Raw genomic sequence first — 55,103 nt, forward strand, 5'->3', positions numbered from 1 at the left:
TCCAACGGCTGCGCGAAGTCGTCGCTGAAGATCAGCCGGCCGCGCTCGCCCAACGACGCAGGATCGGCCACCGCAGCACCGCACAGGGCCCACAGCAGCAGAGCGCGGCGCAGGGGCTTCAAGGCTTGCAACCGGGCGACGGGTTGGCGGCCGGGCCCGCCTTCGTCTGCGCGATCGGCGCCTCGATCGTGCCATCGGGCTTGTAGCGCAGCTCCTCGATCGCCACCGAGCGCCGGTACTCGCCACCGCCCGGCAGCTCCGCGTTGTGATAAACGATATAGCTCTTGCCGTTGAAGTCGAAGATGGCCTGGTGGATGGTGGGCGTCTTCAGGTTCTTGGCCATGATGACGCCGCGCGGCGTCCAGGGGCCGGTGGCTGACGGCCCGGTCAGGTAGGCGGTCTGCTCGGGGAAGAACTCCGAGTAGCTCAGGTAGTAGATGCCGCCGTGCTTGTGCAGATAGGGCGCCTCGACGAAATCCTTCATCGCCAGCACCTGGATAGGCCCGTCCAGCTCGGTCATGTTGGCCTTGAGCTTGGCGTACTTCAGTACCGTGTTGCCCCAGTACAGCCAGGCCTGGCCGTCATCGTCGACGAACACCGTCGGGTCGATGTYGTCCCAGGCAATGTCGGTCTGCTTCGTCATGTCGTTGGTGACGAGCGCCGAGCCGCGCGCATCCCTGAACGGGCCGGTCGGCGAATCGGACACCGCCACGCCGATGGCGAAGCCGGGGACGCTGGCGTGCTCCACCGTCGAGTAGAACCAGTATTTGCCGTCGCGCTTGACGACGTCGGACGCCCAGGCGCGAGCCTTGGCCCAGGTGAAGGTCTTGACGTTCAACGGCGCGCCGTGGTCCTGCCACTGCGCCATGTCGCAGCTGGAGAAGACCCGCCACTCGTGCATGACGAAGTCCTTGCCGCCCACGGGCGCTTCGTCGCGCCCGGCATAGATATAGACGCGGCCCCCGTCGACGAGAACAGCGGGGTCGGCCGTGTAGAGATGAGGGAAGAGCGGGTTGGCGGCCTGGGCGGCGCCCAAGGTCAGCAGCAAGGCGGCCGCGGCCATCTTCTTCAACATCACGCTTGGGCTTTCTTCAGGGACAACAGGCGCTGCACGGCGCAGAAGACGAAGAGCAGGGCGCCGATGACGATCTTGGTCCACCAGGAGCTGAGCGTGCCGTCGAAGGCGATCAGCGTCTGGATGAGACCGAGGACGAGGACACCGGACAGAGCGCCGGCCACATAGCCATAACCCCCCGTCAGCACGGTGCCACCGATGACGACGGCGGCGATGGCGTCCAGCTCCACGCCCTGGGCATGCTGACCGTAGCCACTGAGCATGTAGAAGGCGAACAGCAGGCCGGCCAGCGAAGCGCAGAAGCCGCTCAGGCCATAGACGGCGACCTTGGTGCGGCCCACGGCCAGGCCCATCATCAGCGCCGAGGCTTCGCTGCCGCCCAGCGCATAGACCGTGCGGCCAAAGGCCGTGCAATGCGCGATCCACAGGCCGGCGGCGAGCATGGCGAGAGCGATCAGCGCACCCGGCGACAGGAAGGCCCCGGCGAATAGCGGGACCTGCGTCTGCGACAGCGTGACGAACAGCGGCGCGTCGATGGTGATGCTGTCCACGCTGATCAGAAAGCACAGGCCGCGCGCCAGGAACATGCCGGCCAAGGTGACGATGAAGGCCTGCAGCTTGAAGACGTGGATGATCAGCCCCTGCAGCGCGCCAAAGGCCGCGCCACCGAGCAGCACGACGACGATGACCAGCTCGGCCGGCCACTGCGCCACCTGCAGCAGCCAGGCGGCGACCATGGTCGTCAGCGCCAGCACCGAGCCGACCGACAGGTCGATGCCGCCGGACAGGATGACGAAGCTCATGCCGACGGCGATGACGAGCAGGAAGGCGTTGTCGATCAGCAGGTTGAGGACGACCTGCGTGGAGCCGAAGCCCGTGTAGCTGCTGGCGCCGACGATGAAGAGCAGTGCCATCAGCACGACGCTGACCCAGCTGGTGAACGACGGRGCGGAAAGAAGTCGCTTCATGCCTTCCTCCACGTCGACCAGGCCGAAGACTGCGAGATGCAGACCGCAAACACGACGACGGCCTTGACGACCATGGTGACCTGGGGCGGCACGCCCATGGCATAGATGGTGGATGTCAGCGTCTGGATGATCAAAGCGCCGATGAGGCTCCCGGCCAGACTGAACTTGCCGCCGCTGAGCTGCCCACCGCCTAGGGTGACGGCCAGGATGGCGTCCAGTTCCAGCAGCAGGCCGGCATTGTTGGCGTCGGCGCTCTTGATGTTGGACGAGATCATCAATCCCGCAAGGCCGGCGCCGAGGCTGCAGTAGACGTAGACGAAGAACACGATGGCCGCGGTGCGCACGCCGGCGAGCCGCGCGGCGACGGGGTTGATGCCGACCGTCTGGATGAAGAGGCCCAGGGCCGTGCGCTTCATCAGCAGGGCCGTCAGGCCACCGACCGTCGCCACGACGAAGAGAGACACCGGCAGGCCGAGCAGGTAGCCGCCGCCGAGCCAGAAGAAGCTGGCCGGCTCGTAGACGGTGATGATCTGCCCATCGGTCAGCAGCTGGGCCAGGCCGCGGCCGGCGACCATCAGGATCAGCGTCGCGATGATGGGCTGCAGGCCCAGGGCCGACACCAGCAGGCCGTTCCACAGGCCGCAAAGCAGCGCGGCGCCGAGTGCCGCGGCGAAAGCGATGGCCAGGCCATGCGAGCCGACCAGCACGCAGCCCACAGTGCCGGCGATGGCGACGACGGCGCCCACCGACACGTCGATGCCGCGCGTGGCGATGACCAGCGTCATGCCCATGGCCGCCAGCATCAGCGGCGCGGCGCGATGCAGGATGTCGACCAGGCTGCCGTAGAGGTGGCCGTCCTTGACCTCGAGATGCAGAAAGCCCGGCACGAAGACGGCTGCAGCGGCGAGCAGCAGGGCCAACGCGGCGAGGGGCCGCGCGAGCGGATGGCGCCAGAAGGGCGGTGCCGGTGCGCGGGGCGTGGGCATGGGGAGGGCGGCTTCTTTCATGCAGATTCTGCGGCGATGACCTCGAGCACGCTGCGCTCGTCCAGCTCGCCGCGGCGGTATTCGCCCGCGGCGCGGCGGTCGCGCAGCACGAGCAGGCGGTCGCTGCAGTGCAGGACTTCGGGCAGCTCGGAGGAGATGAAGACGATGGCCATGCCGCCACCCTCCTCAGCTGTGCCGCGGGCCAGGGCGAGGACCATGTCCATCAGGTCTTCCTTGGCGCGCACGTCAATGCCGCGGGTGGGCTCGTCGAGGATGAGGACGGCCGGCTTGGTCGCCAGCCAACGCGCCAGCAGGGCCTTCTGCTGGTTACCGCCGCTGAGCTGGCCAATGGGCGTGTCGGCGCTCGGTGTCTTGATGCCCAGGCGCTGGATGTAGTCGTCGGCCAGGGCCTGCTGCTGCTCACGGCTCATGACCAGGCGCAGGCCGTGGCGGGCTTGCAGCGCGAGCAGGATGTTGTCGCGCACCGAGAGCTCCAGGATGGCGCCCTCGTGCTTGCGGTCCTCGGAGCAGAAGGCGACGCCGGCAGCAATGGCCTGGCGCGGCGAATGCCAGCGGCCGCTGTGGTTACCGGTCTCTACATGGCCCGCGTCGGCCGCGTCGGCGCCGAACAGCAGGCGCGCCGCCTCGGTGCGGCCCGAGCCGAGCAGGCCGGCCAGGCCCAGCACCTCGCCGCGCTTGAGCTCCAGGTCCAGCGGGTGCAGCGCGCCGCGCCGACCCAGCCCTTGCGCGCTCAGCACAGGGGCACCGGTTTCCGAGGCGCGGCTGTCCAGGCGGGTGGGCTGCTGGTCGGGCGGCGCGCCCACCATCTTGTTGACCAGGGCCAGGCGGCTCAGGTCGGCGGCCAGGTATTCACCCTCGGTCTCGCCGTTGCGCATCACCGTGATGCGGTCGGCCAGCGCATAGGTCTGGTCGAGGAAATGGGTGACGAAGAGGATGGCCAGGCCCTGGTCGCGCAGGCGGCGCAGCACCGTGAAGAGGCGCTGCACGGCCGCGTCGTCCAGGCTGGACGTGGGCTCGTCGAGGATGAGCACGCGCGCCGAGATGCGCAGCGCGCGGGCGATGGCCACCATCTGCTGCACGGACAGCGAGCAGCGCGACAGCGGTGCGGTCACGTCGATGTCGAGGTCCATCTGCGCCAGCACGCGCCTGGCCTCCGCGTTGACCGCGGCCCAGTCGATGCGGCCCCCACTCAGCCAAGATTTGCGCGGAAAGCGCCCGGCGCAGATGTTCTCCGCCACGCTGAGGTTGGGGCAGAGGTTGACCTCCTGGTAGACGGTGCGGATGCCGAGGTCCTGCGCGTCTTCGGTGCGCTTGGGCGCGATGGCCTTGCCGTCCAGCGTGATCGTGCCGGCATCGGGTTGATACAGCCCCGTCAGCACCTTGATCAGCGTCGACTTGCCGGCGCCGTTCTGGCCCATCAGCGCATGGACTTCGCCGGGGAAGAGACGCAGGCTGACATCGCTGAGCGCCTTGACGCCCGGGAAGCCCTTGTGGATGCCGGACAGCGCCAGCACCGGGGTACTGGTGATTGGGAGATTCATGTCTGCACTCTCATGCCTCGTCGCTTGCAAGCGACGAGTCCTTCGGCAGGCGTCGGACAGGACGCAGGTCCTGTCCTCGGTCCGGCCTCAGTACTTCCGGTTCGGCAATTCCTTGGCGGCGACATCGGCCGTGTAGACGCCCTCGGTCACCGTGATGCGCTTCTCCACCGGCTTCTTGGCGACGATGTCCTTGGCCAGCTGCATCAGCTGCGGGCCGAGCAGCGGGTTGCACTCGACGGTCACGTTGAGCTTGCCCGCCTTCATGGCCTCGAAGGCGCCGCGCACGCCGTCGATGGAGACGATGGCGATGTCCTGGCCCGGCTTCAGGCCGGCTTCCTCGATCGCCTGGATGGCGCCGATGGCCATGTCGTCGTTGTGGGCGAACAGGATGTCGATCTTCTTGTCGCGGGCCTTCAGGAAGGCCTCCATGACCTCCTTGCCCTTGGCGCGCGTGAACTCGCCGGACTGGGAGCGGATGATCTGCAACTTGGCATTGGCCTTGATGACTTCTTCAAAGCCCTTCTTGCGGTCGATGGCCGGGGCCGAGCCCACGGTGCCCTGCAGCTCGACGATGTTCAGGGCGCCACCGGGTGCCTTGGCGGCGCGCTCCAGCACCCAGCGGCCGGCCTTGCGGCCTTCCTCGACGAAGTCGGAACCGATGAAAGTGACGTAGAGCGACGGATCGGCCACCTTGACGGCGCGGTCGGTCAGGATGACGGGGATGCCCGCCGTCTTGGCTTCCTTGAGCACCGTGTCCCAGCCACTTTCCACGACCGGCGAGAAGGCGATGACGTCGACCTTCTGCGCGATATAGCTGCGGATGGCCTTGACCTGGTTCTCCTGCTTCTGCTGCGCGTCGGCGAACTTCAGCGTGATGCCGGCCTCCTTGGCCGCGGCCTTCACGGAAGCGGTATTGGCCGTGCGCCATTCGCTCTCGGCACCGACCTGGGAGAAGCCCATGACGAGGGGGGCGGCGAGGGCCGCGAAGGCCGGGGTCAGCAAAGCGGCGGCCAGCAGGCTGCGGCGCAAGATATTCATGTCTGTCTCCGTATCGGTCTTGTGACGGGTCATCGTAGGAAGGCGAGCGATGCGCGACCAATGACATTTCTCGGCAAATACATGCCGAAATCGGTATGCCTAGTCCCTCAGCCCCAGGGAAACGATACGGGCGTGCTCGCCGCTGCGGCGCAGCTTGTCCAAACTTTCATCGAAACGAGCGATCAGCGCGCGCTGCTGGGCCGATTTGTTGAAGGCCAGATAGGTCGGGTTCTCGGTCAGCGGGTTGGGCAATGCCCGCACCGACGGGAACTCGCCGGTAGCCAGCAGCGTGTCGCCGGACTGTTCGATGGCCACCGCCACGTCCAGGAAGCCGCGCTCCAGCTTGCCGAAGTTCTGCGAGTCCGACGACACCGGCTCGGCCATGAACAGGCCGGCACGGCTGGCGGCGTCGAAGCTGTCGCCATAGCTCCAGCCGCGCAGCACGCCCACGCGCAGGCCGCGCAGATCGTCGATGCGGTCGAACAGCCGCAGGCCGCCGCGGCGGGTGTAGACCTTGATGGTCTCGACATGCAGGGCCTGGCTGAAGTCGTGGCGAGCCTGGCGCTCGGCCGTGGCGTAGATGCCGCCGACGCCATGCTCGGCCCGGTCCAGCCCGACCAGCGCGCGCGGCCAGGGCAGGCAGGCCAGGCGCAGGGGCACGTCCAGGCGCGTGAACAGCGTGCGCAGCAGTAGCGGGTAGACGCCGTGCGGCTGGCCGTCACGGTCGGCGTACATGAAGGGCGGGTTCTGTGCGTCGAGGGCGATGACGACTTCGGAAGGCGAGGCGCCTGCGGCGAGGGGTGTGGCGGCGAGGGCGAGGCAGTTGCGTCGGGTCAGCGGCATGGGGGCAGTGGAAGGCCGCCGCCCGCCGGCGTCAACCTAACGCAGCAATCTCAGGCCGTAGAGGCCACCCGCGATGGATCCCGGTCTTGCGACGAAGCGCACCTCGAGTTTTCCGCCCGCTGCAGCGACGAGATCGGCCGGCAGCGGGATGTCGCGGGCGTAGAGGGGCTGGGTGTCGCCGGCCAGTTCCAGCTCTGCGATGACGCGGCCGTTGACGACGACCTCGAAGCGCCGGCCGGCGTCGCCACTGGCCAGCGTCAGCCTCAGCAGGCGGGCCTGGGACTGCGGGTCGCTGAGCGTGTAGCCGAACCACTGCCGCGCATGCCGCCAACGGCCGGCCGGCGCGATACCGGTCTCGACGCCCTYGCCTTTGAAGCCATGGTCGGACTCGGGCTGCTGCTCACCGGGCGCGACCTGGTCGAGGGTCTGGGCATCCAGGGCCAGGCGCGCCTCCTCCGCCTTGGCCAGCTCGGCGCGCACGAGGCTCTGCTGGGCCCGCGTCGTGTGGCCCCAGTACAGCATGTAGCGGGAGTCGTGCAGGCGGAAGAAGGGAATCAGCTGCAGCTTGTCGGCGCCTTCGCGGCCCTGGATGAGGCCAGGCGCCACGAAGGTCAATGGCTGGCCGGGCACGGGCCGGAAGCGGCGCACGAAGTCGGCGCGATCGCTGACGAAGACGGGCGCAGCATCCTGCGGGCAAACGGCGCCATGGGCGATATGGCCCATGCGCGAGCCGTCGGCCTTGAAGCTGAGCGCTTCGCCGGGCTGCGGTGTCTTGGCGGCCAGCGCGATGGGGCCGTGCAGCACGGCGACGTAGTGCTTCAGGCCGGGCATGGGCTCCAGCGTCGTGCGCATAGGCAGCTCGACGTCGACCCGATCGCCGGCGACCCAGGCGCGACGCAGCTCGACATGGCCACCGGGCTTGGCTTTCACGACGACGGGCTTGCCGTTCAGCTTGACCTTGAGCGCGCCGGGCGCCACCCAGCCGGGGTAGCGGATCTTCAGCGCGAACTCGCCCGCGTCATGCACCGTCAGGCGTGTGCGCGACTCGTCCGGGAAACGGGTGGATTGCGTGAGGTGGATGCCACGCTCGCGCCAATCCAGCTTGGACGCGATGAAGAGGTTCACGTAGAGCGAGTCGCTGTCGTGCGCGTAGATGAACTCACCATGCCGCGCATGGCTTTCGATGCCGGAACCCACGCAGCACCACATGCCCTGCTCCACCTGCGAGTAAACGCGGTAGTGCTGGGGCCGCATCGGCGTGAAGTAGACGAAGCCGCCCTCACCGGGATGCTGTGACGCGAGGATGTGGTTGTAGAGGGTGCGCTCGTAGAAGTCCGCGTACTGGCCCTGCTCCGGTGCCGCCTGCTGCAGCAGCGCCGTCAGCTTCAGCATGTTGTAGCTGTTGCAGGTCTCCGGGCCTTCGACCTCGTTGAGCATGGGCCGGAAGTCGTCGGCCGGATGGAAATGCTCCTTGACGCTGTTGCCGCCGATGGCGACCGTGCGCTTGCTCGYCACCGTGCGCCAGAAGAACTCGGCGGCGCGGCGGCCTTCATCTTCGCCACCGAGCTGGGCAATGCGCGCGAAGCCGATGACCTTGGGTATCTGCGTGTTGGCGTGCAGGCCGGTCAGCTTGTCCTGACCGGCGGCCAACGGCTGCAGGATGGCCTGGTGGGAGAAGCGGCGGGCTAGCGCCAGATAGCGCAGGTCGCCCGTCATGTCGGACACGTCGGCCAGCACCTCGTTCATGCCGCCATGCTCGGCACGCAGCATGTCCTGCATCTGCGCGTCGCTCAGCGGCGTCGTCAGGCGCAGCGCCCAGTCACTCATGCGCACGAGCATGAGCTTGGCGTCGGCGCTGCCGGCGTGCACCCAGGCGTCGCGCAGGCCGGCGAACATCTTGTGGATGTTGTACCAAGGCACCCAGCGGCCGTTGACGGAGAAGCTGTCGACCTTGAGATCGCCCGCGACGATCTCGCTCCAGGCCTTGGCGCCATCGGGGATGCCGCCGAGATAGCCGCTGCCGAGCTTGTCCTGGCAGCGCTTCAGTTCGGCGATGACGTAGTCCAGGCGCTGCTTGACCTCGGCATCGCCAGTGGACGCATACATCAGCGCCAGCGCCGACACGTAGTGCCCGCCCATGTGGCCGTCGAGGCCGCTGGACTCCCAGTTGCCGTAGCTCGGCACCGGCACCGGCAGGCCGGCTTCGCGGCGGAAGGGCGCGAGCAGGCGCTCGGGGTCGAGCGCCATCAGGTAATGGAGGTCGGTGGTCTGCGCTTCGAGGAAGGGCCCGTCGAGCAGGCGGACCCGGTCCAGCGGAAAGCCCTGCGTGGCCGCGCCCGCGCCGGTGACGACGAAGGCAAGGGCCAGCAGGAAGGCTCGCATCAGGCCCCCGTGCGAATGGCCCAAAGCGACACGCCGCCTGAAGACAGTGCGCTGAAGCTGACGACGAAGGCGCCGGCATTCGTATTCCACTGCCGCGACAGCACGCCCACATAGCTTGTGCCGCCGGACGCGATCGTCAGCTTGTTGCCGGCCTTGATGGTCCAGGTGCCCGTCATGCCGCCGCTGACCGTGCCATCGGCGTTCAGCGTGACGTTGATCGAGGCCTTGCTCGTCGCCGTGATGTCCTTGCCGTGGTTGACCACCTTGTACGTCCCTGCCGCTTGCGCCGCAGTGACCTCGGCCGTCTGCGCCGGCGTGGCCAGGCTCAGCGGGGCATAGCGCAGCGGCGCGATGACCAGCCAGCCGTCTTCGTTCAGGTGCATCTCGTGCACGCGGATCTCATGCGCCTCGCCCGTGTTCGGGAAGCGCGTGTGAAAGACGATGAAGTACTGGCCCGTCGCCGCGTCGTAGTAGGCCGAGTTGTGGCCGGGCGAGACATAGCCCAGGGCCGTGCCCGTCTCGCCGGTGGCCAGCGCGAACTGGTGGCCGCCCATCAGCTTCATGCCGTGGGGCGTGATGCTGGCGTCGTCGAAGACCGTGCCGGCCGCGCCCTTGACGGTGGCCATGTCGGTGCCCGCGCCGTCGAGGTAGGGGCCGTCGGGCGACAGCGAGCGCGCGACACGCACGTTGTAGCCGCCCACGGCATCCAGGCCCCCGAAGGACGTGAAGAGGTAGTAGTACTTGCTCTGCGGGCTGTAGATCACATAGGCGCCCTCGATGCGCGCATGGTTGCCGCCCATCAGGTGCTTGCCATAGCCCTGGCCCGCCAGCGGCAGTCCCGTCGCGGCATCGAGCTGCATGATGAAGATGCCGCCCGAATAGGAGCCATAGACCATCCACAGCTTGCCCGTCGCATCGGCAAACACGGCCGGGTCGACGACGTTGGGATGCTTGGTGGCGTCGTAGATGCTGCCGTCCTCGCTGGCCAGGCCCCATTGGCCGGACTTCAGCAGGATCTGCTTGTTGACGTAGGGCCCGTCCACCTTGCTGGCGACGGCAACGCCCAGCGCCGAACGCGGCGAGTCGCCCTTGCAGGCGCAGTAATACATATAGAACTTGCCGTCGGCCAGCCTGGTCACGTCGGGCGCCCACAACGTCGTCGTCTGGGCCCAGGCCAGCGTCTCGGCCAGCTCGGTCGTCACCTTGTTGCCGAACAGCGGGTTGCTGTCGTTGACGACGTCGGCGATCTTGGTCCAGTTCATCAGGTCGCTCGTCTTCGCCGCCGCGAGGTGCGAGCCGAAGACATAGAACGAACCGTCGGCGCGGATCACCGAGGGGTCATGCACCGCCGCGTTGGTGAAGCTCACCGGCGCCTGCGAAGGAGCGGGTGCTGGCGCTGGCGTCGGTGCGGGAGCGGGAGCAGGTGTGGGCGCGGGCGCTGGGGCGGGCGCGGGCGTCGGGCTGGGTGCCGGCGCGGCCGCACCACCCCCTCCGCCGCCGCAGCCGGTCAGCGCGAGGGCGGCCGAGCCCGCGAGGAAGTCGCGTCGGTTGTGAATGGCCATGACGAGTTTGTCTCCGGATCTGATGGTTGTGTCTGGCGCAGCCTAGGAGGCTCGGCGACAGCGCACCAATGACATTGCAGACGCGGTCGATCCTGGTTTTGATATGCCGCGTGCGGACCACGAACGCAGCGCAAGGCCTGGGCAAGCAGCACGGCAGGCCCAGGGTTGCGGATCAGCAGAAAGTGCTTGGCCGAAGGGGCTGGTCAGCCCTCGACGGCGACGACGACGACCGACTTGGCCGGCAGCTTCAGCGTCAGCTTGCCGCCAGTGGCCTGGGCCTCAAAGGCCTGGGGCACGACCTGCGCCGGCTTGCCGAGTTCGTTCTGCGCATCCATCGCGCCGGCCGTCAGCAGCTTGCCCTTGACGGCCTTGGGTGCTGCCGAGCCCACCTGCAGCGTCAGCTCGGTGGCCTGCGTGGCGTGGGCGTTGACGAGGCCGATGTAGAGCTTGCCGTCCTTGCCGCGCGCGGCGGTGGCGGACAGCGCCGGCATCGAGAACTTGTCCACCTTGTAGACCGGGTTGTTCTCGATGGTGGCGGGCAGCGAGGTCGCGTCCTGGAAGGGCGTGTACAGCGCGAACGCGTGGTAGGTCGGCGTCAGGACGAGCTTGTCCTTGCTCGTCAGGATCATGGCCTGCAGCACGTTGACCATCTGGGCGATGTTGGTCATGTGCACGCGGTCGGCGTGGGCGTGGAACACGTTGAAGTGCAGGGCGGCCAGCAGCGCATCACGCAGCGTGTTGCGCTGCACGAGGAAGCCGGGGTTGCTGCCGGGATCGGGGTCGTACCAGCTGCCCCACTCGTCGAAGTAGAAACCGATCTTCTTGCTCGGGTCGTTCTTGTCGAGGACGGCCTTGTTCACCTTGATCATGGTCTCGATCTGCTGGACATTGCCCAGCGTCGACACCCATTCGCTCTCGGGGAAGCCCACGGCCGAGCCCTTTTTCTCCCAGTTGCCGGTGGGCAGGGTGTAGGCGTGGTGGGAGATGGCGTTGACGCTGTGCACGCCCTTGCTCAGGGCTTCCGTCCATTCCGTCTGCATGCCGTTGCCGCCGCTGGCGATGAAGATGGGGCGGTTCTCCTGCGGCGTCTTCAGGAAGGTCGCGACCTGGCGGTACTGGTCGGCGTAGTACTCGGGACGCATGTTGCCGCCGCAGCCCCAGGCCTCGTTGCCGACGGCAAAGTAGTGCACGCGGAAAGGCTTGTCGCGGCCGTTCTTGCGGCGCAGTTCGGCCAGCGTGGACTTGCCGGTGGAGGTCATGTACTCCAGCCACTCGGCCATTTCCTGGGCGCTGCCGGTGCCGAGGTTGCCGTTCACATAGGCCTCGGCGCCGAGCTGCTCGACGAGGTCGAAGAACTCGTGCGTGCCGACGGCGTTGTCCTCGGGCACGCCGCCCCAGGTGGTGTTGACCTTCACCGGGCGGCTCTTGCGCGGGCCGATGCCTTCGCGCCAGTGGTATTCGTCGGCGAAGCAGCCACCGGGCCAGCGCACCAGCGGCACCTTGAGTTCCTTCAGCGCCGCGACGACATCCTTGCGCCAGCCGCGCACGTTCGGGATCTTGGAGTCGGGGCCGACCCACATGCCCTCGTAGATGCCCGTGCCCAGGTGCTCGGCGAACTGGCCGTAGATGTTGCGGTGGATGACGGGGCCAGGCTGGTCGGCATTGACGACCAGCTTGATGTCGGCGGCCAGGGCGCTGGCGCCCACCGCCAGCGTGGCCCCAATCGCGATCAGTTTGGCCAGCAGTTGCTTCTTCATCGTCTTGTCTCCTGTCGTTTGTCTTGTGTTCTTCAGTTGCGTGTCAGCGCGCCGTCGCGGCGCCGCCAGACGCCGCGCTCGTTGGGCTCGCGCAGCACCGCCGGCAGCAGAGCCCGCGGCATGTTCTGGTAGCAGACCGGGCGCAGGAAGCGCTGGATGGCCGCCGTGCCGACGGAGCTGCTGCGGCCGTCGCTGGTGGCCGGGAAGGGGCCGCCGTGGACCATGGCCGTCGACACCTCGACACCGGTCGGATAGCCGTTGGCCAGGATGCGGCCGACCTTGCGCTCGAGAGCGGGCAGCAGGCGGCGGGCGGTGGCGAGGTCGGCTTCGTCGTCGTCCTGCAGCTGCAGCGTCGCGGTCAGCTGGCCTTCCAGGCCCTCGATGACGGCAAGCAATTCATCGACGTCGCGGCAGGCCACGAGCAGCGAGGCCGGGCCGAAGATTTCCGCAGACATCGCGTGGTTGGCCAGGAAGGCCGCGCCGGTGGTCTTGAACAGGGCCGGCGCGCCTTGGCAAGCGCTGGACGAGCCGCGGGTCAGCGTCGCGACCTCGGGCTGGCCGGCGAGCTGGTCCTCGCCACGCTGGTAGGCGCTGGCGATGCCGGGCGTCAGCATGGTGGCGGCGGACACGGGCTTGAGGGCCTCGGCGGCGGCAGCGGCAAAGCGGTCGAAGTCGGCGCCGGCAATGCCCAGCACCAGACCGGGGTTGGTACAGAACTGGCCGACGCCCATGACGAGCGACGCCGCGAAGCCGGTCGCGATATCGGCGCCGCGCGCGGCCAAGGCGCCGGGCAGCAGGACGACGGGGTTGATGCTGCTCATCTCGGCATAGACCGGGATGGGTTGGGCACGCGCGGCGGCAGCGGCCATCAAGGCGATGCCACCGCTGCGCGAGCCGGTGAAGCCGACGGCCTGGATGGCCGGGTGGCGCACCAGCGTGTCGCCGATGCCGTGGCCACTGCCGGTCAGCAGCGCGAAGACGCCGGCCGGCAGCTTGCTCAGGCGTACGGCCTCGACGACGGCGCGGCCGACGAGCTCGGACGTGCCGGGGTGGGCCGAGTGCGCCTTGACGACGACGGGGCAGCCTGCGGCCAGGGCCGCGGCGGTGTCGCCACCGGCGACCGAGAAGGCCAGCGGGAAGTTGCTGGCGCCGAACACGGCCACCGGGCCGACGCCGACGAAGCGCAGCCGCAGATCGGGTCGCGGCGGCTGGCGCTGCGGCAGGGCGGTGTCGATGCGGGCGTCCTGCCAGCTGCCTTCGCGCAGCAGCTCGGCGAACAGCTTCAGCTGGTTCATCGTGCGGCCACGCTCGCCTTCCAGGCGCAGGCGGGGCAGGCCGGTCTCGGCCATCGCGCGGACGATGAGCTCGTCGCCCAGGGCCAGGATCTGGGCCGCGATCTGCTCCAGAAAGTCGGCGCGCTCCTGGTCGGTGGTGGCACGGTAGGCGTCGAAGGTGGCGCCGGCCAGCTCGCAGGCCTCTGCCACCTGGGCGGCGTCAACGGCATTGAAGTCGGGGCCGAGGGCTTCGTTCTTGCTCGGATCGAAAGCCTGGAAGGCGGCGCCGGCGCCGCGCACGGGCTGGCCGCCGATCAGGGCCAGGCCTTGGAGGGTGATGCTCATGAAATCAAACCTCAGTGAGAGTGGCGCGGGACGGCGGAGCCGCGCTTGCCGCGCAGGAAGTCGAAGTCGCAGCCTTCGTCGGCCTGCAGCACATGCTGCACATAGAGCTGGCGATAGCCGCTGGCGTCCTGCGGGTCCACGGTCTGAGCGGCGGCCCAGGCTTCGAGGCGCTGCTTGAGCTCTTCCTCGGGCACGTCCAGGTGCAGGCGGCCGGCAGCGCAGTCCAGCTCGATGAAGTCGCCTTCCTGGACGACAGCCAGCGGCCCGCCGGCGCGCGCCTCGGGTGCCACATGCAGCACGACGGTGCCGTAGGCAGTGCCGCTCATGCGCGCGTCGGAGATGCGCACCATGTCCTTCACGCCGGCTGCGAGCAGCTTGGGCGGCAGGCCCATATTGCCGACCTCGGCCATGCCGGGGTAGCCCTTGGGGCCGCAGTTCTTCATGACGAGGATGGACGTCGCGTCCACCGCCAGGTCGGGGTCGACGATGCGGGCCTTGTAGTCCTCGAAGTCCTCGAAGACGACGGCGCGGCCGCGGTGCTTCATCAGCTCGGGCGTGGCGGCCGAGGGCTTGAGCACGGCACCGCGCGGCGCGAGATTGCCGCGCAGGATGCAGATGCCGCCGTCCTTGATGAGCGGGTTGTCGAGCTTGCGGATGACTTCGTCGTCATAGATGGGCGCGTCGACGACGTTGGCCCACAGGCTCTTGCCGTTGACGGTCAGCGCGTCCTTGTGCGGCAGCAGGTCGGCCTCGCCCAGGCGGCGCAGCACGGCAGGCAGGCCGCCGGCGTAATAGAACTCTTCCATCAGGTAGCGGCCCGAGGGCAGCAGGTCCACGACGGTGGGCGTGCCGCGACCGATGCGGGTCCAGTCTTCCAGCTCCAGGTCCACGCCGATGCGGCCGGCAATGGCCTTCAGGTGGATGACGGCGTTGGTGGAGCCGCCGATGGCGGCGTTGACGCGGATGGCGTTCTCGAAGGCTTCCTTGGTCAGCACCTTGGACAGCGTCAGCTGCTCCCACACCATCTCGACGATGCGCATGCCGGACAGATGGGCCAGCACATAACGGCGCGCATCGACGGCGGGGATGGCGGCGTTGTGCGGCAGCGAGGTGCCCAGCGCCTCGGCCATGCAGGCCATGGTGCTGGCCGTGCCCATGGTGTTGCAGGTGCCGGCCGAGCGCGAGTGGCCGGCCTCGGCGGCCATGAAGTCATGCATGCTGATCTCGCCGGCCTTGACCTGCTCGTGCAGCTGCCACACGGCCGTGCCCGAGCCGATGTTCTTGCCCTTGAGCTTGCCGTTCAGCATCGGGCCGCCGGTGACGACGATGGCCGGCACGTCGACGCTGGCCGCGCCCATCAGCAGGGCGGGCGTGGTCTTGTCGCAACCCACCAGCAGCACGACGGCATCCATTGGGTTGCCGCGGATCGACTCCTCGACGTCCATGCTGGCGAGGTTGCGCGTCAGCATGGCCGTGGGGCGCAGATTGCTCTCACCGCTGGAGAACACCGGGAACTCGACCGGCCAACCGCCCGCTTCGATGATGCCGCGCTTGACATGCTCGGCCAGCTTTCTGAAGTGGGCGTTGCAGGGCGTCAGCTCGCTCCAGGTGTTGCAGATGCCGATGATGGGCTTGCCGTTGAACTCATGGTCGGGGATGCCCTGGTTCTTCATCCAGGAGCGGTACATGAAACCGTTCTTGTCCTGGGTACCGAACCACTCGGCGGAGCGCAGCTTGACCTTGCTCTTCTTGTCGTCAGTCGTCATGTCTTGTCTCGGAGGTCGTTCTGGCGGCAAGCAGGTTTGCCGTATGGAAACGATGCTAGGAGGGGGGCGATACGCAATCCAATCAAATAACTCGGCGTACCGATACCGAAACTGGCATCAATCGCGCCGGGAGGGCTTGCCAAACACCGGCATGCCGTCGGCCGACCAGCGCAGCGGCTTCACAAACGTGTGGCGGTCGGGGTTCCAGAGCGGGTCGCCGACGATCTCCGTGTAGGTGCGGGCGTGATAGACCAGCAGCACCTCGTCCGGCTTGTCGGTCACGGTGAAGCTGTTGTGGCCCGGGCCGAAGACGCTGTCCTCGGCCGCGCTGCGCATGACGGGCTGGACGGATTTGCGCCAGCTCGTCGGGTCGAGCAGGTCGGCGCCCTCGTCGGCCCACAGCAGGCCCATGGCGTAGTTCTCGTCCGTCGCGCTGGCCGAGTAGCTGATGAAGACGCGGCCGTTTCGGATCAACACCGACGGCCCCTCGTTGACGAGGAAGCCGCGGCATTCCCAGTCGTACTCGGGCCGGCTCAGCAGCACCGGTGCGCCGCCAAGCTGCCAGGGCGTCTTCATCGGCGCAATGTAGAGATTGGAGTTGCCCGGGATGGCCGGGTCCTTCTGCGCCCACAGGTAGTAGAGCTGGCCGCGGTGGCTGAAGGTGGTCGCGTCCAGGCAGAAGCTGTCGATGCCGGTATCGACCTGGCCAAGGAACTCCCATTCGCCGCCCAAAGGATCCTTGGCGGTGTTCCTGATCGCGTACATCCGGTGCTGGAACATGCCGAGGTGATCCAGCGCACGGGTGTGCGCCGCGGCGAAGTAGACATACCAGGCACCGTCGTTGAAATGCAGCTCGGGCGCCCAGATCAGCTCGGAGTAGGGCCCCGTGTCGGGCTTGTGCCAGACATCGAAGACCGGCGCATTCACCAGGCCCTCGATGGTCGTCGCCCGCCTCACCTCGATGCGGTCGTACTGCGGCACCGAGGCGGTGAAGTAGTAATAGCCGTCGGCGTGGCGGCTGATGTGGGGGTCGGCGCGCTGGCGGATCAGCGGCTCAATCAGGTCGGACATGAGGACTGCCAGATAGAAAAAGGGCGTTGCCGGGGAGGCCCCTGCAACGCCCTGCGAGCACAGGCTCGGCTTAAAGCTTCCAGCGGAAACCGACAGAGATCGCCCGGCCGATCTGGACCGTACCGAAATTGGTCAGCTCGGGGTTGCCGGCGCTGCCGAAGTGGTAGTACTGCTGCTGCATCTCGTTGGTCAGGTTGACGCCGCTGATGTCCAGCGCCATCTGATCGTTGATGTTGTAGGTCAGCTGGAGGTCCACGCTCTTTTCCGGCTGGCGCCAGATGCCGATCGGGTTGGCGAACAGCGCGGCTTCGTTGGCGGCCAGGAAGGCCGAGCGACGGACATAGGACAGGCGGGCGCCGATCGGGCCTTTTTCGTAGGCCAGCGTGGCATTCCACGACAGCTTGGACACGCCGAAGAAGGGCGTCTCCAGCTGCGAGACGATCTGGCCGGCGCTGTTGGCGGTCGGCACGTTCTGCGACGAGGTCAGGCGCGTCACGCTGCCCTGGAAGCCCAGACCATCCAGCAGGCCCGGCAGGCCCTTCGGGAAGTAGACGGTGCCCAGTTCGAGGCCGCTGATCTTGCCGTTGGAGGCATTGACCGGCGAGCTGATGACGTAGTCGTAGCCGTTGGTGTGGTCGCCGCCCGAGGTCGAGTTGCGGAACGGGTCGTTGGCCGGATCGACGTGAACGCGGCGACGCAGGGGCACGACCAGGCCGTCGATCTTGCGTTGGAACAAGGTGCCGTAAAGCGCGCTGTCCTTCTGGAAATACCACTCACCCGTCAGGTCGAGGTTCTTGGAGCGCGTCGGCTCCAGGCCGGGGTTGCCGCCGCCACCGCCGCCGTAGCCGACCCGCGAGACGTCGTCGCTGAGTTGCAGCACCGGGTTGAGATCGCCGAAGCCCGGGCGGCGCAGCGTTTCACCGTAGTTGAAGCGCACCAGCACGTCCTTGACCGGCTCGTAACGCAGCGTCAGGCTGGGCAGGAACTTCTTGGCCGACTTCTCGCCGTTGGTCGGCGTCACCACCTTGGTGGTGGCGTTGACGGCGTAGGCCGTCATGCTGGTGTCGACCTGCACATAGCGCACGCCGAAATTGGCGCGCAGAGGGCGGCCGAACAACTGGCTTTCGGTGTCCGCCATCAGGAAGAGGTTGGTGGTGTCTTCCTTGACGTCGAAGGTCTTCTGCAGGCTCAGCTTGTCGGTCGTCAGGAAGTTCGCGTCGACCGAGTTGTAGAGCTTGCGCCACGTGTCGATGTTGTCGCGGATGTAGTAGGCATTCGGCTCGATCCAGGAGCGCGGGACGTCCGAAATGTCGGAGCCGAAATTTGAGTTGACGTGGTAGTAATTCGCACCCAGCGAGGCCAGGTTGCGGCCCAGGAAAGCCGATTGCGTCCGGTTCGCCTCCGACGCCTTGCGGCTGTCGAAGCGCGCGCCGAAATTCAGCGTCTTCAGCGGACCCCAATCAGCGTCGTAGACGCCGTTCAGGCTGGCGGTTGCGGCGCTGCCCTCGTTGCGGTTGGCGTTGTCGTAGAACTGCGCCACGTTCCACTTGGCCGGGTCCGCCAGGTCGGCGTTGTTGTTGAACTTGAAGGCCATGTTGCCGCCGCCCGAATTGAAGTCGACGGTGATCTGCGGCGCGACGCGGTCAATGCGGGTGGCGGTGAATTCCGAGTGGAACTTGCTGGTCTGGTAGGACACATCGGCGTCCAGCTTCAGTCGGTCGCCGAGATTCCACTTGCCGTTCAGGGCATAGATGCGGGAATCGGTGGCCGAGGTGGTGTAGTCGCCGCTGTTGAAGCCATAGACGTCATTCACGGTCCGCGTCTTGATGACGTTGGTGCCCGGGAACGTGGTGATCGTGCTCGCGGGGTTGCTGCCGAGACTGCCCCACCAGTCCACGAAGCTGAACAGCAGCCGGTTGAAGGACTTGTCGCGATAACCGTTGTACATCGTTTCAAACGTGTAGACGGCATCTGCGTTCGGTTGCCACTGCAGGGCGATGTTCGCGGCCGGGCGCTTGCGCTCGCCTTCAACGTCGCTCTGGAAAACGGCGTCACGCGCAAGGTAGTAGGGGCGTGCAGTGCCGTTGAAGTTCAGCGTCGAACCCGCCTGCTGCGGCAAGCCGGTGTAGGTGCCAGCCGTCCAGATGTTGTTGTCGAAGATGCGCTGCAACGGCGTATAGCCAGCCGGAACTTCAGCGGCATTGGGGCTGGTGAAGGGCACCATGGCCCCGGGGGTCACGCTCTCGTTGCGGTAGTTCGTCTTGACCATCGACAGATTGACCAGCGCACCGAAATCACCGGCGTCGGTCTTCCAGCGGTTGCTGGCCAGGGCGCTCAGCTGTGGATTCCACTTTTCCGCGGGGTCGAGATAGGTTTCACGCGCCAGCAGCGACAGCTTCGCGCCCTTGAAGTCGAAGGGGCGCAGCGACTTGACGTCGATCTGGCCGGCGATGCCGTTTTCCAGCTGGCCGGCGTCGCGCGTCTTGTAGACGTCGATCTGGCGAACCAGCGTCGACGGAATGTCCTGCAGCGCCACCTGCGTGCCAGAGGCGGTGAAGATGTTGCGGCCGTTCCAGGTGGTGGCAATGTCGGGCAGGCCACGGATGGAAATGGTGCCGACTTCGCCGCCGGCACGGTTGGTGACCTGGATGCCCGTCACGCGCTGCAGCGCTTCGACGACGTTGTTGTCGGGCAGCTTGCCGATGTCCTCGGCAACCACCGATTCCACGACCTGGTCGTTGGTGCGCTTGTTCGCCAGGCTCTTGGTCAGCGAAGCACGCACACCGGTGATCGTCACCGTCTCCAACGACTCGGCCTTGGCGGCTTCCTGGGCCCCGGCGGTGGCGGACAGGGCGGCCAGCGCGGCGGCGGCGGTCAGGCTGAGGGCAAAGCTCGGAATCTTCTGGAAATGGGCACGCGCATGCAGCGGCGCCAGGGCTTGGTTCTTCATCGTGTCTCCGGGAATCGTTATGGGTAGGCTGTCCAACCCTGTCAGCGTCTTCAGCCTCTGAGGGGCCGGTTGGGCTCGGGTCTGAATTCATGCTATGGGGCCGACCGATTCGCGACTAATCACATTTTTGGACTTCTCGATGCTGGTTTTCGCATCGCGTGTCCGGGTTAGCCACTAGCCTTCCCAGGGCGTGGCCCGGCGCTTGGGCGCGCCGCCGCGAAGGAGAAGGTGCTCAGGCCGAGGCCGCTGTCGAGCTGGAGCAACAGCGTGTGATGTCCCGCCTTTGGCAGGCCGTCAGCTGGCGACCTTGAGCGCGGCCTGGTGCAGGCGCACGATGTGATACGGGTCGGGCTGCACATCGCGGCAACCGCCGCTCTTGCAGGGCAGGGCGTCGGCCATGCGCCAGCCGCCATGCTCGGCGTCGACGAGCTGGCTCTTGATCAGCCCCTGCGTCTGCTCATAGCGCCGCCACAGGTCGTTGCGGGCCGTCGCCTGGGCCGCGACAAGCAGGCCGTGCAGGCATTCCGCCTGCTGCCACCAGCCCTTGCTCGCATCCGCCTTGCCACCGTCCGGAAAGGCCTTCAGGCCGCAGCCGCCGTCGATCTCGTCATAGCCCGTGGCCAGCACATAGGCGAGCACGCGTTCGGACACCTGGGCGTAGATGGGCGAGACCACGGCGCCCGTCGTCAGCAGATGGCTCCACTCGAACTGATGGCCGATGTCGATATAGCCGCCGGCTTCCCGGGTGGGCAGCGGCTTCCAGTTCTCGTCGTACCACTCGGGGATGTGGGCGCTGCCCTCCGCCTGGCCCTGCAGCAGCTTGTAGGCGACGAAATCGCCCAGGCGCCGCGCGCCACCCTCGGCCATCCTGTCGCCGCTGGCCTCGCGCAGCGCGAGCAGGGCCTCGAACATGTGCATGACCGGGTTCTGCGTGCGCCCGCCGGGGATGGGCTTGAAGTCGCGCTCGCATTCGTTGTACAGGCCGCCGGCCGGATCGCTGAAGCCGGCATCGATCTCGCGCCAGGCCTGCAGGGCCGCGTCGCGGTAGCGCACGTCGCCGCCGATGCGGTAGATCTCGGACAGGGCCAGCAGCGCGAAGGCATGGCCATAGGCTCGCTTGACGGTCGCCTTCGGAGCGCCGTCAGGCCCGACGGTGTGGAAGAAGCCGCCATGCACGGGGTCGCGAAAGCGCTGCAGCAGGTAGTCGGCGCCACGCCGCGCCACCTTGAGATAACCCGCATCCGGGATGAACTCGTGGGCGGCCGCGAAGGCGTAGACGAGGCGGGCCTGGCCGGTCAGCTCGAGCTCGGGCTGGGGCAAGGCCTTCCAGCTGCGGTCGAAGGCCAGCTGGAAGCTGCCGTCGGGCCGCAGCGCATGGCCATGCCAGTTCAGCAGCAGGGCCTCGAGGTCGTCGCGGTGCCAGCCGGTGTCGATGCGGTTGCGAATGCGGGCATCCGGATCGCTGCAGGCGGCCAGGGCAGCCAGCAGCCCGAGGATGGCGCGGCGGTCGATGTTCAATCCCATGTCAGTGGCTTCGCAAAGCATCGCGCGATACGCGCTGCGGGCCGAGCGCCGGGCCGCTCCCTAGCCGGCCCGCTCCGGCGATGTGCTTGCCGGTCAGGCCGGCAAGCATCGTCGTCCCCTCGGGGGACCGGCCAAGGTAGTCCTTGGACGAGGGGCTCCACGTTCTAGCGACCATGGGGCCAGGTCGCCTTCTTGGTGGGGCCCTTGCTCGCCTTGCCACGCGCAGCCCAGAGCTTGTAGGCCGACGGCGTCAGCTCGCGCTTGAGCAGGGCCACCAGCTCGCCATGGCCGATGCCATGCGTCAGCAACACCTTGTTGTACGGCGGCGCGTCCTCGAAGGCGGTGGCGATGACGCGCTTGACTTCTTCCGGGTTGAGCTTGGGTGCGGGCTTGGCCATGGCCCGCATTCTGTCAGCCGAAGCGCTGCATGACCCACGCGGCAACCCCACCAGCCAGGGTGCTGGCCAACGTGCCCCAGGCCGTGTCCACGATGGCGAGCTTCAGCGGCCAGTGGCGCAGCGTGGCGAGGTTGGTCAGGTCGTAGACGCCATAGGCCACCAGGCCGACGAGGGCGGCGCGCCCGATCTGCATGCCCAGCGGCTGGCCGGCGGGGAAGAGGGCCAGGGCCACCAGAGCGGCCGGGAAGGCGAAATAGAAGGCCAGGGCCGGTGCCCAGCGGATGGGGTCGGCCATCTGCGCGCCGATCTCCTGGCGGTAGAAATCCTTGGCCAGCCAACCCAGCCAGAGCGCGTCCAGCACACCCATGACGAGCAGGGCAGCGAGATAGGGCTTGATGAAGGCTTGCATGGCGCCGCAGTGTGCCTGCGTGCGCCGTGGCCGTCGCGTCGGAGAGCGCCGCTTCCTGTGCCGGCCAGTGCCGTCCTACAGCAGCGCTGGCGCCGCGYTGGCACCGCCGCATGGCGCGCAGCCCCAGCATCGGGGCCATTGACTGACCCAACGGCTTGCGCCACCCCAGCCATGACCACCTCCACCCCCGTCGTGACCCTGACTCCCAAGCCCGTCGTCGCGCCCAATCGGCGGCCGGCGCTGTCACTACTGGCCTCCGAACCCGCCCGCGCCACGTTGGAGGCTTGGCAAGCCCTGATGCAGTGGCGCCAGCAGCCCACGCAGGTTGGCGCCGGCCATACCGTGGTGCTTTTCCCCGGCCTGGGCACCGACGGCCTGACGCTGTGGCCGCTGCGCCGCCACCTGGAACGCGCCGGCTTTCGCGCCCTCGACTGGGGTCAGGGCATGAACACCGGCCCGCGCGGTGACGTCGATGCCTGGCTGGAGAAGCTGGCCGAGTCCCTGCACGAACGCGTCGCGCCGGCACGCGAGGTCAGCTTCGTGGGCTGGAGCCTGGGCGGCTTCTATGCGCGCGAGCTGGCCAAGCGCTGGCATGACCGCGTCCACCATGTCGTCACCATCGGCACGCCCTTCAGCGGCAGCGTTGACGACACCAATGTGGGCTGGCTGTTCCGCCTGCTCAACGGGCAACGCGCGCCGGCCGAGGCCGCACTGCGCGAGCGCCTCGCCGAGCCGCCGCCCGTGCCCACCATCTCGCTCTACAGCCGCCGTGACGGTGTCGTCGCCTGGGAGGCCTGCACGCATGCACGGCGCTGGCCACTGGCCCGCGACATCGAGGTGCAGGCCAGCCACATGGGCATGGGCTGGGCACCCGAGGTGCTGAACCACGTGACAGGCGTGCTGGGCTGCCGCCGCCGGGAAGCGGTGGCATGAAGGTCGCCACCGGATCAACACGCATCGGCCCGCGCGAGGACTCACCCAGCCCGGTGCCCGCGCCGGAGAAGCTGCCGCCGCGCGAACCGGTGGTGCCGGTCAAGCTGCGCTGAGGGATCAGCCGCCGCGCGTGACCGGCATGCTGACGCGGTCGGCCGGCAGCTTCATGTGGCTGGCCAGCTCGAGCTTGGCCAGCGAATTGCGGTGCACCTCGTCCGGGCCGTCGGCCAGGCGCAGCGTCCGCTGGTGGGCCCACATCATGGCCAGCGGCGTGTCGTCGCTGACCCCCATGCCGCCGAAGACCTGGATGGCCCAGTCGATGACCTGCAGGGCCATATTGGGCGCGACGATCTTGATCATCGCGATCTCGGCCTTGGCGACCTTGTTGCCCACCGTGTCCATCATGTAGGCGGCCTTGAGCGTCAGCAGGCGCGCCTGCTCGATCATGCAGCGCGACTCCGCGATGCGCTCCTGCGTGACGGTCTGCTGCGCAATCGTCTTGCCGAAGGCGGTGCGGGCGATGGCGCGCTCGCACAGCAGCTGCAGCGCGCGCTCGGCCGCGCCGATGCTGCGCATGCAGTGGTGGATGCGGCCGGGGCCGAGGCGGCCCTGCGCGATCTCGAAGCCACGGCCTTCGCCGAGCAGGATGTTGCCCACTGGCACGCGCACATTCTTCAGCTCCACTTCCATGTGGCCGTGGGGCGCGTCGTCGTAGCCGAACACGGACAGCGGGCGCAGCACCGTGATGCCAGGCGCATTGGCCGGCACGACGACCATGGACTGCTGCTCGTGGCGGCCGGCCTCGGCGTTGGTCTTGCCCATGACGATGTAGACGGCGCAGCGCGGGTCGCCGGCACCGGAGCTCCACCACTTGCGGCCGTTGATGACGTAGTCGTCACCGTCGCGCTCGATGCGGCATTCGATGTTGGTCGCGTCGCTGGATGCCACGGCCGGCTCGGTCATCAGGAAGGCCGAGCGGATCTCGCCGCGCAGCAGCGGCTCCAGCCACTTGTCCTTCAGCCCCTCGCTCGCATAGCGCTCCAGCGTCTCCATGTTGCCGGTGTCGGGGGCCGAGCAGTTGAACACCTCGGGCGCCCAGAACACGCGGCCCATGATCTCGCACAGCGGCGCGTACTCGAGATTGGACAGGCCCTCGGGCGCACGGCTGGACTTGGGCAGGAAGAGGTTCCACAGCCCGGCGGCGCGTGCCTTGGGCTTGAGTTCCTCGATGACCTTGGTGGGCACCCAGGGATTGCCGGCGCGGCGGTTGGCGGCCACCTCGTCGAGGTAACGCTTCTCGTTCGGGTAGATGTGCTCGTCGAAGAAGGCGAGCAGGCGCTCGCGCATCTGGGCGACCTTGGGGCTGTAGTCGAAGTTCATGGCGCGGCTCCTGATGGCAGGGCGCCAGTGTGGCCCAGCCGGATCGCCCAGCTTGTCGCCGAGGCGGCATGGCGCCTTGGCGACAACAATGCCGGCCATGCCCACACCCGACGCCGACCGCGAAGCCTTGCACCGCTGGGACATCCAGGCCCTGCGCGGCCTGGCCGTCGCCGGGGTGCTGCTGCAGCATGCCGCCCCCGGCCTCGTCCCCGGCGGCTATCTGGGCGTCGACCTGTTCTTCGTTATCTCGGGCTTTCTGATCACGGGCCAGGTGCTGGCCGGCATGCGTGCAGGCCGCTTCAGCGCGGCCGTCTTCTATGCGCGCCGCGCCCGTCGCCTGCTGCCGGCTGCCTACGTGGTGCTGGCGTTGACCCTGCTGGGCAGCCCCTGGTGGCTGGCGCCGCTGGAAGGCGCCGACCTGGCCCGCCAGCACTGGGGCGCACTGGGCTTCGTCAGCAATGTCGTGCTGTGGGCGCAGAGCGGCTATTTCGATGTCGCGGCCGAGCTCAAGCCCTTGCTGCATTTCTGGTCGCTGTCGTTGGAGGAGCAGTACTACCTGCTGCTGCCGCCGCTGCTGCTGGCCGTCGGCACCGGGCGGCGCGGCCTGGGCCTGATGGTGATGCTGACCGGTGCCAGCCTGCTGCTCGGCCTGGGCTTGCAACAGCACGACGCCAGCGCGGCCTTCTATCTGCTGCCGAGCCGCGCCTGGGAGCTGGGCATCGGCTCGCTGGCCGCCTGGGCGCATGCGGCGGGCTGGCGCGCGCCCTCGGTCGGGCGCTGGCCCGCGACGCTGCTGCTGCTGACCCTGCCGCTGTGGCCGCTGCCCGCCTGGGGTGGCATCGGCCATCCGGGTGCCAACGCGCTGCTGATCGGCCTGGCCACGGTGGCCGTGTTGCTCAGTGCAGGCCGGCCCAGGGCGCCACGTGCGCTGGCACCCGTCGTCGGCCTGGGCGACATCTCCTACTCCCTCTATCTGGTGCACTGGCCGCTGATCGCCTTCGTCAACAACGCCTGGGTGGGCGGGGACCATGCACCCGGCCTGGCCTGGGCCCGGGCGGCCACCGGCGTCATGTCGCTGCCGCTGGCCTGGCTGCTGTGGCGCGGCGTGGAGCAGACAACGCGGCGCTGGCCGCTGCCGCGCGGGCTGCGCGGCTGGGGCTGGGTGCTGCTGGCCACGGCCGTGCTCGCCCTGCTGCCGCTGATGAAGGCGCCCGCCTCTGCGGAACCGGACGCGCGCCGCCCCAACCACGGCTTCTCGGCCGGCTGCGACCAATGGGAACACTGGGTGGATATACCCGAGTGCCGCGATGCCTCGCAGCCCGGCTGGGCGGTGTGGGGCGACTCGTACGCGATGCATCTGGTGCCGGGTCTTGCCGCGGTGGCGCCCGGCCTGCTGCAGATCACCGAATCGTCCTGCGGGCCGCTGCCCGGCCTGGTGCCCTGGCGGCCCGATGCGCCGGCCGGCGCCAGCTTCACGCGTGACTGGGCGCGGCAGTGCGAGCGCTTCAACCGCTCGGTGCTGGCGGCGCTGACCCGGCCCGATGCGCCGGCCGTGGTGATGCTGTCCAGCCTGCTGACCCAATACCTCGGGCCGCCCGGCGGCCATCTGCTGCGCATCGACGGCGGACAGGAAAGCGAGGTGACCGCCACGCAGGCCGAGGACGAGCTGGTGGCCGCCGCGGCGCGGCTGGCGCAGGCCCTGCGCGCGCATGGCAAGCGGCTGGTCTGGGTGTCGCCGCCGCCCCGCGGCAGCTTCGATGCCGGCGCCTGCGTGGAGCGCCGCCAGCAAGGCCTGCTGACGCTGGGCGCGCCGGCCGATTGCCGCATCTCGCTGGCCGACGCGCCGCCACTGTCTCAGCGCGTCACGGCCCTTTTGAAGCGCTTCGAGCGCGAGGCCGATGTGCCGGTGCTGTGGCTGGACGCCTCGCTGTGCAGCGCCGGCGTCTGCCGCACGGCGGACAGCGACGGCCTGGCCTATTACCGCGATGTCGGCCACCTCAGCGTCGAGGGCTCACGCCGGCTGCTGCCGCAGGTCGCGGACCGGCGTCGCATCGAGGCGCTGGCGCGCTAGCCTGCCAGCAGTTTTTCCTCTGCCAGGGCCAGCCCCTCGGGCATGCCGCTGATGACCAGGGTGTCGCCGCCCGCCAGCGTTGCGCCGTCGACGAGCAGGCCCTTGCCGTTGGCGCGCCGCAGCGACACCACGGCGACGCCGAGGGCATGCAGGGCCAGGTCGTCCAGCAGCTTGCCGGCGTGCGGGCTGGCGGTGGGCAGGGTCACCGACGACAGGCGGGCCTGGTCGAGCTCGTCGACGGTGTCGTCATCGGCACCATGGAAATAGCCGCGCAGCAGGCCGTAGCGCTTGTCGCGCGCGTCGCGCGTGATGCGGATGACGCGGCGCATCGGCACGCCGACGAGGGCCAGCGCATGCGAAGCCAGCATCAGTGAGCCCTCGATGGCCTCGGGCACGACCTCGGTGGCGCCGGCGGCCTTGAGCTTCTCGAGGTCGGTGTCGTCAATGGTGCGCACGACGACGGGCACATGCGCCGCATGCGCGCGGACGAGGTCCAGGATCTTCAACGCCGACGGCGTGTCGTGATAGCTGACGACGACGGCGCTGGCCCGCGCCAGGCCGGCGGCCATCAGGCTCTGCACCTTGGCGGCATCGCCGAAGACGACGCTCTGCCCGGCCGCCGCGGCCTGGCGCACGCGGTCGGGGTCGAGGTCCAGGGCCATATAGGGGATGTGCTCGCCTTCCAGCAGCCGCGCCAGGTTCTGGCCCGAACGGCCGTAGCCGCAGATGATGACGTGGGCCTCGGACTGGATGCTCTTCTTGGCGATGGTGGTCAGCTGCACCGACTGCATCAGCCAGTCGCTGCTGGACAGCTTCATGACGATGCGGTTGCTGTACATGACCAGGATGGGCGTGATCAGCATGGACAGCACCATGCTCGCCAGCACCGGGCTGATCCATTGCGGCGCGATCAGGTTGTGCTGGGCGCCCAGCGTCAGCAGCACGAAGCCGAACTCGCCGGCCTGCGCCAGATAGAGGCCGGTGCGCAGGGCCACGCCCGGCGGCGACTTGAACAGCCGCGCCAGGCCGGCGATCAAGCCGAACTTGGCCAGCACCGGCAAGGCCGTCAGCAGGATGACCAGCCACCAGCTGTCCACCAGCGGGTGCCAATCGAGCTTCATGCCGATGGTGATGAAGAACAGGCCGAGCAGCACGTCGTGGAAGGGCCGGATGTCGGTCTCCACCTGGTGGCGGTACTCGGTCTCCGAGATCAGCATGCCGGCGACGAAGGCGCCCAGCGCCAGGCTCAGGCCGGCGTGCTCCGTCATCCAGGCCAGGCCCAGCGTGACGAGCAGCAGGTTGAGCATGAAGAGCTCGTCGCTCTTGCGGCGGGCCACCAGCGTCAGCCACCAGCGCATCAGCTTCTGGCCGCCGTAGAGCAGCAGGCCCAGCAGCACCACGGCCTTCAGCCCGGCCCAGGCCAGCGCCTCGGCCATCGCTCCGCCGCTGCTGTTCAGCGCGGGGATCAGCACCAGCAGCGGCACCACGGCCAGATCCTGGAACAGCAGCACGCCCATGACGAGCTTGCCGTGCGGGCTCTCCAGCTCCAGCCGCTCCGCCATCAGCTTGACGACGATGGCCGTCGAACTCATGGCCATGGCCGCGCCCAGCATCAGCGCGCCCTCCCAGCGCAGGTCCCAGGCCCGGCCCAGCAGCGTCAGGCCCGTCATCAGCAGCGCGTTGCCGACCAGCGCACCGGCGATGGTCAGCACCACCTGGAACATGCCCAGCCCGAAGACGGCCGTCTTCAGCGCGCGCAGCTTGGGCAGGTTGAACTCCAGCCCGATGGCGAACATCAGGAAGACGACGCCGAATTCCGCCAGGTACTGGATGCTGGCCGAGTCGTGCGCCAGGGCCAGCGCGTTCGGGCCGATCAACACGCCGACGGCCAGGTAGCCCAGCATGGGGGGCAGCTTCAGGGACCGGCAGACGACCACGCCGAACACTGCGGCGACTAGATAGAGCAGGGCGAGGTCGAGGGAGGTCACGGGGCAATCGTATGCGGAGGGCGGGGGCGGCCGTGCCCGGAAGCGCCGGGCGTGAAATCCGGCACTGGAAACCGGTCCCATGCATTGCGTGCATGGGCGCATACGCAGTTGGCTAGACAAGTCGTGGCGAGGAGACGGGCCTTCGCGATACCGTTCGGCCCACTAAAAGTTACGGAGCATTTCATGCCCAACCTGTCGTTTGTTTCGCCCACGCGCAACAGCCCGTGGGGGACCTATCTGTCGCAGATCGACGCCGTGGAGCCCTATCTGGGCAACCTCAGCCGCTGGGTCGAGACCCTGCGCCGCCCCAAGCGCGCCCTCATCGTCGACGTCCCCATCGAGCTGGACAACGGCACCATCGCCCACTACGAGGGCTACCGCRTCCAGCACAGCCTGACGCGCGGCCCCGGCAAGGGCGGCGTGCGCTACCACCCGGACGTGACGCTGGAAGAAGTGATGGCCCTGTCGGGCTGGATGACGATCAAGAACGCGGCCGTCAACCTGCCCTATGGCGGCGCCAAGGGCGGCATCCGCCTGGACCCCGCGCTGCTGTCGATGAAGGAGCTGGAAAAGGTTACGCGCCGGTACACCAGCGAGATCGGCATCATCATCGGCCCCAACCAGGACATCCCGGCGCCCGACGTCAACACCAACGGCAAGATCATGGCCTGGATGATGGACACCTATTCGATGAACGTCGGCGCCACGGCGACCGGCGTCGTCACGGGCAAGCCCATCGAACTGGGCGGCTCGCTGGGCCGCGTGGCCGCCACCGGCCGTGGCGTCTTCGTCGTCGGCCGTGAAGCCATGCGCCGCCTGAACATCGACATGGAAGGCGCCCGCATCGCCGTGCAGGGCTTCGGCAACGTCGGCTCCATCGCCGCCAAGCTGTTTGCCGCCAACGGCAGCAAGATCGTCTGCGTGCAGGACCACACCGGCACCATCGTCAACCACAACGGCTTCGACATGCAGAGCCTGCTCGATCATGTGGCCCAGACCCGCGGCGTGGCCGGCTTCAAGGGTGGCGACATGATCGCCAACGAGGACTTCTGGGACATCAAGAGCGACATCCTGATCCCGGCCGCGCTGGAAGGCCAGATCACCGCCGAGCGCGCCCAGCGCATCCAGACCCGCCTGGTGCTGGAAGGCGCCAACGGCCCGACCACGCCCGACGGCGAGGCCGTGCTGGCCGACCGCGGCATCGTCGTCGTGCCCGACGTGATCGCCAACGCCGGCGGCGTGACGGTGTCCTATTTCGAGTGGGTGCAGGACTTCTCGTCCTTCTTCTGGACCGAGGACGAGATCAACGTCCGCCTGGACAAGATCATGATCGGCGCCTTCAAGCACATCTGGGAAACCGGCGAGCACCACAAGATCCCGCTGCGCACCGCCGCCTTCACGGTGGCCTGCACGCGCGTTCTGCAGGCGCGCGAGGAACGAGGCTTGTACCCGTAAGCCGCGAGCACGGGCTGTCCGGGAGGGCGGCCCGCTGCCGTCGCAGGCGCTGCACCAACCGCAGGACGGATACTGCTGCGCCAAGGAAGCAGCGCCAAGACGATCGATGAGCCACAAGCCCACCACCGTGAACGAGCTGGGCGAGTTCACGGTCCTCATCGATGTGCGCTCCCCGGCCGAATACGCACTCGACCATCTGCCCGGCGCCATCAACTGCCCGGTGCTGGACGACGAGGAGCGCCGCATCGTCGGCACCATCTACGTCCAGACGTCGGCCTTCGAGGCGCGCAAGATCGGTGGTGCCATGGTGGCGCGCAACATCGCCCGCCACCTGGACGAACGCTTCCGCGACAAGCCCAAGGACTGGCGCCCCCTGGTCTATTGCTGGCGCGGCGGCATGCGCAGCGGCAGTTTCGTCAACTGGCTGCGGCTGGTGGGCTGGGACGCCCAGCAGCTCAAGGGCGGCTACAAGGCCTGGCGTGCCCATGTCATCGAACAGATTGCGTTGCGCGCGCCGCAGCTCGACCTGCGCGTGCTCTGCGGCCCGACGGGCAGCGCCAAGACGCGCGTGCTGCAGGCCCTGGCTGAGCACGGCGAGCAGGTGCTCGATCTCGAAGACCTGGCGGCGCATCGCGGTTCGGTGCTCGGGGCCATGCCCGGCAGGCCGCAGCCGTCGCAGAAGGGCTTCGAGACGCAGTTGATGCAGGGCCTGGCCGGTTTCGACCTGGGCCGCCGCGTCTGGGTCGAGGCCGAAAGCCGGCGCATCGGGCGCATCACCGTGCCCGAGCCGCTGCTGCAGCGCCTGCGCGAGAGCCCCGTCGTCGAGATCGACGCCTCGCCCGCGGCCCGGCTCGACTATCTGCTGCGTGACTACGCCTGGCTGGGCGACGACCCGCAGGCCCTCGCCGACAAGCTCGGCACGCTGCGCGAGCTGCTGCCCAAGGAGGTGCTGGCCGAGTGGCAGGACTGGGCGCTGGCGGGTGAGCTGCCGCCGCTCTTCGAAGCGCTGATGGCCAGGCACTACGACCCGCTGTATGCCCGCTCGCAGGGGCGGCATCTGGCGGGCCTGCCTGACGCCCAGCGCCTGCAATGCGAGGATCTGTCGGATGACGGCATCCAGGCCCTGGCCCGTCGCATCGCTTCACTGCCCTAGGCCACTTCCATGACCCCAACCTCCACCACGCCCCCGGTGCCACGCCTGACTTCGCTGTCGCATGGCGGCGGCTGCGGCTGCAAGATCGCCCCCGGCGTCCTGAGCGAGATCCTGAAGAGCGTGCGCAACTTCCCGGCGCCCAAGGAACTGCTGGTCGGCATCGAGACCGCCGATGACGCCGCCGTCTACCAGCTGACCGACGAGATCGCGCTGATCGCCACCACCGACTTCTTCATGCCCATCGTCGACGACCCCTTCGACTTTGGCCGCATCGCGGCGACCAACGCCATCAGCGACGTTTATGCCATGGGTGGCAAGCCCATCATGGCGCTGGCCCTGGTCGGCATGCCCATCAATGTGCTGCCGGTCGACGTCATCGGCAAGATCCTGGCAGGTGGCGAGTCGGTCTGCGCCGCCGCCGGCATCCCGATCGCCGGTGGCCACACCATCGACTCGGTCGAGCCTATCTACGGCCTGGTCGCCCTGGGCGTCGTGCACCCCCAGCGCGTCAAGCGCAATGCCGACGCCCGGCCGGGCGACCGGCTGGTGCTGGGCAAGCCGCTGGGCGTGGGGGTGCTGTCGGCGGCCTTGAAGAAGGAGGCTCTCGGCGCCGACGGCTATGCCCAGATGATCGCCACCACGACCCAGCTCAACACCCCGGGGCCGGAGTTGGCGGCGCTGGCGGGCGTCCATGCGATGACCGACGTCACCGGTTTCGGCCTGGCCGGCCACGCGCTGGAGCTGGCTCGCGGCGCCCAGGCCGGTGTCGAGATCGACTGGGCCAGCGTGCCCCTGCTGCCCCTGGCCCGTGCGCTGGCCGAACGCGGCATGGTGACGGGCGCCTCCGGGCGCAACTGGGCCGGCTATGGCGCGGACGTGCAGCTGCCCGCGGATTTCACGGCCACCGACCGCGCGCTGCTGACCGATCCCCAGACCAGTGGCGGCCTGCTGGTGTCCTGCGATGCCGGTTCTGTGGCCGAGGTGCTGGCCGTGTTTCGCGCCCATGGCTTCGAGGCCGCGGCGGAAATCGGTGGTGTGGTGGCCCAGGGCCCGGGCGGCCTGCGGCTGAGGTAGGTACGTAGGCACAATTCTGTCATCCCGGATGGACAGGCTGCGGCCAGCGGGCACAGTGCTGAAGCCTTCGTCATGACACCCGACCTGCCCGATTCCCCACCCGCCGGCCCTGACTGCCTTGGTCGCCGCCAACTGCTGCGCGGCGCGCTGGCCACGGCATTGCCGGCCCTGGGCCTGCCCGCAGCGGCGGCGCCGGGCCCGCTGATCGTCGGCGGCCTGCCGGTCACCTGCAATCTGACGTTGCCCATCGCCTGCTCGGCACGCATGGCGTCCAACAAGACGGCCGGCAGCTCGGCCTTCCAGTTCGAATACAGCAAATACAACGGCTGGCCCGAGATCAAGGAATCGCTGATGACGGGCGGCATCCAGGCCGCCTACATGCTGGCGCCCCTGGTCATGGACCTGGCCGACAAGAAGATCCCGGTCAAGGTCGTGTCCCTGGGCCACCGTTCGGGCGCCGTCATCATGGTGCGCACCGATTCGCCCTACAAGAAGTTCAAGGACCTGACGGGCAAGCGCATCGCCATCCCCAGCCGCTTTGCGGTGGACTTTCTGTTCCTGCGCAAGATGCTGGCCCAGGAAGGCATGACGCCCAAGGACATCCAGATCGTCGAGATGCCGCCGCCCGACATGCCGGCGGCCCTGTTCGCCAAGGCCGTGGACGCCTACTGCACCGGTGAGCCCTTTGGCGCCGCCGCCCAGCGTGCCGGCTATGCCAAGCCGCTGCGCATGACGCGCGACGAATGGCGCAACTACATCTGCTGCGTGCTGACGGTGCGCGAGGAACTCATCAAGGACAACCGGCCGCTGGTGCAGAACCTCGTCGACCATGTGCAGGGCGCCGGCAACTGGCTGGACCTGGGCGCCGCCAACCGCGAGAAGGCCATCCAGATCGCCGCCGGCCGCAAGTTCTTCAACCAGGATCCCAACATCCTGCGCTTCGTGATGGAGAACCCGACGGACCGCGTCACCTACGGCGACCTGCGCATGATCCGTGCCGAATTCGACGAGCTGATGCAGCTGTCCATCGAGGCCGGCACCATCAAGCAGCCGATCGCCTACGAGAAATACGTCGACGACAGCTTCGTCAAGGCGACCAAGGCGGCGCCCATCGCGATATGAAGCGTCGCGCCCTGTTGCTGGCCTCGCTGCCACTGCCCGCCCTGGCCGCAACCGAGAGGCTGAAGGCCGGTGTTTTCGAGCCCGCCCAGGCCGCGCCTGAGTTCGCGCTCAAGGGCAGCGACGGCGGCGCGCTGAATCTCGCCCGCTTCAAGGGCAAGCTGGTGCTGCTGGTGTTCGGCTTCACGAACTGCCCCGAGGTCTGCCCGACGACGCTGGCCACTCTGGCACAGGCACGCAAGCAGCTGGGCTCGGACGCCGCCGATGTGCAGGTCGTCTATGTGACGGTGGACCCCGAGCGCGACGACGTGAATCGCATCCGCCAATACCTCGAAGCCTTCGACAAGAGCTTTGTCGGCGGCACCGAGACGCCGGACAAGCTGGCCGCCATGCGCAAGCGCTATGGCGTCGTCGCGGAGAAGATCGCCGCCAAACAGCCCAATGCCTACGGCATGAACCACTCCACGTCGGTCTGGCTGATCGACCGCACGGGCAAGCTGCGGGCCATGATGCCCTATGGCCACGAGGCCAAGGACTTCGTGCATGACCTCCAGCTGCTGCTGGCTTCGAAGTGAAGCGCTGGCTGTGGCCGCTGCCGGTGGTGGCGCTGGCGCCGCTGGCCTGGGCTGCATTCGCTCCGCTTGAACTCGCCACGCGCGACGAGTTGTTCGAGATCCCCAAGGGCACCTATGCCCGGCGCATGGCCGGCGACAAGGTCGAGATCCTGCCCGACACCATCCACCTGACGCTGGGCCTGAACGACCAGCTGCTGCTGCGCAACCACGACGAGGTGCCCCAGCAGTTCGGCCCCGTCCTCATCATGCCGGGGCAGAGCTTTCGCCTGCCCTTCGAGGTCGCCTCGACCTACAGCTTTGCCTGCAGTGCCCATGCCAGCGGCCAGATGGCCGTCGTCGTCGCGCCCACGCCCGCGGCCGGCTGGCCGCGGCTGCAATGGCGCTGGCGGCACTGGAAGAACAACAAGACCTCCACGGAGACCGTCACTTGAACTCACGCCTGGCCAAGATATGGCCGCCATTGGCCGTCATCGCCGTCGTCATCGGCTTCTGGTGGTGGATCGTCGTCCACAACGAGAGCCCCATCTTCCCGACGCCCTGGCAAGTCGTCACCGGCACGCTGGAGCTGGCCCAGGACGGCACGCTGTGGGAGCACATCACCGCGTCGCTGATGCGCGTGGGCATCGGCTTCGGCCTGGCCATGCTGGTGGGTATTCCGCTGGGCCTGTGGATGGGCTGGGTGGCCGGCGCCTACCGCACCTTCAACCCCATCTTCCAGATGCTGCGGCCGATCTCGCCGATCGCCTGGATCCCGCTGGCCATCCTGTGGTTCGGCGTCGGTGACACCTCGCCCATCTTCCTGATCTTCATCTCCTCGGTCTTCCCGCTGATCGTGCAGACGACCTCGGGCGTGCACACGATAGACCGCCGTTACTTGCGCGCGGCGGCCAACTTTGGCGTCACGCGCGGCGTGCTGTTCCGTCGCGTCGTCATCCCGGCCGTGCTGCCGGAAATCATCATCGGCATGCGCATCGGCATCGGCGTGGCCTGGCTGGTGGTCGTGGCGGCCGAGATGATCGCGCTGCGCTCGGGCCTGGGCTATCTCATCATGGACTCGCGCAACGCCGGCAACCGCTATGACCTCGTCATCGCCGCCATGATCATCATTGGCGTCATCGGCCTCATGCTGGACGGCGTCACGCGCCTGCTCGAGAAACTCAAAACGGTGCGGTGGCGCTATGTCAGATAACAAGACTCCAAAGATTGCCGTCAAGGGCCTGACCAAGAGCTTCAAGGCCGCCAAGGGTGGGCAGCTGCCCGTCATCGAGGGCGTGGACTTCGAAGTCGCCGAAGGCGAATTCGTCGCCATCGTCGGCCCCTCGGGCTGCGGCAAGTCAACGCTGATGAACATCCTCGCCGGCTTCGAGAAGCCCGGTGGCGGTTCGTTGCACATCGACGGCAAGCCCCATCCAGGCCCCAGCCCGCAGGGCATCGTCATCTCGCAGTACGGCTCGGTCTTCCCCTGGCTGACCGTGCAGCAGAACCTGATGTTCGGCCTGACCGGCCAGGAGCATGGCGTCGATGCCGAGCGCGTCAAGCTGGCCGATCACTACGCCGCCATGGTCGGGCTCAAGGGCTTCGAGGGCGCCTACCCGCACGAGCTGTCGGGCGGCATGCTCAAGCGCGTGGAGCTGGCACGCGCCTTCATCGTCAAGCCCGAGATCCTGTATCTGGACGAGCCCTTCTCGGCCCTGGACGCGCTGATGAATCTGCGCATGCGCAACGAGCTGCTGCGCATCCTGGCCGAAGAAAAGCATACGGTGCTGCTCATCACCCACGACGTCGACGAGGCCCTCTACATGGCCGACCGCATCCTCGTGCTGTCGCCGCGACCCACGCGCATCCAGGCCCGTTTCGAGCTGGACATGCCGCACCCGCGGCGCCTCATCAGCCCCGAAATGGATCAGTTGCGCGAGGCCATCCTGAAAGAGCTCGGCTTGGAGATGCCAGCCTGATCAGCCCTTGAGGACGGCACCGGTGCTGTCCAGCACCCGCAGCGTCACGGGAATCGCCGGCGCCACGCTCTGCGTGACGGTGCAGTAGTCCTCGAAGGTGTCGAGCACGCGCTGGATGTGGCCGAGCTCACCCGCCGGCTTGCCCAGGTGCAGGTCCACCTCGAGCCCCTGTACGCGGTTGCGCCCACGCTCGTTGCGGCCCACGCTCGCCTTGACCTCGGTGCGCAGCGGCGAGGGGTCGTCCTTGTACTTCTGGCAGGCGAACCACAGCGAAGCGCTGAGGCAGTTGCCCACCGCCGAGGCCAGCAGCTCGACGGGGTCGGGACCGAGACCGGTACCGAAGGGCACGGGCTCGTCAGACAGCAGCACCGGGATGTCCGGCGAGTAACGGTGTTCGAACTGATAGCCCTGACGCTGGGTCAGGGTGACGCTGGGGTTGTCCATTGAAGCCTCCTGGGGTGGAGGCGATTCTCAGCGCAGGTCGTCGGTCTCGAAATAGATCTCGATCAAACCCTTGGCCTTGAAGGCCCGCCGCACGGCCGCGTTAGGCCTAGCGATGCCCTGAAGCGTCACGTCGACCTCGCCCTTCACCTCCGGCGCTTGCAGGCGCACGATATGGTCGAAGTCCGGCCGGCGATCGATGGTCTTGACCGCGAACCACTCGCTGCCCTTGCCGATCAATCGGTAGCGCCCGTTCGGGGCCTCGCGCTCGGCGGCGCTGAGGCGGCGGAACAGCAGCACCTCATCGACAACGACGCGCTGCTCAACGGCCTGCGGCTTGCCGCCACGTTCGAAGTGGCCCTCGAAGAAGCGCGCCTTGAACTCGCGCAGCGGCTTGGTGTGGCCCGGCGTGAAGCGCAGCAGGTCGAAGGCTTCGGGGTCGAAGGTCCACAGCCGGGGCTTGCGCGCCAAGGTCTCGCGCAACGCCTTGTCGGCGGCCCCATCGGCCAGGTGGAAGCGCAGCAGCACCTGGCTGTCGTGCGGCGTGTGGAACATCGGCAGGTGCGAGGCATACAGGCCCTCGCGGCCGCCGAAGACGGCCATGCCGTGGCCGCCGAAAGCGGATTCAGCGGTCTCTTCGGCGCGAGCCAGCAGGGGCAAGGCCGCCAGGGTCAACAGTGCGCGGCGCTTCATTCGGCGGCCTCCACGATGAGCTTGCCGCGGTGGTCGCTGGTGAACAGGCTCTGCAGCGTCGCGGGCAGCTTCTCGAAGCCCTTGACGACGGTCTCCGCGAAGACGATCTCGCCTCGCTGCACCATGGGCCCGACGATGCGCAGCATCTCGTCCATGCGGTGGAGGTAGTCGCGGGCCAGCATGCCCTGGATGGTGGCGCGCTGGTAGAGCATGTGGTGCAGGAATCGCGGCCCCAGTTCGGGCGCGTCCAGGCCGCCCGAGTACTGGCTGATGGCGCCGCAGATGACGATGCGGGCGCGGCGGTTGATCAGCGGAATGACGGCGTCGGTGATCCAGCCGCCGACATTGTCGAAATAGACGTCCACGCCGCCCGTCAGCGCCTTGATCTCGTTCGCGAGCGACTCGGTATCGGCATGCGCCTTGTAGTCCACCGCCCAGGTCAGGCCCAGCTGGTCACGCAGCCACTCACACTTGGCCGCGCCGCCGGCAATGCCGAGCACGCGGCAGCCATTCTTCAGTGCGAATTGCGCGACCAGCGAACCCACCGCCCCCGCCGCGCCGGAGACGACGACGACCTCGCCCGCCTTCGGAACTCCCGATTCCATCAGCCCGAACCAGGCCGTGCGGCCCGGCATACCCAGCACGCCGATGGCCGTGGACGGCGGCGCCAGTGCCGGGTCGAGCTTGCGCAGCACCGAGTGGTGGACGCGCGCATGCGTCTGCCAGCCCAGCATGCCTTCGACCCGATCGCCTTCCACCAGCGTCGGCACTGAAGACGCCAGTACGCGGGCGACGACGCCGGCCGTCTGCACCGTGTCCAGCGCATGCGGCAGTTCGTTGTAGGTCGGCTTGAGCGACTGGTTGATGCGCATATACGGATCCACCGACCACCAGCGCGCTTCCACCAGCACCTCGCCGGCCGACAGCGCGGTGGCCAGCGGCGTGGTGACCAGTTCGTAATGCTCGGGGCCGACCAGGCCCTCGGGATGGCGGCGGTAGAGCCACTGGCGGTTGTCGATGAAGGCGTCCATGGCGGCGATTCTTCTCCCCTGGACGTTTCTCGTGAAGCAAAACAAAGTCGACAATCGATGCCCAGCAAGACACGAAACCATGGACATCGCCGATCTGCGCAGCTTCCTCGTCATCGCCCGCCACGCCAATCTGCGCGCGGCGGCCGATGAGTTGCACCAGACGCCGTCGGCCCTGTCCAAGGCCGTCAAGCGGCTGGAAACCTCGCTGGCCACGCCCGTCTTCGACCGCATCGGCAAGGCCATACGCCTGAACGCCGCCGGCGAGCGCCTGTGTGAGCGCGCGCTGGCCCTGACCACTCTGGCCGATCAGACGGAGGCCGAATTTCGTGGTGTGAGCCTGCGCTCACATTGCCGTTTGCTGGCGCCGGCTGTGCTGCAGTGGGGATTCGGTGCCGCTATTGCAGCGCGGCTGCCGGGCTTCGGGCTTGCCTTCGTGACCTTGTTCGAGGACGCCGCCCTGGCGGCATTGGCCCGCGGCGAGGGCGACCTGGCCCTGGTCACCGGTGTCGCACTGGAGGCCGCGCTGCCCGCCGGCCTGCAGGCCCTGCGGCTTGGCGAGATCCGCATGCAGCTCGCCGCCGGCACCGGCCACCCGCTGGCCGGCCGCAGTGAAGTGCCGATGGCCGAGGTGCTGCAACACGACTTCGCCTGCCCACAACGCTCGATGTTCTGCGGCCTGGAGCGCGGCAGCCGCGCCGACGGCTGGCGCGACGACCGCCTGCCGCGGCGCATCCGCTTCTGGCTGGACGACCTGCAACTGCTGATCAGCCTGGTACGCAGCCGCCAGGCCCTGGCCTATCTGCCCGATTTCGCCCTCGCTGAAGCACCCGACCTGGTGCGCCTGACGGTGCCCGACTGCCCCTACGAATGCGTGGAGCAGGTCCATCTGGTGTGGCGCCCGGCGACGGCCAGCGGCGGGCTGGCGGGCCTGATGGCGGCGCTCTGAAACCCCTGTCATCGCGGGCCGTGGGCGCCGCGTTGCCGGCCATCACCCCTCGCTGCCGCCGACAACGGAATAATCCCCCCATGCCTCGCCTCCTCTCCCTTGCCCTGCCCGCACTGCTGGCCCTGCTGCTGGCCGGCTGCAGCGGTCTGCCTTCGCGGTCGACCAAACCCGAGAAGTCGGTCTACCAGGGCGAGAGCTTTGCCGCCGAGGAGACCTTCTCGCGGCTGTTCGATGCCAATGTCGAGGACACCTGCGAGGCGGCCCGGCGCGCCCTGCTCAGCCAGGGCTATGTCATCAGCAAGGCGGCCAGCGGCGTCGTGCAGGGCGCCAAGCATTTCCAGCCCGCGGGCGAGGTGCATGTCGAGATCGCCTTCAACGTCGTCTGCGTCGGTGACGGCCCCAAGCAGCAGATCGCCACCGCCTATGTCAGTGCACAGCAGGACCGCTACGCGCTGAAGAAGAGCAACCAGGCCGCCAGCCTGGGCGTCAGCGCGTTGGGATCCATCTCGGTGCCGCTCTCGTCCAGCGACGACGCCCTCGTCAAGGTCGCATCCGAGACGATTCCCGCCGGCGAGTTCTACGACCGCTTCTTCACGCTGATGCAGCGCATGCTGCGCGAGAACACGGCTTCGCGCTGACGGCGCCGACGTCAAAAATCACATTGGAATAAGTCATTTCTTAGGCATTGCGTCACAACCGCGCGAGCTTGCCCCCGCCTAGGATGGGTTCGCCATGGCCGAGCCCCTGCCCCCTTTCGTCCTGCCTGCTGCGCCCGGCTGGCGACCGCTGGCGGACTTCAGGCGGCTGATCGACGCCGCCTGGAAGGTGCCGGGCGACGCCGCGGAAGCGGCGCGGCTGCGCGGTGATCAATGGCGGGCCGTCGTCGACCAGTTGCCCGCTTCGGTCGTGGCCACGGCCATCGCCATCGGCCTGCTGCTGGTGTCGCTGGACGAACGTGCCGAGCTGGCCCATCTCGGGCCCGCGCTGATCGGACTGGTGGCCCTCAACGGCTTCAATTTCGTGCTGTGGTGGCATGAGCGCCACCAACGCGCGCCCGACGCACCGCCGCGCGGCATCCGGGCCGGGCTGCTGCTGGCCCTGGACCTGTTCATCGGCGGCGTGCTGGACGTGGTGCTGATGCTGCAGGTCGCCCAGCAGGTGCAGCCGAACCTGCACGCCCCCCTGGTCGCCACGGCTGCGGGCGCCATCGCAGCCGCCGCCTGGATGTTCGCGCTGCTGCCCGTCGTGGCCATCGCCTGGGTGCTGGGCGCCTGTGGCACGCTGAGCGTCGGCATCGCGCTGCTGCCCCTGCCCTGGATGAACGGCCTGCTGCCGCTGCTGCCGCTCTACGCCATCGTGCTGTGCATGGCGACCCTGCTGAACGCCCGCCTCTTCCTGCTGGGCCGGCACGCCCAGCACGAGGCCGCACGCGACCGGCTGACCGTGTCGCTGCTGCTGCGCGACTTCGAACACCATGCCAGCGACTGGCTGTGGGAGCTGGGCCACGACGGCCGGCTGCGCCACGTATCGCAGCGCATGGCCGAGCGCCTGGGCCGATCGGCACAAGATCTCATCGGCGAGCCGCTGCTGGCGCTGCTGGCCCGCCACCTGCCCGCCAACAACGCCGAGGCCCAGCAGCGCCTGGATCGCCTGGGCGACGCCCTGCTGGGGGCCGAGCCGCTGAGCGATCACGCCCTGCATCTGCAGGTCGGCGGCGAAGACGTCTGGTGGGCGCTGAGCGGGCGGCGACTGGAAGGCGACGGCGGCTGGCGCGGCGTGGGCAGCGACGTCAGCGAGGTGCGCGCGCGCGAACGCGAACTGCTGCGCCTGACCGACCAGGACACCGTCACCGGCCTGGCCAACCGCCACCAGTTCCACCGCCGCCTGGCCCTGTATCTTGGTGGCGGCGGACCGGTCTCGCCCTGCACGGTGCTGCTGCTCGACCTGGACTGCTTCAAGCAGGTCAACGACAGCCTCGGCCATGCCGCTGGCGACCACCTGCTCGCCGCCGTGGGCGAGCGGCTGCGCGACAGCCTCGCCGCCCGGCGCGGCAACGGCGACCTCGTCGCACGCCTGGGTGCCGACGAATTCGCGGTGCTGCTGCGCGGCGAGCTCAGCCCCGAAGCGACGCAGCGCCTGGGCAAGCAGTTGCGCTCGGCGCTGCGCGTGCCGGTGGCCATCGCCGGCCACGAGATCGATGTGCGTGTCAGCATCGGCGCGGCCTGCGCACCGCGCCACGCCCAGGCGGCCGACCCGCTGCTGCGCGCGGCCGACCTGGCCCTGTTCGCCGCCAAGGCCGCCGGGCGCGACCGCCTCGTGCTCTACGAACCGGCCCTGCAGCAGGAAGCCCAGGACCGCCTCGCGCTGCTGGCCGACCTGCGCCTGGCGCTGGACGAGGGTCAATTGGAGATGCACTACCAGCCGCAGATCGAGCTCGCCACCGGCAAGCTGCTCGGCTTCGAGGCGCTGATGCGCTGGCGCCACCCCACCCGCGGCCTCGTGCCGCCGGCCGTCTTCATCCCGCTGGCCGAAGACAGCGGACTCATCATTGCCATCGGCGCCTGGGCCCTGCTGAGGTCCTGCCGCGACGCCGCGCGCTGGCCGGGCGAGTTGCGCGTGGCCGTCAATGTGTCGGCGCTGCAGTTCGAGCGCAGCCCCATCGAGCTGCATGTGCTGGAGGCGCTGGAGCGCAGCGGCCTGCCCGCCGACCGCCTGGAGATCGAGCTGACCGAATCGGCGCTGCTGAAGGACGCCCAGCACGCCATCGACCTGCTGACCCGGCTGCGCGCGCTGGGTGTGCGCATCGCGCTGGACGACTTCGGCACCGGCTTCTCGTCGCTGGCCTATCTGCGCCGCCTGCCGCTGGACCTGCTCAAGATCGACCGCGCCTTCATCGCCGACCTCGACCACCCGCGCGCCGGCCCGACGGCGCGTGCCATCGTCTCGGCCATCCACGAACTCGCCCACGCCCTGGGCCTGCACACGGTGGCCGAAGGCATCGAGACGGCCGAACAGCAGCAGGTGCTGGCCGAGCTGGGCTGCGACCTGGGTCAAGGCTTCCTCTACGCCCAGGCGCTGCCGCGCGATGCCACGCAGGCCTTCGTCGAACTGGCCCACCGCCAGGGCCTGGGTGCCGCCCGCGAGGCCCACCTCGACTCCGTCAACCCGCCGCTGACAGTCTGGCCATCGACACGGCTGCAGCTGCGCAACCTGCTGCAGCTGCCGGATACGCGCTTCAGCGGCGGCGAGTCCTGAACCCGCGTCAGGGCTGACGGTTGCCGCCCGCGATGCGGGCCAGTTCGCCACTGGACACGGCCGCCTTCATCGCGACCGACAGCCGCTGCGCCAGTGCCTGCTGGCCCGGCGCAACCCAGACATGCAGATTGACGCGCGCCAGCACGCTGCGGTGCAGGGCCACGCCGTTGACCTTGGTCGGCGGGCCGTAGTCGCGCTCGACGTTCAGCAGACAGAGGTCGACGCGCTGCACCGCCACCATGCCCAGGCAGGCCTCGGCGCTGCTCGTGACCTCGACACCGCTGCGGCCGGCCAGCGTCAGCTCGACGGCCTTGATGCCGCGCACATGGGCCACGCTCAAGCTGCCCAGCTCCGCCCAGGAGGTGGGGGCCAGCGCCGGCGAGCGGCTGAAGGCCATGATGGTGGTGCTGAGCAGATGCGGGTCGACACGGATCGCGCCGGGCACGACCTGGCCGAACAGCGGCATGCGCAGCATGTCGGCGTCGTAGAGGCCGGCCGTGAAGCTGGCCAGCGCCCGGCCGACCGGCTCGCGCGCCAACGTGTAGCTCAGGCCGGCATGGCGCATGACCAGCGCGATGGCGGCATCGGCAATCTCGTTGCCGCGTGCCGACGCCGCGGGGCTGACGATCAGGCGCACCGGCTCCGCGATGGGCGCCGCGCCGGCCAGGCCGGCCCATGGCAGCAGGCAGGCAGCCCATCGGGCAAGGCAGCGGCGCAACATGGAGCCATCATCACGCAAGGCCGGTCGCCGCGGCGCAAAGAAACCGCCTTCGTACCTCGGTACCGACACCTCCCCCGATCCAGGGGTTTGCCACCGGTTTGCAGGACAACCCTGGATTGCAACCCAGGGTCGCGGCGCCCAAGCTCTGGGCACCGGAGGGATTCCGGACAAGGAGTGACCCATGAGAACACTGGCTCCCCTCGCGGCCCGCCTGGCCGTCGCTTGCCTCACCCTGGCGCCCCTGCTGGCCGAAGCTCAGGTCGCGCCACCCGGCTGCGGCGCGTCAGGCGCCGCCCCCTGCCCGGTGCCGGAGCCCGCCAGTTGGCCGCTGGTGGCACTCGCCCTCGGCGTGCTGGTCGCGGTGAAGTTCATCAAGCGCAAATAAAGCCACCCGCCGGTCTCGCCACGAGACCGGCCCGCCCCGTGGATTCAACCGGAGGTGACGGCGAGCTGCGCGGCTCGGCGCGCTTTGCCGTGGGCGAAGCGTCCGCGCGCAGACGGTGGCGCACCCTTCAATTCGCGAGTCGCCTGGCCCTTGCGGTCAGCAACTCGCGCTGCATGTCGTTGTCCGTCAATTCAGCCGCGCGCAGATAGGCCTCACGTGCCTCGCCGGCGCGGCCCAGGCGCTCCAGCACGTCGGCCTGCGCGCCAGCCAGGAAGGGGTAGCGCTGCAGCTGCGGCTCGGCCGCCAGCGCCTGCAGCAGCGGCCATGCAAGCGCGGGCCCGTCGGCGAAGCTGATGGCCACCGCACGGTTCAGCGCCACGACGGGCGAGGGGTTGAGCGCGAGCAGGCGGTCGTAGCCGCCGACGATGGCGTGCCAGTCGGTGTCCTCGGCCCGCGCCGCGCGCGCATGGCAGGCCGCGATCGCTGCCTGCAGTGAATAGGGGCCGGGCTCGCCCAGGCTCAGCGCGCGCTCGAGGGCGGTCAGGCCGCGGCGGATCAGCAGCTGGTCCCAGCGGCGGCGGTCCTGGTCGGGCAGCAGCACGGGCCGGCCCTGCGCGTCCAGCCGCGCGGGCAGGCGCGAGGCCTGGATCTCCAGCAGCGCGGCCAGGCCGTGCACCTCGGCATCGCCGGGCAGCAGATGCTGCAGCTGGCGCACCAGCCGCAGGGCTTCGTCGCAAAGGGCGGGCCGCAGCAGGCTGGCACCGCTGCCGGCGCTGTGGCCCTCGTTGAAGATCAGGTAGACGACGGCCAGCACGGCGCCCAGGCGCTGCTCGCGCTCCTCGGGACCGGGCAACTCGTAGGCCTGGCCATTGAGGGCCTTCTTGGCACGCACGATGCGCTGGGCCACCGTGGCCTCGGGCTGCAGGAAGGCGCGCGCGATCTCGGCCGTCTCCAGGCCGCCGAGCAGGCGCAGCGTCAACGCCACCTGGGCCTCGCGGGGCAGCACCGGGTGGCAGGCGATGAAGATCAGGCGCAGCAGCTCGTCGCCGATCTCGGCCTGGTCGCGCGCGGCGTCCAGGTGGTCGACGAAATCGGGCACGACATGGGTGCCGGCGGCTTCGTCATCGGCCGCGAGGTGTTCGTGCTCGCGCTCCAGCATGGCGCGGCGGCGCAGCCGGTCCAGGGCCTTGTTGCGGGTGGCGGTCATCAGCCAGGCGGCGGGGTTGGTGGGCTGGCCGTCGCGCGGCCAGGTCTCCATGGCGGCGATGAGGGCGTCCTGGGCGCAGTCCTCGGCTTCGTCGAGGTCGCGCAGCAGCTTGGCCGCGGCGCCGACGAGGCGGCTGCGCTCGATGCGCCAGACGCCGGCGGCAAGTTCAGCATGGCTCACGGCTCAAGTGCCGTCGTAAGCGCGCTTCAGCGCGGCGAGGTCGATCTTCTGCATCTTCCAGACGGCCTGGAAGACGCGCTGCACGCGGGCCGGATCGGGGTCGCGGACCATGTCGAACCAGGCCGCCGGGATGATCTGCCAGGACAGGCCCCAGGCGTCCTTGACCCAGCCGCATTGCGAGGGCGCGCCGCCGTTGGCGGGCAGTTGCTCCCAGAGCTTGTCGATCTCGGCCTGGTCTTCGCAGACGACGGTCAGCGAGAAGGACTCGTTGAGCTTGAAATAGGAGCCGCCGTTGAAGACCGTCATCCGCACACCGAACAGCTCGAAGTTGACGATCATGACCGTGCCGGCCGCGCCCGGCGCGTTCTCGCCCCAGCGCTGGGTGTCGATGACACGGACCTGGTCGGCGCCGAATACCTTCGAGTAATGCGCCACCGCGTCTTCGGCGCCCTTCTCGAACCAGATGAAGGGTTGGATCTTGTGTTGAATCTGCATGGTGATCTCCTTACTGTTGCGGCGGCATGCCGGTCATGTGGACGAGTTCCCAGTGGTGACCGTCCAGGTCCTCGAAGCCATGGCCGTACATGAAGCCGTGGTCCTGTGCCTCGCTCGGAATGTTGCCGCCGGCGGCCTTGGCCTTGGCAACGAGGGCATCGACTTCCTCGCGGCTTTCGCAGCTGAGGCAGACCCAGCCGGTGGTCGCCGTCTTGGCATCCGGGAAGGCCTTGGGGGTGAAGGTCCGCGCGAAGTCCTCCGCCAGCAGCATGGCGTAGAGGTTTTCGCCCAGCTCCATGCCCGCGCCCTTGTCGTTGGTGAACTGCGGATTGAAGCGGTAGCCGACGGCCTCGAAGAAGGCCTTGCTCTTGGCCAGGTCCTTGACCGGCATGTTGACGTAGATCTGCTTGTGCATGGCGATGCTCACAAAGGTTGGACGAGGTGGATGAGGTTGCCGCAGCTGTCCTCGAACATGACGGCCTTGATGGGGCCCATATTGACCGGCTCGCCGCGCACGACGACGCCGCGGTCGCGCAGCTTCTTGGCCTCGGCCTCGACGTCGGTGGTCACGAAGGCGGTGGCGGGGATGTTGGCCTCGTACAAGGCCTTCTGGTAGACCTTGGCCGGCGCAAAGCCCATGGGCTCCAAAGCCAGCTCGACACCGGCAATGCCATCGGGCGACACCACCGTCAGCCAGCGGTAGGTCGGGCCCATCGGGATGTCGGCCATCTTGGTGAAGCCCAGCTTGTCCGTGTAGAAGGCCAGGGCCTTGTCCTGGTCATCGACCATGACGCTGGTGATCTTGATTTGCATATTGACTCCTTTCAGTTGCTGCTTGCGGGCCGAGCGCCGGGCCGCTCCCTAGCCGGCCCGCGCTGGCGATGTGCTCGCGGCTCGAAGCCGCGGGCATCGTCGTCCCCTCGGGGGACCGACCAGGCATGCCCGCGTTCAGCGGGGCGAGGCTGGGCGAGGGGCTTCATTTCAGTGGATGGATTCGGACAGGGCCTTGAGGCGTTGCAGGGCCTGGGGCCAGGTGGTCTGCAGGAAATCGGTGAAGCCGTCGTCCCAGCTCTGCAGATGGATGGCCAGCCGCGTACCGCCGGCCGATGTGGCGCTGAAGACATAGCGCTCCCGGGCCGGTTCGCCATGCAAGGCGCTGTCGGCGACGGGACGGCCGTCCTTGATCTCACCGACCAGGCGCAGCGACAGCTCTTCATGCGGCCGCGCTACGTCGACGATGGCCTCCATGCCGAAGCCGCGCGGATCCAGGAAGCGCAGCCGGCGGCCGGCCTCCCAGTGGCCTTCGAAGTAGGAACCCTCGGCGAAGGCGCTGGTCCAGTCGCGATAGGCGAGGGGGTCGAACATGCAGTCCCAGACCCGTGCGGCCGGCGCTGCGATGTCGATGCCGAACTGCAAGTCCTTCATGGCGTGGCCTCCGCGATCTGGCGCAGGTTCTGCAGGCCATCCTCGAAGTCGCGACCCACCATCCTGTCCATGTTGATGAAGACGCCCATCAACTTGCTGATGAAGTTGGCCGGGCCGTTCATCGTCCAGCGCACCTCGGTGGCGCCGTCGGCGGTGGGTTGCAGCGCGAACTCGGCCTGGTTGTGGGCCTCGAAGGGCTTCACGAAATCCAGCTTCATCTGCACGACGCGGCCGGGCTGCTGGCTGGTGATCTCCAGGCTGCCGCTGCCGACCTCCTTGCTGTCCCAGTCGTAGCGGGAGCCGATGCCGCTCGCGGCGCCGCTGTAGGCGCTCTTGATCAGCGGGTCCTTGCGCTCATAGGGATTCCAGCGGTTGAAGGAACGCAGCTCGCTGATGAGGGGCCAGACCTTGTCAGCCGACGCCGCGATGCGCAGGCGGCGCTCGACACGGAATTCGTCGGGGCGGGTCGAGGCATAGGCCAGCAGCAGGGCGACGGCCACGCCGAGGCAGATGAGGATGATGGACAGGTTGCTCATGTCGCTCTTCTCATTCGCTGCGGATGGCCATGTCGCCGCCCGGGGCGAAGTCGGCGTCCTCGTAGAGGCGACGCACCTCGACCTCGCAGGCCATGCCGACGAAGGGCATGGGGAAGCGGCTCGCCCAGGCCTGGGCCTCCTCGACGGAACGCACCTGGATCAGCGTGTAGCCGGCGATCAATTCCTTGGTCTCGGCGAAGGGGCCGTCGATGCGCGCCATGCGGCCATCGGCCTCATAGCGCTGGCGCCAGCCGTCACGGCTGGGGCGCAGGCCGGCGCCGTCCAGCAGCACGCCGGCGCGGGCCATTTCCTCGTGGAAGGCGCCCATCTCCTCGAAGAGCTTGGCGTACTCGGGGCCGGGCGGGTCGCCACGCTCGCTGACGGCGGTGGCGCGGACTTGGATCATGAATCGCATGGCAGGTCTCCTGGGTTTGGCGAGGCAGACCGTTCGATTTCGCTGCCTTCATTCCCACGACGATCCATGCGGCCCGGTTTCGACGGCCCTCGGGTAACTACTTAAATCGCGAAACGTGGGGGGGTGTCCGGGCCGTGCGCTGGGCCGCTCCCGAGCCGGCCCGCCGGTCGATGTGCTTGCGGCTCAACGCCGCAAGCATCGCCGTCCCCTCGGGGGACCGACTGGGCACGCCCGCGTTCAGCGGCGCGAGACCGGACGAGGGGCTTACATGTAGCAGGGGCCCACGCCGCGGATCTCTACCGTCGCCCATTCGGCTGCCGGGCAGCGCTCGGCCCAGGCCATGGCGACGGCGGGATCCTCGGTGTCGAGCAGGAAATAGCCGCCCACCATCTCCTTGGCCTCGGCGAACGGCCCGTCCCAGACCTGGGCGCCGCCCTCGCGTTTGGCATAGCGCCGGGCCGCCGAGCCCAGCGAATTGGTGCCCAGCAGCAGGCCGGTCTCCTTGAGCTCGGCGGTGAAGTCCAGCATGCGCTGGTAGACGGCCTCGCCGGCGACGCGGCCACGTTCGGCGCGTTGGCCTATGGGTTCGACGATGAGCAACATCTGGGGCATGGTCGTGTCCGTGGGTCGGTGGCAATGGCCGGCATTCTGGCGCCTGTCGGCCCTCATTTCTGACAGTTGGGTTGTGCGCCCGATTGCGGCACAGTTGGGGACTTAGCGATCTTCATAAGCTCGCAACTCAGCGGAGGCCGAGATGGACGACATGACCCATGTCGCGATATTGCTCGTGAAGGCCACGCCCGACCTGCCCATCGTCGGCGCGGCGGCGGGGCGGGCCAAGGTGCTGGGCTACGACCCGCAGGCCCTGCGCGGCATGCCGCTGGGCCTGCTCTGCCCGCTGCGCCAGCCCGATGGTCGGCCGTCGGCGGACACCTTGGGCGAGGTGTTCGCCCAGCTGCAATGCGCCGGCTCGCTGAGCCTGCCCTGGAGCTTTCAGACCCGCGCCGGCGAGAGCCGCCCCCACGAGCTGCACCTGACGCTGACCGAGCGCGATGGCGAGCCCCAGGTCGCCGTCTGCATGGTGGACGTCAGCCGCATGCAGTTCGCCGAGGTGCTGAACCAGTCCAAGAACGAGCTGCTGGAGATGGTGGCCACCGGCCACACGCTGCAGCCCGTGCTGAACCGCCTGACCGCCCTCATCGAATCGCAGTTCGACGGCCTCTACTGCACGGTGCTGCTGCTGGACCTGGACGGCCGCCATGTGCGCGTCGGCGCCGGCCCGCGCATGCCGGCCGACTACATGCAGGCGCTGGAGGGCGCCGAGATCGGCCCGACGGCCGGTTCCTGCGGCACGGCCATGCATGACGACCGCCTCGTCATCGTGGATGACATCGCCACCCACCCGCTGTGGTCGGCCTACAAGGCCCTGGCCCTGCCCTATGGCTTCAAGGCCTGCTGGTCGGCGCCCATCCATGCGGCCAAGGGCGGCGTCATCGGCAGCTTCGCGATGTACTACCGCGAGGTCCGCCGGCCCAGCCCCGAGGAGATCAGTGCGCTGAACACCGCCAGCCATCTGGCCGGCATCGCCATCGACCAGGCCCGCCGCGACGAGGAGAGACGCCGCGCCGCCCAGTGGCTGGAAGAACAGGTGCAGGCCCGCACCGCCGAGCTGCTGGCGACGCAGGACGAGCTCGTCAACAGCCGCAAGCTCGCCGCCCTGGGCCAGCTGCTGGCCGGCATCGCCCACGAGATGAACACGCCGCTGGGCAACGCCCTGCTCAGCGCCAGCGCGCTGCACGCCGGCAGCACGGGCTTTGCCGAGCGCATGGCCGGCGGCGCGCCGCTGAAGCGCCAGGAGCTGGCCGACTGGGTCGCGCAGACGCGCACCGGCACCGAGCTCGTCGAGCAGAACGTCGACCGCGCGCTGCGCCTCGTCAACCGCTTCAAGGAGCTCACCGAAGGCAGCGGCCGCGCGCAACGCTCGCGCTTCGACTTGCGCGGCGCCGTGCAGCAGGCCTGGGGCCGCGTGCTGACCCGACTCGCCGGCGAACGCGCGCAGCTGGCCTGCGAGCTGCCCGACGGCTTCATGCTCGAGGGCTACGCCGAAGTGCTGCAGCAGGTGCTGGAACAACTGCTGGAGAACGCCTGCCGGCACGCCTTCCGCGACCACAGCGGCGGCCAGATCCGCGTCACGGCGCACCGCAGTGGCGACAACCGGCTGACGCTGGAGGTGCGCGACAACGGCGCCGGCATGGCACCGGCCGATCTGGCGCGGGCCTTCGAACCCTTCTTCACGACGACCTTCGGCCAGGGCGGCAGCGGCCTGGGCCTGTTCGTCGCGCACAGCCTGGTCCGCGGCATGCTGGGCGGCAGCCTGGAGCTGGAGAGCCAGCCGGGCCAGGGCACGGTCGCCCGGCTGGAATTGCCGCTGCAGCGCGACGCTGCGCTGGCGCTGGCCGCCTGACTTCCCACACGCGGACCGGCGCCGGGCCGCCCCAAGCCGGCCCGCAGGCGATGTGCTCGCGGCTCCATGCCGCGAGCATCGCCGTCCCCCCGGGGGCTGAGGCCGGACACGACAAGGCCTGTGGACTTGTCGTGCCTGCCGAAGAGCAGCCGCTTGGTCGGCTGCGCGGTCTGCAAGACCGACCAGGAACGCGCGCGTTCAGCGGCGCTGGCCTGGGCGAGGGGCTCCATTTCAACGGCGGATCGGCGAGCTGCCGCGCCAGGCAGGGTCGCTCCAGCGCTGGAAGGCGCCCATCAGCGCGGGCTCAGCAGACTGGCGCTCAGTGGCCAGGGTGCTGAGCGACACGACCTCGAAGCTGCGGCGGTACTTGCCTTCGGCGCGGAACTCGCGGGCCAGCAGCATCTGCGTGCCGCCCGGCACCCAGCCGGCGAACTCGGCCACGCCCAGGCCCGGCTGGGCCGGCGCCGGCGGCATGACCTCGATGCGCCAGCCGCCGTTCTTGCCCGGCTCCTTCAAGAAGACCCACAGCTCGCGCCAGCCATCCAGCGGCTGGGCGGCCAAGGCCAGGGCGCGGCCCTCGCGGTTCAGCGAGGCCGAGGCCAGCGCGATCTGGCCATAGCTGCAGCGGCGCGCGACCAGCTTGCCGCCTTCCTTCAGCTCGAGACAGCGTTCGCCATCGGCACCCGGCTGCAGGGTCAGCTGCAGGGCACCGAAATCACGCGCCGTGGCGGCCGTGCCCAACCAGCGCGCGGCATTCACGCGCATGGCCGCATCGGCGTAGGCGGCCTGATCGTCCTCGGTCAGCTCGGTCGGCGTGACACCGGCGAATTCGGCCAGGGCCGGCACCGCTTCACCGCCCGCGCCACGGCGGGTCTGGGCAAAGGCCAGACTCGCGGCGACCGAGGCACGGCGCATCAGCAGGCGGTTCTTCCAGTGCACCGGCAGCGTGGCGGCATCCACCTGGGCCAGCACCTGCTGGCGCCACTGGTCGCGCGCCTCGGCCTCGCGCGGCGTGGCGCGCGGGTTCAGGCAGTCGGGCCGCGTGATGGCCAGCGCGGCGCGCACGCGCTGCTCGGGCGTGGCGGCCGTGACGAGCATGCGGCGGAAGGCCTCGCCGTCATAGCAGACCTGCACGCGGCCCTCCTCGGCATCGAAGGACTCGAACTTCAGGCCATAGCGTGCCGCCACGTCCATCTGTGCGGCCAGCTGGCCCTCCAGCGGCTTGGCGGCCGGCGTGGAGGCGCGGTCGGCAATGCGCTCGGCAAACGTGCCCATGGCTTCCATCGCCTCGGCACCGCCGGGGCCGGCCAGCTCGGCCGGCGTGGCGACTTGCACATAGGCCGCGGCCAGGCCCAGGCCCAGGCCTTCGGTGCCCCACTGCTGGCGGGCCAGGCGCAGCTGCGACAGCAGCTCGCCGCTGGCACCTTCACCACGCGGCATCACCAGGACCTGGCCCTTGCGCAGCCAGCCACCGCGCTCGCGGCGGTAGTCCCACACCTGCCAGTGGTCGCCGCGCTCGGCGCGGATCTCCAGCGCTTCGCCGCGGCCCATCTGGGCCTGCAGCGAGGCGGTGTCGCGCGGGGCACCGCGCAGCGGCGCGTCCTGCACGACGAGACCGGCGCGCGGGAAGGCGGGCAGCTCGGGCACAGGCGCGGCCTCCGCCTTGGTCATGACGATGGCGGCCGCCGCGGAGGCGACGACGATCAAAGCAAAGCGACGCATGATGGCTTACTCCTTCTCCGTGGCTTCGCCATGGCCTTCAGCGGCGGCGGCCTTGGGCTGGGGCGAAGTGCCGCCGAGCAGCGCATTGCCGATGAACCCTCCCGAGCCGGGCGGCGCGATGATGACCTGCACCTTGTCCGAGAGCTTGTCGGCCATGGCCTTCTGCACCAGCAGCGGGTGCCTGGTCAGCAGGGCGCCCTCGGCCGCCATCTGGCTGGCATTGGCCTTGCCCACCTGGTTCAGGCGGTAGGCCTCGGCATCGGCCAGCTTCTGGCGCGCGGCGGCCTCGGCGTCGATCTCGATGCGGCGCGCCTTGGCCGAGCCTTCGGCCTGCTGGACGCGCGCAGCGCTGTCGGCCTGGGCTTCGAGGGCGCGCTGCTCGATCTGCTTCTGCTTGAAGGGCAGCACATGCTTCATGGCCTCCTCCTGGGCCTTGGCCGCAATGATCTGCTCGCGGCCGGCGGCCTCGGCGGCCGTCTCGCGGCGCACCTTGTCGGCGGCGGCGKYSAGCTCGGTCTCCTTGACCTTCTTGTCGGCGATCTCCAGCGTGTAGCGCATGCGTTCGCTGGCCAGGCTGTCGGCGAGCAGGTTGTCCATGCCGCGGCGGTAGTCGGGCGGCAGGTCCACCGAGCCGATCTGCACGCTCTTCAGCAGGATGCCGTCACTCGCCAGCTTGGCGCGCAGCTCGGCCTCCAGCGCGCTGGCGATCTCGGCGCGCTGGCTGGAGAAGATCTCGCGCACCGTGTGCTTGGCGATCTGCTTGTAGACGACGGCCTGCACGGCCGGCGCGATGACGTCAGCCTCGATGTTGTCCGGCAGCTTGCGCGACAACTCGGCCAGGCGCTTGTCGTCCACGGCCCAGCGCACATTCATGTCCAGGCCCAGGGACAGGCCTTCGACCGATTGCAGCGGCGCCGGGCCGCCCGCCTTGGCGATGGCCTCGGGGTGGTAGGTCTGGTCGCGCAGCGGGAACAGGCGCACCTCGTGCAGGCCGGGAACGCGCAGCAGGCTGCCTTCACGGAACTCCTGGGTGCCGCCGCTGAACTGGTTGGTGCGCAGTGCCGCCTGGCCGTGGGGAACGGCCTGCAGGGGCGGGTGCATGACGACGGCATAGCCCACGCCCGTCACGGCCGCCAGGATCAACAGCGGCGGCAGGGCGCGGCGCAGGGGAAACGCAGCGGTGGGCGCAGCGTCGAAATCGGCGTTGGAATGGGCCTCGAAGCCGTGGCTGGCGCCGCGGCCGAATGCGTTGCGGAGGGAAGCGACGAGGGTCTTGAGGCGTTGCAGCATGATGGTGGTTTCCTTGGCTCCTGCATCGCCGAGTGGTTGTTGCGATGCATGGCGGCCATGGTTCCCCGTCATGCGGGAAGGGACGAGAGCGGCGCGGGGTGGCTGTCTTCCGGGAGGGCGGAAGGAATCTTCCGCAGCGACACTGCCATGTGCCGGATTTGGAAAGCCGGCCCCAATGTCCAAGGAGATGGCGATGAGATTCCTCAGACTGATGTTCGCGGCCCTGCTGCTGTCCTTCGCGGCGACGCATGCACTGGCGCAGCAGCGCGTGGTCTATCACTTCGACGATGCCTCGACCCAGGCCTTCAAGGGCTTGCGCAACATCCGCAACCACCTGGATGGCGACCCCGGCGCGCAGATCAGCGTCGTGGCCCTGGGCCCCGGCGTCGACATGCTGATGCCGGGCTACAAGGACGCCAACGCCGCCGACTACGCCGCCCAGGTCACGGCCTTGAAGGCCCGCGGCGTGAAGTTCGAGGTCTGCGAAAACACCATGAAGGGCCGCGGGCTGAAGAAGGAGCAGTTCATTCCCGAGGCCGAGTACACGCCGTCCGGCGTCGTCCGCGTCGCCCGGCTGCAGGGCCAGGGCTTCGCCTACATCAAGCCCTGATGCCCACCCTGTACCGACAAACCGGTACGCGTCAGCCAGGCACAAGCTCGCGCATTCACTATCCTGGCCGTCCGACCCCATGGAGCCCGCGATGAAAAGCATCTGTCTCGCCGCCGCCTGCCTGCTCGCCAGCGCCGCGGCCCTGGCCGCCGACGTCACCGTGAACGTCAGCGCCGCCGAGAAGCAGGGCGACGGCGCCGCCCTCGGCACCGTCCGCATCGTCGAGACGCCCTATGGCCTGGCCTTCTATCCCGCACTGAAAGGGCTGCCGCCCGGCCTGCATGGCTTCCACCTCCATGAGAAGCCCTCCTGCGCGCCCGGCGAGAGCAATGGCGCCACGGTGCCGGCCGGCGCTGCTGGCGGCCATCTCGACCCGCTGGGCACCAAGAAGCATGGCGAGCCCTGGGGCGATGGCCATCTGGGCGACCTGCCGCCGCTCTACGCGGCCGCGGACGGCACAGCCACGTCGCCCGTTCTGGGCCCGCGTCTCAAGCTGGCCGACGTGAAGAACCACGCGCTGATGGTGCATGCCGGTGGCGACAACCACTCCGACCACCCCATGCCGCTGGGCGGCGGCGGCGCCCGCGTGGCCTGCGGGGTGATCGGCAGCTAGGCCAGGTCCTCGTGGATGCAGAGGTAATTCCCCTCCGTGTCCTTGAACCAGGCGGCCTTCTCGGACCCCAGCACGCAGACATGGTCGACCGTCTTGAAGTCCGGGTAGTCGTAGTCCTCGAACACCACGCCCGCGCGCTTCAGATCGGCGATGCTGGCCGCGATGTCGTCCACCTTGAAGCTGATGGCCGTGTGGTCGGCCTTGGTGCCCCCGGGCTTGGGGAAGAGGGCCAGCGTGCTGCCGGCCACGTTGTAGACGAATTTGCCATCCGGCTTCAGGCCGCCAGGCACCAGCCCCAGGCAGCCCTCGTAGAAGGCCCGGGCCCGGGCCATGTCGGCCACGGGCAGCATCGTCGTGACGGGAGCGCTGTTCAGCATATGCAGTCCTTTCGCTCGTGCCGGCTTGGCCGCGCATCGAGCATAGGACGGTCGCTCAGCGGGCGCCACCGCCGATCAATGATCGGGAAGCCTAGGCATCGCCCGCCAGCACGGGCCTGAAGAAGCTGCGCTCATAGCTCAGGAAGCACTGCGTCTCCTTCGCATAGGCGAAGGCGGCCTGGCATTCCGGGTCTTGCAGCGAGCGCTGGCGGTAGTCCTCATAGGCCGCCAGCGACGGGAAGGAGAACAGGGCCAGGGCGATGTTGTTGGCGCCCTCGGACGGCAGGAAATAGCCGTGATGGGTGCCACCGAACTTCGCCACCAGCGGCAGCCAGAGCTTGCCGTAGTGCTCGAACTCTTGCAGCTTGTTGGGGTCGATGACGTAGCGCAGATAGCAGGTGATCACGGGGAGGGTCTTGCTCTAGGTGTACTGAAGGAGGGCAGCCTGCCTGCGAGCGGCGCAGTGTTGGATGAACTGCCTGAAGTCGCGATAGTTTTCCAGCAGATAGGACTCGGCCTCTTCGTCCTGCCGCTTCCACAGCGCTTCCAGATAGACGCCCTTGAAGTCCGCGGTCCGGAACGCCTTCAACAGCGTGTCCTCGTCCAGCGATTCGATGGCTGCTGCGCATTTCGCGATGGTGTCGGGCCTGACATGGAGCGCGGGGCCATAACCCACTTCGAAAG

Annotated in this window: 53 protein-coding genes (2 of these 53 running past the window's edge); 17 read left to right on the top strand and 36 right to left on the bottom strand. The window is 68.6% G+C overall.

The annotated features are described in order from the left end of the window. From AC1DW3_RS04465 to AC1DW3_RS04545, 17 genes are all read right to left on the bottom strand, one after another. Window positions 1-122 carry the 5' end (the start) of a DUF6250 domain-containing protein gene (locus tag AC1DW3_RS04465; protein ID WP_477928969.1) on the bottom strand. Its footprint begins 571 nt before the window's first position, so 122 of the gene's 693 nt are visible here — the first part of the coding sequence; the start codon lies at window positions 120-122; its stop codon lies beyond the left edge, outside the window. Further along, window positions 119-1,075, bottom strand: a complete 957-nt coding sequence (locus AC1DW3_RS04470) for a glycoside hydrolase family 43 protein (protein WP_477928971.1) — start codon at window positions 1,073-1,075, stop codon at window positions 119-121. Before AC1DW3_RS04470 ends, AC1DW3_RS04465 begins: the two co-directional genes overlap by 4 nt. Next, window positions 1,075-2,043, bottom strand: a complete 969-nt coding sequence (gene yjfF / locus AC1DW3_RS04475) for a galactofuranose ABC transporter, permease protein YjfF (RefSeq protein ID WP_477928973.1) — start codon at window positions 2,041-2,043, stop codon at window positions 1,075-1,077. Before yjfF ends, AC1DW3_RS04470 begins: the two co-directional genes overlap by 1 nt. Beyond that, window positions 2,040-3,029: an ABC transporter permease gene (locus tag AC1DW3_RS04480; RefSeq protein WP_477928975.1), complete on the bottom strand. Its 990-nt coding sequence runs from the start codon at window positions 3,027-3,029 to the stop codon at window positions 2,040-2,042. The genes yjfF and AC1DW3_RS04480 overlap by 4 nt, the downstream gene beginning before the upstream one ends. A 17-nt stretch (window positions 3,030-3,046) precedes the next feature. After that, a complete protein-coding gene (locus AC1DW3_RS04485; protein WP_477928977.1) occupies window positions 3,047-4,591 on the bottom strand; it encodes a sugar ABC transporter ATP-binding protein in 1,545 nt (514 codons plus the stop codon). 87 nt (window positions 4,592-4,678) lie between these two features. Beyond that, a complete protein-coding gene (locus tag AC1DW3_RS04490; RefSeq protein WP_477928979.1) occupies window positions 4,679-5,629 on the bottom strand; it encodes an ABC transporter substrate-binding protein in 951 nt (316 codons plus the stop codon). Between the two features lie 99 nt (window positions 5,630-5,728). Beyond that, window positions 5,729-6,472, bottom strand: coding sequence for a substrate-binding periplasmic protein (locus AC1DW3_RS04495; protein ID WP_477928980.1), 744 nt, complete (start codon window positions 6,470-6,472; stop codon window positions 5,729-5,731). Window positions 6,473-6,508: 36 nt separating this feature from the next. Next, on the bottom strand, window positions 6,509-8,854 hold the full coding sequence (locus AC1DW3_RS04500) for a beta-L-arabinofuranosidase domain-containing protein (protein ID WP_477928981.1): 2,346 nt from the start codon (window positions 8,852-8,854) through the stop codon (window positions 6,509-6,511). After that, window positions 8,854-10,416, bottom strand: a complete 1,563-nt coding sequence (locus AC1DW3_RS04505) for a glycoside hydrolase family 43 protein (protein ID WP_477928982.1) — start codon at window positions 10,414-10,416, stop codon at window positions 8,854-8,856. Before AC1DW3_RS04505 ends, AC1DW3_RS04500 begins: the two co-directional genes overlap by 1 nt. Before the next feature lie 203 nt (window positions 10,417-10,619). Further along, window positions 10,620-12,173 carry an alpha-N-arabinofuranosidase gene (locus tag AC1DW3_RS04510; protein WP_477928984.1) on the bottom strand — a complete coding sequence of 518 codons (1,554 nt, stop codon included), beginning with the start codon at window positions 12,171-12,173 and terminating at the stop codon, window positions 10,620-10,622. Between the two features lie 32 nt (window positions 12,174-12,205). Further along, window positions 12,206-13,786 carry an aldehyde dehydrogenase (NADP(+)) gene (locus AC1DW3_RS04515; RefSeq protein ID WP_477929165.1) on the bottom strand — a complete coding sequence of 527 codons (1,581 nt, stop codon included), beginning with the start codon at window positions 13,784-13,786 and terminating at the stop codon, window positions 12,206-12,208. A 17-nt stretch (window positions 13,787-13,803) separates the two neighbouring features. Next, window positions 13,804-15,558: an IlvD/Edd family dehydratase gene (locus AC1DW3_RS04520; protein ID WP_477928986.1), complete on the bottom strand. Its 1,755-nt coding sequence runs from the start codon at window positions 15,556-15,558 to the stop codon at window positions 13,804-13,806. 117 nt (window positions 15,559-15,675) lie between these two features. Beyond that, window positions 15,676-16,629, bottom strand: a complete 954-nt coding sequence (locus tag AC1DW3_RS04525) for a glycoside hydrolase family 43 protein (protein ID WP_477928987.1) — start codon at window positions 16,627-16,629, stop codon at window positions 15,676-15,678. Window positions 16,630-16,699: 70 nt separating this feature from the next. After that, a complete protein-coding gene (locus AC1DW3_RS04530) occupies window positions 16,700-19,579 on the bottom strand; it encodes a TonB-dependent receptor (RefSeq protein WP_477928990.1) in 2,880 nt (959 codons plus the stop codon). Window positions 19,580-19,873: 294 nt separating this feature from the next. Beyond that, window positions 19,874-21,103, bottom strand: a complete 1,230-nt coding sequence (locus tag AC1DW3_RS04535; RefSeq protein WP_477928992.1) for an AGE family epimerase/isomerase — start codon at window positions 21,101-21,103, stop codon at window positions 19,874-19,876. A 164-nt stretch (window positions 21,104-21,267) separates the two neighbouring features. After that, on the bottom strand, window positions 21,268-21,501 hold the full coding sequence (locus tag AC1DW3_RS04540) for a DUF2805 domain-containing protein (protein ID WP_477928993.1): 234 nt from the start codon (window positions 21,499-21,501) through the stop codon (window positions 21,268-21,270). Between the two features lie 13 nt (window positions 21,502-21,514). Next, window positions 21,515-21,910, bottom strand: coding sequence for a DUF2177 family protein (locus tag AC1DW3_RS04545; protein WP_477928995.1), 396 nt, complete (start codon window positions 21,908-21,910; stop codon window positions 21,515-21,517). Between the two features lie 171 nt (window positions 21,911-22,081). On the opposite strand from AC1DW3_RS04545, the gene AC1DW3_RS04550 reads away from it, so the two are divergent. After that, entirely contained in the window at window positions 22,082-22,843 is a 762-nt protein-coding gene (locus AC1DW3_RS04550; RefSeq protein ID WP_477928997.1) for an esterase/lipase family protein, read from the top strand. Between the two features lie 117 nt (window positions 22,844-22,960). On the opposite strand, the gene AC1DW3_RS04555 is transcribed toward AC1DW3_RS04550, so the two are convergent. Beyond that, window positions 22,961-24,223, bottom strand: coding sequence for an acyl-CoA dehydrogenase family protein (locus AC1DW3_RS04555; protein WP_477928999.1), 1,263 nt, complete (start codon window positions 24,221-24,223; stop codon window positions 22,961-22,963). Between the two features lie 97 nt (window positions 24,224-24,320). On the opposite strand from AC1DW3_RS04555, the gene AC1DW3_RS04560 reads away from it, so the two are divergent. After that, window positions 24,321-26,294, top strand: a complete 1,974-nt coding sequence (locus tag AC1DW3_RS04560; protein ID WP_477929002.1) for an acyltransferase family protein — start codon at window positions 24,321-24,323, stop codon at window positions 26,292-26,294. Here AC1DW3_RS04560 and AC1DW3_RS04565 read toward each other — a convergent pair. Further along, window positions 26,291-28,282, bottom strand: a complete 1,992-nt coding sequence (locus AC1DW3_RS04565; RefSeq protein WP_477929004.1) for a cation:proton antiporter domain-containing protein — start codon at window positions 28,280-28,282, stop codon at window positions 26,291-26,293. The genes AC1DW3_RS04560 and AC1DW3_RS04565 overlap by 4 nt on opposite strands. 183 nt (window positions 28,283-28,465) lie before the next feature. Here AC1DW3_RS04565 and AC1DW3_RS04570 point away from each other — a divergent pair, with 183 nt between their 5' ends. The 8 genes from AC1DW3_RS04570 (at window position 28,466) to AC1DW3_RS04605 (ending at window position 35,613) form a co-directional block, all read left to right on the top strand. Further along, the gene (locus AC1DW3_RS04570; protein WP_477929006.1) at window positions 28,466-29,737 is read left to right on the top strand and encodes a Glu/Leu/Phe/Val family dehydrogenase; all 1,272 of its coding nucleotides are present in this window, start codon (window positions 28,466-28,468) and stop codon (window positions 29,735-29,737) included. 106 nt (window positions 29,738-29,843) lie between these two features. After that, window positions 29,844-30,890, top strand: a complete 1,047-nt coding sequence (mnmH, locus tag AC1DW3_RS04575; RefSeq protein ID WP_477929008.1) for a tRNA 2-selenouridine(34) synthase MnmH — start codon at window positions 29,844-29,846, stop codon at window positions 30,888-30,890. Between the two features lie 9 nt (window positions 30,891-30,899). Further along, window positions 30,900-31,964, top strand: coding sequence for a selenide, water dikinase SelD (selD, locus tag AC1DW3_RS04580; protein WP_477929010.1), 1,065 nt, complete (start codon window positions 30,900-30,902; stop codon window positions 31,962-31,964). Window positions 31,965-32,036: 72 nt separating this feature from the next. Continuing rightward, window positions 32,037-33,086: an ABC transporter substrate-binding protein gene (locus AC1DW3_RS04585; RefSeq protein ID WP_477929012.1), complete on the top strand. Its 1,050-nt coding sequence runs from the start codon at window positions 32,037-32,039 to the stop codon at window positions 33,084-33,086. After that, window positions 33,083-33,658 (top strand): SCO family protein, encoded by a 576-nt coding sequence (locus tag AC1DW3_RS04590; RefSeq protein WP_477929013.1) that lies wholly within the window; start codon window positions 33,083-33,085, stop codon window positions 33,656-33,658. Before AC1DW3_RS04585 ends, AC1DW3_RS04590 begins: the two co-directional genes overlap by 4 nt. Then, on the top strand, window positions 33,655-34,089 hold the full coding sequence (locus AC1DW3_RS04595; protein WP_477929015.1) for a cupredoxin domain-containing protein: 435 nt from the start codon (window positions 33,655-33,657) through the stop codon (window positions 34,087-34,089). The genes AC1DW3_RS04590 and AC1DW3_RS04595 overlap by 4 nt, the downstream gene beginning before the upstream one ends. Beyond that, a complete protein-coding gene (locus tag AC1DW3_RS04600) occupies window positions 34,086-34,847 on the top strand; it encodes an ABC transporter permease (protein WP_477929017.1) in 762 nt (253 codons plus the stop codon). Before AC1DW3_RS04595 ends, AC1DW3_RS04600 begins: the two co-directional genes overlap by 4 nt. Then, the gene (locus tag AC1DW3_RS04605) at window positions 34,837-35,613 is read left to right on the top strand and encodes an ABC transporter ATP-binding protein (RefSeq protein WP_477929018.1); all 777 of its coding nucleotides are present in this window, start codon (window positions 34,837-34,839) and stop codon (window positions 35,611-35,613) included. The genes AC1DW3_RS04600 and AC1DW3_RS04605 overlap by 11 nt, the downstream gene beginning before the upstream one ends. Here AC1DW3_RS04605 and AC1DW3_RS04610 read toward each other — a convergent pair whose 3' ends face one another. The 3 genes from AC1DW3_RS04610 to AC1DW3_RS04620 are packed head-to-tail and all read right to left on the bottom strand — an operon-like array spanning window position 35,614 to window position 37,778. After that, window positions 35,614-36,057, bottom strand: a complete 444-nt coding sequence (locus AC1DW3_RS04610) for an OsmC family protein (RefSeq protein ID WP_477929020.1) — start codon at window positions 36,055-36,057, stop codon at window positions 35,614-35,616. 27 nt (window positions 36,058-36,084) lie between these two features. Then, window positions 36,085-36,747, bottom strand: a complete 663-nt coding sequence (locus AC1DW3_RS04615; protein WP_477929022.1) for a hypothetical protein — start codon at window positions 36,745-36,747, stop codon at window positions 36,085-36,087. Beyond that, the gene (locus AC1DW3_RS04620) at window positions 36,744-37,778 is read right to left on the bottom strand and encodes an NADP-dependent oxidoreductase (protein WP_477929024.1); all 1,035 of its coding nucleotides are present in this window, start codon (window positions 37,776-37,778) and stop codon (window positions 36,744-36,746) included. The genes AC1DW3_RS04615 and AC1DW3_RS04620 overlap by 4 nt, the downstream gene beginning before the upstream one ends. A 79-nt stretch (window positions 37,779-37,857) precedes the next feature. Between AC1DW3_RS04620 and AC1DW3_RS04625 the strand changes: the two genes are divergently transcribed. The 3 genes from AC1DW3_RS04625 to AC1DW3_RS04635 all read left to right on the top strand — a co-directional run bounded on the left by AC1DW3_RS04625 (window position 37,858) and on the right by AC1DW3_RS04635 (window position 41,979). Then, entirely contained in the window at window positions 37,858-38,724 is an 867-nt protein-coding gene (locus AC1DW3_RS04625) for a LysR family transcriptional regulator (RefSeq protein WP_477929026.1), read from the top strand. Between the two features lie 80 nt (window positions 38,725-38,804). Next, window positions 38,805-39,362 (top strand): DUF2242 domain-containing protein, encoded by a 558-nt coding sequence (locus AC1DW3_RS04630; protein WP_477929028.1) that lies wholly within the window; start codon window positions 38,805-38,807, stop codon window positions 39,360-39,362. 94 nt (window positions 39,363-39,456) lie between these two features. Beyond that, a complete protein-coding gene (locus AC1DW3_RS04635; RefSeq protein ID WP_477929030.1) occupies window positions 39,457-41,979 on the top strand; it encodes a putative bifunctional diguanylate cyclase/phosphodiesterase in 2,523 nt (840 codons plus the stop codon). Window positions 41,980-41,986: 7 nt separating this feature from the next. On the opposite strand, the gene AC1DW3_RS04640 is transcribed toward AC1DW3_RS04635, so the two are convergent. Continuing rightward, the gene (locus tag AC1DW3_RS04640) at window positions 41,987-42,700 is read right to left on the bottom strand and encodes a hypothetical protein (RefSeq protein ID WP_477929032.1); all 714 of its coding nucleotides are present in this window, start codon (window positions 42,698-42,700) and stop codon (window positions 41,987-41,989) included. 181 nt (window positions 42,701-42,881) lie between these two features. Between AC1DW3_RS04640 and AC1DW3_RS04645 the strand changes: the two genes are divergently transcribed. Beyond that, window positions 42,882-43,085, top strand: a complete 204-nt coding sequence (locus AC1DW3_RS04645; RefSeq protein ID WP_477929034.1) for a PEP-CTERM sorting domain-containing protein — start codon at window positions 42,882-42,884, stop codon at window positions 43,083-43,085. A 127-nt stretch (window positions 43,086-43,212) separates the two neighbouring features. Here AC1DW3_RS04645 and AC1DW3_RS04650 read toward each other — a convergent pair whose 3' ends face one another. The 8 genes from AC1DW3_RS04650 to AC1DW3_RS04685 form a co-directional block, all read right to left on the bottom strand. Beyond that, window positions 43,213-44,472 (bottom strand): RNA polymerase sigma factor, encoded by a 1,260-nt coding sequence (locus AC1DW3_RS04650; RefSeq protein ID WP_477929036.1) that lies wholly within the window; start codon window positions 44,470-44,472, stop codon window positions 43,213-43,215. A gap of 3 nt (window positions 44,473-44,475) precedes the next feature. Beyond that, a complete protein-coding gene (locus AC1DW3_RS04655) occupies window positions 44,476-44,967 on the bottom strand; it encodes a VOC family protein (protein WP_477929038.1) in 492 nt (163 codons plus the stop codon). Between the two features lie 10 nt (window positions 44,968-44,977). Continuing rightward, on the bottom strand, window positions 44,978-45,382 hold the full coding sequence (locus tag AC1DW3_RS04660) for a VOC family protein (RefSeq protein ID WP_477929039.1): 405 nt from the start codon (window positions 45,380-45,382) through the stop codon (window positions 44,978-44,980). Window positions 45,383-45,390: 8 nt separating this feature from the next. Further along, window positions 45,391-45,780 carry a VOC family protein gene (locus AC1DW3_RS04665; RefSeq protein WP_477929041.1) on the bottom strand — a complete coding sequence of 130 codons (390 nt, stop codon included), beginning with the start codon at window positions 45,778-45,780 and terminating at the stop codon, window positions 45,391-45,393. Between the two features lie 168 nt (window positions 45,781-45,948). Further along, a complete protein-coding gene (locus tag AC1DW3_RS04670) occupies window positions 45,949-46,392 on the bottom strand; it encodes an SRPBCC domain-containing protein (RefSeq protein WP_477929043.1) in 444 nt (147 codons plus the stop codon). After that, on the bottom strand, window positions 46,389-46,928 hold the full coding sequence (locus AC1DW3_RS04675) for an SRPBCC family protein (protein WP_477929045.1): 540 nt from the start codon (window positions 46,926-46,928) through the stop codon (window positions 46,389-46,391). Before AC1DW3_RS04675 ends, AC1DW3_RS04670 begins: the two co-directional genes overlap by 4 nt. A 10-nt stretch (window positions 46,929-46,938) precedes the next feature. Beyond that, the gene (locus AC1DW3_RS04680) at window positions 46,939-47,343 is read right to left on the bottom strand and encodes a YciI family protein (protein WP_477929046.1); all 405 of its coding nucleotides are present in this window, start codon (window positions 47,341-47,343) and stop codon (window positions 46,939-46,941) included. 264 nt (window positions 47,344-47,607) lie between these two features. After that, window positions 47,608-47,955, bottom strand: coding sequence for a YciI family protein (locus tag AC1DW3_RS04685; RefSeq protein WP_477929048.1), 348 nt, complete (start codon window positions 47,953-47,955; stop codon window positions 47,608-47,610). Window positions 47,956-48,097: 142 nt separating this feature from the next. Between AC1DW3_RS04685 and AC1DW3_RS04690 the strand changes: the two genes are divergently transcribed. Continuing rightward, window positions 48,098-49,807: an ATP-binding protein gene (locus AC1DW3_RS04690; protein WP_477929050.1), complete on the top strand. Its 1,710-nt coding sequence runs from the start codon at window positions 48,098-48,100 to the stop codon at window positions 49,805-49,807. A gap of 231 nt (window positions 49,808-50,038) precedes the next feature. On the opposite strand, the gene AC1DW3_RS04695 is transcribed toward AC1DW3_RS04690, so the two are convergent. Beyond that, a complete protein-coding gene (locus tag AC1DW3_RS04695) occupies window positions 50,039-51,529 on the bottom strand; it encodes a hypothetical protein (protein WP_477929052.1) in 1,491 nt (496 codons plus the stop codon). A 6-nt stretch (window positions 51,530-51,535) separates the two neighbouring features. After that, complete coding sequence (locus tag AC1DW3_RS04700) at window positions 51,536-52,819, bottom strand: SPFH domain-containing protein (protein WP_477929054.1); 1,284 nt, start codon at window positions 52,817-52,819, stop codon at window positions 51,536-51,538. 193 nt (window positions 52,820-53,012) lie between these two features. Between AC1DW3_RS04700 and AC1DW3_RS04705 the strand changes: the two genes are divergently transcribed. Beyond that, window positions 53,013-53,429, top strand: coding sequence for a DsrE family protein (locus AC1DW3_RS04705; RefSeq protein WP_477929056.1), 417 nt, complete (start codon window positions 53,013-53,015; stop codon window positions 53,427-53,429). Between the two features lie 91 nt (window positions 53,430-53,520). Then, window positions 53,521-54,042: a superoxide dismutase [Cu-Zn] SodC gene (sodC, locus tag AC1DW3_RS04710; protein WP_477929058.1), complete on the top strand. Its 522-nt coding sequence runs from the start codon at window positions 53,521-53,523 to the stop codon at window positions 54,040-54,042. On the opposite strand, the gene AC1DW3_RS04715 is transcribed toward sodC, so the two are convergent. The 3 genes from AC1DW3_RS04715 to AC1DW3_RS04725 all read right to left on the bottom strand — a co-directional run. After that, window positions 54,039-54,419 carry a VOC family protein gene (locus AC1DW3_RS04715; RefSeq protein ID WP_477929059.1) on the bottom strand — a complete coding sequence of 127 codons (381 nt, stop codon included), beginning with the start codon at window positions 54,417-54,419 and terminating at the stop codon, window positions 54,039-54,041. The two genes, sodC and AC1DW3_RS04715, sit on opposite strands and share 4 nt — an antisense overlap. Window positions 54,420-54,510: 91 nt before the next feature. After that, complete coding sequence (locus AC1DW3_RS04720) at window positions 54,511-54,825, bottom strand: NIPSNAP family protein (RefSeq protein WP_477929061.1); 315 nt, start codon at window positions 54,823-54,825, stop codon at window positions 54,511-54,513. A 15-nt stretch (window positions 54,826-54,840) separates the two neighbouring features. Next, window positions 54,841-55,103 carry the end of a DUF1877 family protein gene (locus AC1DW3_RS04725; RefSeq protein ID WP_477929063.1) on the bottom strand. It continues 322 nt past the right edge of the window, so 263 of the gene's 585 nt are visible here — the last part of the coding sequence; its start codon lies beyond the right edge, outside the window; it ends in the stop codon at window positions 54,841-54,843.

The sequence above is a fragment of the Roseateles sp. P2_H4 genome, from assembly GCF_056403315.1.

What these genes read in the sequence shown, in the direction of transcription:
- AC1DW3_RS04690 (WP_477929050.1), top strand. Translation starts at nt 48,098, where the DNA reads ATGGACGACATGACCCATGTCGCGATATTGCTCGTGAAGGCCACGCCC.
- AC1DW3_RS04590 (WP_477929013.1), top strand. Translation starts at nt 33,083, where the DNA reads ATGAAGCGTCGCGCCCTGTTGCTGGCCTCGCTGCCACTGCCCGCCCTG.
- AC1DW3_RS04615 (WP_477929022.1), bottom strand. Translation starts at nt 36,747, where the DNA reads ATGAAGCGCCGCGCACTGTTGACCCTGGCGGCCTTGCCCCTGCTGGCT.
- AC1DW3_RS04680 (WP_477929046.1), bottom strand. Translation starts at nt 47,343, where the DNA reads ATGCGATTCATGATCCAAGTCCGCGCCACCGCCGTCAGCGAGCGTGGC.
- AC1DW3_RS04665 (WP_477929041.1), bottom strand. Translation starts at nt 45,780, where the DNA reads ATGCAAATCAAGATCACCAGCGTCATGGTCGATGACCAGGACAAGGCC.
- AC1DW3_RS04520 (WP_477928986.1), bottom strand. Translation starts at nt 15,558, where the DNA reads ATGACGACTGACGACAAGAAGAGCAAGGTCAAGCTGCGCTCCGCCGAG.
- AC1DW3_RS04585 (WP_477929012.1), top strand. Translation starts at nt 32,037, where the DNA reads ATGACACCCGACCTGCCCGATTCCCCACCCGCCGGCCCTGACTGCCTT.
- AC1DW3_RS04540 (WP_477928993.1), bottom strand. Translation starts at nt 21,501, where the DNA reads ATGGCCAAGCCCGCACCCAAGCTCAACCCGGAAGAAGTCAAGCGCGTC.
- AC1DW3_RS04530 (WP_477928990.1), bottom strand. Translation starts at nt 19,579, where the DNA reads ATGAAGAACCAAGCCCTGGCGCCGCTGCATGCGCGTGCCCATTTCCAG.
- AC1DW3_RS04560 (WP_477929002.1), top strand. Translation starts at nt 24,321, where the DNA reads ATGCCCACACCCGACGCCGACCGCGAAGCCTTGCACCGCTGGGACATC.
- AC1DW3_RS04550 (WP_477928997.1), top strand. Translation starts at nt 22,082, where the DNA reads ATGACCACCTCCACCCCCGTCGTGACCCTGACTCCCAAGCCCGTCGTC.
- AC1DW3_RS04640 (WP_477929032.1), bottom strand. Translation starts at nt 42,700, where the DNA reads ATGTTGCGCCGCTGCCTTGCCCGATGGGCTGCCTGCCTGCTGCCATGG.
- AC1DW3_RS04705 (WP_477929056.1), top strand. Translation starts at nt 53,013, where the DNA reads ATGAGATTCCTCAGACTGATGTTCGCGGCCCTGCTGCTGTCCTTCGCG.
- AC1DW3_RS04660 (WP_477929039.1), bottom strand. Translation starts at nt 45,382, where the DNA reads ATGCACAAGCAGATCTACGTCAACATGCCGGTCAAGGACCTGGCCAAG.
- AC1DW3_RS04535 (WP_477928992.1), bottom strand. Translation starts at nt 21,103, where the DNA reads ATGGGATTGAACATCGACCGCCGCGCCATCCTCGGGCTGCTGGCTGCC.
- AC1DW3_RS04555 (WP_477928999.1), bottom strand. Translation starts at nt 24,223, where the DNA reads ATGAACTTCGACTACAGCCCCAAGGTCGCCCAGATGCGCGAGCGCCTG.
- mnmH (WP_477929008.1), top strand. Translation starts at nt 29,844, where the DNA reads ATGAGCCACAAGCCCACCACCGTGAACGAGCTGGGCGAGTTCACGGTC.
- AC1DW3_RS04695 (WP_477929052.1), bottom strand. Translation starts at nt 51,529, where the DNA reads ATGCGTCGCTTTGCTTTGATCGTCGTCGCCTCCGCGGCGGCCGCCATC.
- AC1DW3_RS04495 (WP_477928980.1), bottom strand. Translation starts at nt 6,472, where the DNA reads ATGCCGCTGACCCGACGCAACTGCCTCGCCCTCGCCGCCACACCCCTC.
- AC1DW3_RS04510 (WP_477928984.1), bottom strand. Translation starts at nt 12,173, where the DNA reads ATGAAGAAGCAACTGCTGGCCAAACTGATCGCGATTGGGGCCACGCTG.
- AC1DW3_RS04625 (WP_477929026.1), top strand. Translation starts at nt 37,858, where the DNA reads ATGGACATCGCCGATCTGCGCAGCTTCCTCGTCATCGCCCGCCACGCC.
- AC1DW3_RS04630 (WP_477929028.1), top strand. Translation starts at nt 38,805, where the DNA reads ATGCCTCGCCTCCTCTCCCTTGCCCTGCCCGCACTGCTGGCCCTGCTG.
- AC1DW3_RS04525 (WP_477928987.1), bottom strand. Translation starts at nt 16,629, where the DNA reads ATGTCCGACCTGATTGAGCCGCTGATCCGCCAGCGCGCCGACCCCCAC.
- selD (WP_477929010.1), top strand. Translation starts at nt 30,900, where the DNA reads ATGACCCCAACCTCCACCACGCCCCCGGTGCCACGCCTGACTTCGCTG.
- AC1DW3_RS04480 (WP_477928975.1), bottom strand. Translation starts at nt 3,029, where the DNA reads ATGCCCACGCCCCGCGCACCGGCACCGCCCTTCTGGCGCCATCCGCTC.
- AC1DW3_RS04715 (WP_477929059.1), bottom strand. Translation starts at nt 54,419, where the DNA reads ATGCTGAACAGCGCTCCCGTCACGACGATGCTGCCCGTGGCCGACATG.
- AC1DW3_RS04485 (WP_477928977.1), bottom strand. Translation starts at nt 4,591, where the DNA reads ATGAATCTCCCAATCACCAGTACCCCGGTGCTGGCGCTGTCCGGCATC.
- sodC (WP_477929058.1), top strand. Translation starts at nt 53,521, where the DNA reads ATGAAAAGCATCTGTCTCGCCGCCGCCTGCCTGCTCGCCAGCGCCGCG.
- AC1DW3_RS04685 (WP_477929048.1), bottom strand. Translation starts at nt 47,955, where the DNA reads ATGCCCCAGATGTTGCTCATCGTCGAACCCATAGGCCAACGCGCCGAA.
- AC1DW3_RS04620 (WP_477929024.1), bottom strand. Translation starts at nt 37,778, where the DNA reads ATGGACGCCTTCATCGACAACCGCCAGTGGCTCTACCGCCGCCATCCC.
- AC1DW3_RS04545 (WP_477928995.1), bottom strand. Translation starts at nt 21,910, where the DNA reads ATGCAAGCCTTCATCAAGCCCTATCTCGCTGCCCTGCTCGTCATGGGT.
- AC1DW3_RS04610 (WP_477929020.1), bottom strand. Translation starts at nt 36,057, where the DNA reads ATGGACAACCCCAGCGTCACCCTGACCCAGCGTCAGGGCTATCAGTTC.
- AC1DW3_RS04605 (WP_477929018.1), top strand. Translation starts at nt 34,837, where the DNA reads ATGTCAGATAACAAGACTCCAAAGATTGCCGTCAAGGGCCTGACCAAG.
- AC1DW3_RS04655 (WP_477929038.1), bottom strand. Translation starts at nt 44,967, where the DNA reads ATGCAGATTCAACACAAGATCCAACCCTTCATCTGGTTCGAGAAGGGC.
- AC1DW3_RS04645 (WP_477929034.1), top strand. Translation starts at nt 42,882, where the DNA reads ATGAGAACACTGGCTCCCCTCGCGGCCCGCCTGGCCGTCGCTTGCCTC.
- AC1DW3_RS04490 (WP_477928979.1), bottom strand. Translation starts at nt 5,629, where the DNA reads ATGAATATCTTGCGCCGCAGCCTGCTGGCCGCCGCTTTGCTGACCCCG.
- AC1DW3_RS04670 (WP_477929043.1), bottom strand. Translation starts at nt 46,392, where the DNA reads ATGAAGGACTTGCAGTTCGGCATCGACATCGCAGCGCCGGCCGCACGG.
- AC1DW3_RS04505 (WP_477928982.1), bottom strand. Translation starts at nt 10,416, where the DNA reads ATGGCCATTCACAACCGACGCGACTTCCTCGCGGGCTCGGCCGCCCTC.
- AC1DW3_RS04675 (WP_477929045.1), bottom strand. Translation starts at nt 46,928, where the DNA reads ATGAGCAACCTGTCCATCATCCTCATCTGCCTCGGCGTGGCCGTCGCC.
- AC1DW3_RS04635 (WP_477929030.1), top strand. Translation starts at nt 39,457, where the DNA reads ATGGCCGAGCCCCTGCCCCCTTTCGTCCTGCCTGCTGCGCCCGGCTGG.